The 56391-nt window shown below is 61.8% G+C and carries 51 protein-coding genes and 2 pseudogenes (1 of these 53 cut by a window edge); 17 read left to right on the top strand and 36 right to left on the bottom strand.

Annotation, left to right across the window (positions count from 1 at the left end; all coding sequences use genetic code 11):
• Positions 1-1096: 1096 nt before the first annotated feature.
• The 11 genes from ACSKB9_RS21630 to ACSKB9_RS21580 all read right to left on the bottom strand — a co-directional run bounded on the left by ACSKB9_RS21630 (position 1097) and on the right by ACSKB9_RS21580 (position 14790).
• Complete coding sequence (locus ACSKB9_RS21630) at positions 1097-2062, bottom strand: PGN_0703 family putative restriction endonuclease (RefSeq protein ID WP_438075589.1); 966 nt, start codon at positions 2060-2062, stop codon at positions 1097-1099.
• A gap of 979 nt (positions 2063-3041) precedes the next feature.
• Complete coding sequence (locus ACSKB9_RS21625) at positions 3042-3494, bottom strand: Zn-binding domain-containing protein (protein WP_438075587.1); 453 nt, start codon at positions 3492-3494, stop codon at positions 3042-3044.
• On the bottom strand, positions 3445-5013 hold the full coding sequence (locus tag ACSKB9_RS21620; RefSeq protein WP_438075585.1) for a hypothetical protein: 1569 nt from the start codon (positions 5011-5013) through the stop codon (positions 3445-3447). Before ACSKB9_RS21620 ends, ACSKB9_RS21625 begins: the two co-directional genes overlap by 50 nt.
• 72 nt (positions 5014-5085) lie before the next feature.
• The gene (locus ACSKB9_RS21615) at positions 5086-8742 is read right to left on the bottom strand and encodes a helicase-related protein (RefSeq protein ID WP_438075583.1); all 3657 of its coding nucleotides are present in this window, start codon (positions 8740-8742) and stop codon (positions 5086-5088) included.
• Between the two features lie 4 nt (positions 8743-8746).
• Entirely contained in the window at positions 8747-9568 is an 822-nt protein-coding gene (locus tag ACSKB9_RS21610) for an ATP-binding domain-containing protein (protein WP_438075582.1), read from the bottom strand.
• Positions 9561-10463, bottom strand: coding sequence for an NERD domain-containing protein (locus tag ACSKB9_RS21605; RefSeq protein ID WP_438075580.1), 903 nt, complete (start codon positions 10461-10463; stop codon positions 9561-9563). The genes ACSKB9_RS21610 and ACSKB9_RS21605 overlap by 8 nt, the downstream gene beginning before the upstream one ends.
• Complete coding sequence (locus ACSKB9_RS21600; RefSeq protein WP_438075578.1) at positions 10451-12055, bottom strand: hypothetical protein; 1605 nt, start codon at positions 12053-12055, stop codon at positions 10451-10453. The genes ACSKB9_RS21605 and ACSKB9_RS21600 overlap by 13 nt, the downstream gene beginning before the upstream one ends.
• A complete protein-coding gene (locus tag ACSKB9_RS21595; RefSeq protein ID WP_438075576.1) occupies positions 12055-13080 on the bottom strand; it encodes a hypothetical protein in 1026 nt (341 codons plus the stop codon). Before ACSKB9_RS21595 ends, ACSKB9_RS21600 begins: the two co-directional genes overlap by 1 nt.
• A 122-nt stretch (positions 13081-13202) precedes the next feature.
• On the bottom strand, positions 13203-13487 hold the full coding sequence (locus ACSKB9_RS21590) for a DNA cytosine methyltransferase (RefSeq protein ID WP_438075574.1): 285 nt from the start codon (positions 13485-13487) through the stop codon (positions 13203-13205).
• The gene (locus ACSKB9_RS21585; RefSeq protein ID WP_438075572.1) at positions 13397-14044 is read right to left on the bottom strand and encodes a hypothetical protein; all 648 of its coding nucleotides are present in this window, start codon (positions 14042-14044) and stop codon (positions 13397-13399) included. Before ACSKB9_RS21585 ends, ACSKB9_RS21590 begins: the two co-directional genes overlap by 91 nt.
• 47 nt (positions 14045-14091) lie before the next feature.
• A complete protein-coding gene (locus ACSKB9_RS21580; RefSeq protein WP_438075570.1) occupies positions 14092-14790 on the bottom strand; it encodes a DNA cytosine methyltransferase in 699 nt (232 codons plus the stop codon).
• 68 nt (positions 14791-14858) lie between these two features.
• Here ACSKB9_RS21580 and ACSKB9_RS21575 point away from each other — a divergent pair, with 68 nt between their 5' ends.
• Positions 14859-15344 carry a very short patch repair endonuclease gene (locus ACSKB9_RS21575; RefSeq protein ID WP_438075568.1) on the top strand — a complete coding sequence of 162 codons (486 nt, stop codon included), beginning with the start codon at positions 14859-14861 and terminating at the stop codon, positions 15342-15344.
• Positions 15345-15664: 320 nt separating this feature from the next.
• Here the strand turns inward: ACSKB9_RS21575 and ACSKB9_RS21570 are convergent, their stop codons facing one another.
• The 3 genes from ACSKB9_RS21570 to ACSKB9_RS21560 all read right to left on the bottom strand — a co-directional run bounded on the left by ACSKB9_RS21570 (position 15665) and on the right by ACSKB9_RS21560 (position 18510).
• Positions 15665-15967, bottom strand: a complete 303-nt coding sequence (locus tag ACSKB9_RS21570) for a hypothetical protein (protein ID WP_438075566.1) — start codon at positions 15965-15967, stop codon at positions 15665-15667.
• On the bottom strand, positions 15964-16881 hold the full coding sequence (locus ACSKB9_RS21565) for a helix-turn-helix domain-containing protein (RefSeq protein ID WP_438075564.1): 918 nt from the start codon (positions 16879-16881) through the stop codon (positions 15964-15966). Before ACSKB9_RS21565 ends, ACSKB9_RS21570 begins: the two co-directional genes overlap by 4 nt.
• Before the next feature lie 297 nt (positions 16882-17178).
• Complete coding sequence (locus ACSKB9_RS21560; protein WP_438075562.1) at positions 17179-18510, bottom strand: tyrosine-type recombinase/integrase; 1332 nt, start codon at positions 18508-18510, stop codon at positions 17179-17181.
• A gap of 297 nt (positions 18511-18807) precedes the next feature.
• Between ACSKB9_RS21560 and ACSKB9_RS21555 the strand changes: the two genes are divergently transcribed.
• On the top strand, positions 18808-19182 hold the full coding sequence (locus ACSKB9_RS21555) for a hypothetical protein (RefSeq protein ID WP_057018949.1): 375 nt from the start codon (positions 18808-18810) through the stop codon (positions 19180-19182).
• A gap of 79 nt (positions 19183-19261) precedes the next feature.
• Here the strand turns inward: ACSKB9_RS21555 and ACSKB9_RS21550 are convergent, their stop codons facing one another.
• The 6 genes from ACSKB9_RS21550 to ACSKB9_RS21525 all read right to left on the bottom strand — a co-directional run bounded on the left by ACSKB9_RS21550 (position 19262) and on the right by ACSKB9_RS21525 (position 26807).
• Positions 19262-20758 carry a sugar ABC transporter ATP-binding protein gene (locus ACSKB9_RS21550; RefSeq protein ID WP_225161516.1) on the bottom strand — a complete coding sequence of 499 codons (1497 nt, stop codon included), beginning with the start codon at positions 20756-20758 and terminating at the stop codon, positions 19262-19264.
• A complete protein-coding gene (locus ACSKB9_RS21545) occupies positions 20755-21852 on the bottom strand; it encodes a hypothetical protein (protein WP_438075560.1) in 1098 nt (365 codons plus the stop codon). The genes ACSKB9_RS21550 and ACSKB9_RS21545 overlap by 4 nt, the downstream gene beginning before the upstream one ends.
• Complete coding sequence (locus tag ACSKB9_RS21540; protein WP_438075558.1) at positions 21849-23972, bottom strand: ABC transporter permease; 2124 nt, start codon at positions 23970-23972, stop codon at positions 21849-21851. Before ACSKB9_RS21540 ends, ACSKB9_RS21545 begins: the two co-directional genes overlap by 4 nt.
• A gap of 76 nt (positions 23973-24048) precedes the next feature.
• The gene (locus ACSKB9_RS21535; protein ID WP_438075556.1) at positions 24049-25065 is read right to left on the bottom strand and encodes a sugar ABC transporter substrate-binding protein; all 1017 of its coding nucleotides are present in this window, start codon (positions 25063-25065) and stop codon (positions 24049-24051) included.
• Positions 25066-25107: 42 nt separating this feature from the next.
• A complete protein-coding gene (locus tag ACSKB9_RS21530) occupies positions 25108-26079 on the bottom strand; it encodes an ABC transporter permease (protein ID WP_253588656.1) in 972 nt (323 codons plus the stop codon).
• Between the two features lie 20 nt (positions 26080-26099).
• Positions 26100-26807, bottom strand: a complete 708-nt coding sequence (locus tag ACSKB9_RS21525; protein WP_438080329.1) for a TetR/AcrR family transcriptional regulator — start codon at positions 26805-26807, stop codon at positions 26100-26102.
• Positions 26808-27198: 391 nt separating this feature from the next.
• Between ACSKB9_RS21525 and ACSKB9_RS21520 the strand changes: the two genes are divergently transcribed.
• Positions 27199-27375, top strand: a complete 177-nt coding sequence (locus ACSKB9_RS21520; protein ID WP_253606281.1) for an MJ0042-type zinc finger domain-containing protein — start codon at positions 27199-27201, stop codon at positions 27373-27375.
• A 68-nt stretch (positions 27376-27443) separates the two neighbouring features.
• On the opposite strand, the gene ACSKB9_RS21515 is transcribed toward ACSKB9_RS21520, so the two are convergent.
• From ACSKB9_RS21515 to ACSKB9_RS21495, 5 genes are all read right to left on the bottom strand, one after another.
• The gene (locus ACSKB9_RS21515) at positions 27444-28706 is read right to left on the bottom strand and encodes an MFS transporter (protein WP_225647156.1); all 1263 of its coding nucleotides are present in this window, start codon (positions 28704-28706) and stop codon (positions 27444-27446) included.
• Positions 28703-29032, bottom strand: a complete 330-nt coding sequence (locus tag ACSKB9_RS21510) for a hypothetical protein (protein ID WP_253588658.1) — start codon at positions 29030-29032, stop codon at positions 28703-28705. Before ACSKB9_RS21510 ends, ACSKB9_RS21515 begins: the two co-directional genes overlap by 4 nt.
• Complete coding sequence (locus tag ACSKB9_RS21505; protein ID WP_438075552.1) at positions 29019-29621, bottom strand: isochorismatase family protein; 603 nt, start codon at positions 29619-29621, stop codon at positions 29019-29021. The genes ACSKB9_RS21510 and ACSKB9_RS21505 overlap by 14 nt, the downstream gene beginning before the upstream one ends.
• A gap of 41 nt (positions 29622-29662) precedes the next feature.
• Entirely contained in the window at positions 29663-30115 is a 453-nt protein-coding gene (locus ACSKB9_RS21500) for a MarR family winged helix-turn-helix transcriptional regulator (RefSeq protein ID WP_438075550.1), read from the bottom strand.
• A 223-nt stretch (positions 30116-30338) separates the two neighbouring features.
• Entirely contained in the window at positions 30339-30653 is a 315-nt protein-coding gene (locus ACSKB9_RS21495) for a hypothetical protein (RefSeq protein ID WP_253588659.1), read from the bottom strand.
• A 248-nt stretch (positions 30654-30901) separates the two neighbouring features.
• Between ACSKB9_RS21495 and ACSKB9_RS21490 the strand changes: the two genes are divergently transcribed.
• From ACSKB9_RS21490 to ACSKB9_RS21450, 9 genes and pseudogenes are all read left to right on the top strand, one after another.
• Positions 30902-31972 carry a histidine kinase gene (locus ACSKB9_RS21490; protein ID WP_438075548.1) on the top strand — a complete coding sequence of 357 codons (1071 nt, stop codon included), beginning with the start codon at positions 30902-30904 and terminating at the stop codon, positions 31970-31972.
• Positions 31973-32021: 49 nt separating this feature from the next.
• Positions 32022-32678 (top strand): response regulator transcription factor, encoded by a 657-nt coding sequence (locus ACSKB9_RS21485; protein ID WP_028335911.1) that lies wholly within the window; start codon positions 32022-32024, stop codon positions 32676-32678.
• A 160-nt stretch (positions 32679-32838) separates the two neighbouring features.
• Positions 32839-33285 carry a hypothetical protein gene (locus ACSKB9_RS21480; protein WP_438075546.1) on the top strand — a complete coding sequence of 149 codons (447 nt, stop codon included), beginning with the start codon at positions 32839-32841 and terminating at the stop codon, positions 33283-33285.
• Positions 33286-33435: 150 nt separating this feature from the next.
• Positions 33436-34959: an OmpA family protein gene (locus tag ACSKB9_RS21475; RefSeq protein ID WP_438075544.1), complete on the top strand. Its 1524-nt coding sequence runs from the start codon at positions 33436-33438 to the stop codon at positions 34957-34959.
• On the top strand, positions 34959-35459 hold the full coding sequence (locus tag ACSKB9_RS21470; protein WP_057018933.1) for a GTP-binding protein: 501 nt from the start codon (positions 34959-34961) through the stop codon (positions 35457-35459). Before ACSKB9_RS21475 ends, ACSKB9_RS21470 begins: the two co-directional genes overlap by 1 nt.
• A gap of 476 nt (positions 35460-35935) precedes the next feature.
• Positions 35936-36340 carry a DUF3597 domain-containing protein gene (locus ACSKB9_RS21465; RefSeq protein ID WP_176936731.1) on the top strand — a complete coding sequence of 135 codons (405 nt, stop codon included), beginning with the start codon at positions 35936-35938 and terminating at the stop codon, positions 36338-36340.
• A gap of 77 nt (positions 36341-36417) precedes the next feature.
• Positions 36418-36702 (top strand): hypothetical protein, encoded by a 285-nt coding sequence (locus tag ACSKB9_RS21460; RefSeq protein ID WP_253606297.1) that lies wholly within the window; start codon positions 36418-36420, stop codon positions 36700-36702.
• Positions 36703-36781: 79 nt separating this feature from the next.
• A pseudogene (gene mscL / locus ACSKB9_RS21455) lies at positions 36782-37200 on the top strand (large conductance mechanosensitive channel protein MscL).
• A gap of 50 nt (positions 37201-37250) precedes the next feature.
• Entirely contained in the window at positions 37251-37418 is a 168-nt protein-coding gene (locus tag ACSKB9_RS21450) for a hypothetical protein (RefSeq protein WP_168857300.1), read from the top strand.
• 40 nt (positions 37419-37458) lie between these two features.
• Here the strand turns inward: ACSKB9_RS21450 and ACSKB9_RS21445 are convergent, their stop codons facing one another.
• Together ACSKB9_RS21445 and ACSKB9_RS21440 are read right to left on the bottom strand one after the other, a co-directional pair.
• Positions 37459-38277 (bottom strand): class I SAM-dependent methyltransferase, encoded by an 819-nt coding sequence (locus ACSKB9_RS21445; protein ID WP_438075541.1) that lies wholly within the window; start codon positions 38275-38277, stop codon positions 37459-37461.
• The gene (locus tag ACSKB9_RS21440; protein ID WP_438075539.1) at positions 38264-38728 is read right to left on the bottom strand and encodes an Rrf2 family transcriptional regulator; all 465 of its coding nucleotides are present in this window, start codon (positions 38726-38728) and stop codon (positions 38264-38266) included. The genes ACSKB9_RS21445 and ACSKB9_RS21440 overlap by 14 nt, the downstream gene beginning before the upstream one ends.
• Before the next feature lie 334 nt (positions 38729-39062).
• Here ACSKB9_RS21440 and ACSKB9_RS21435 point away from each other — a divergent pair, with 334 nt between their 5' ends.
• Positions 39063-41150, top strand: coding sequence for a tetratricopeptide repeat protein (locus ACSKB9_RS21435; protein ID WP_438080328.1), 2088 nt, complete (start codon positions 39063-39065; stop codon positions 41148-41150).
• Positions 41151-41183: 33 nt separating this feature from the next.
• Here ACSKB9_RS21435 and ACSKB9_RS21430 read toward each other — a convergent pair whose 3' ends face one another.
• The 4 genes from ACSKB9_RS21430 to ACSKB9_RS21415 all read right to left on the bottom strand — a co-directional run bounded on the left by ACSKB9_RS21430 (position 41184) and on the right by ACSKB9_RS21415 (position 43584).
• Positions 41184-41465: a helix-turn-helix domain-containing protein gene (locus tag ACSKB9_RS21430; RefSeq protein ID WP_028340429.1), complete on the bottom strand. Its 282-nt coding sequence runs from the start codon at positions 41463-41465 to the stop codon at positions 41184-41186.
• On the bottom strand, positions 41462-41785 hold the full coding sequence (locus ACSKB9_RS21425) for a type II toxin-antitoxin system RelE/ParE family toxin (protein ID WP_038385591.1): 324 nt from the start codon (positions 41783-41785) through the stop codon (positions 41462-41464). Before ACSKB9_RS21425 ends, ACSKB9_RS21430 begins: the two co-directional genes overlap by 4 nt.
• A gap of 67 nt (positions 41786-41852) precedes the next feature.
• A complete protein-coding gene (locus tag ACSKB9_RS21420; RefSeq protein WP_438075536.1) occupies positions 41853-42923 on the bottom strand; it encodes an AAA family ATPase in 1071 nt (356 codons plus the stop codon).
• A complete protein-coding gene (locus tag ACSKB9_RS21415) occupies positions 42826-43584 on the bottom strand; it encodes an ATP-dependent Clp protease adaptor ClpS (RefSeq protein ID WP_438075534.1) in 759 nt (252 codons plus the stop codon). The genes ACSKB9_RS21420 and ACSKB9_RS21415 overlap by 98 nt, the downstream gene beginning before the upstream one ends.
• Positions 43585-43894: 310 nt before the next feature.
• Here ACSKB9_RS21415 and ACSKB9_RS21410 point away from each other — a divergent pair.
• From ACSKB9_RS21410 to ACSKB9_RS21400, 3 genes and pseudogenes are all read left to right on the top strand, one after another.
• Positions 43895-46241, top strand: a pseudogene (locus ACSKB9_RS21410) (mechanosensitive ion channel family protein).
• 351 nt (positions 46242-46592) lie between these two features.
• A complete protein-coding gene (locus ACSKB9_RS21405) occupies positions 46593-47693 on the top strand; it encodes an LLM class flavin-dependent oxidoreductase (protein WP_018269514.1) in 1101 nt (366 codons plus the stop codon).
• Positions 47694-47802: 109 nt separating this feature from the next.
• Positions 47803-48357, top strand: coding sequence for a flavin reductase family protein (locus tag ACSKB9_RS21400; protein ID WP_016847112.1), 555 nt, complete (start codon positions 47803-47805; stop codon positions 48355-48357).
• A gap of 214 nt (positions 48358-48571) precedes the next feature.
• Here ACSKB9_RS21400 and ACSKB9_RS21395 read toward each other — a convergent pair whose 3' ends face one another.
• Complete coding sequence (locus tag ACSKB9_RS21395) at positions 48572-48970, bottom strand: hypothetical protein (protein ID WP_438075531.1); 399 nt, start codon at positions 48968-48970, stop codon at positions 48572-48574.
• A 525-nt stretch (positions 48971-49495) separates the two neighbouring features.
• On the opposite strand from ACSKB9_RS21395, the gene ACSKB9_RS21390 reads away from it, so the two are divergent.
• Positions 49496-50251 (top strand): SDR family oxidoreductase, encoded by a 756-nt coding sequence (locus tag ACSKB9_RS21390; protein ID WP_431016316.1) that lies wholly within the window; start codon positions 49496-49498, stop codon positions 50249-50251.
• 9 nt (positions 50252-50260) lie between these two features.
• Here ACSKB9_RS21390 and ACSKB9_RS21385 read toward each other — a convergent pair whose 3' ends face one another.
• The 4 genes from ACSKB9_RS21385 to glgX all read right to left on the bottom strand — a co-directional run.
• Positions 50261-50665: a hypothetical protein gene (locus tag ACSKB9_RS21385; protein WP_438075529.1), complete on the bottom strand. Its 405-nt coding sequence runs from the start codon at positions 50663-50665 to the stop codon at positions 50261-50263.
• A 564-nt stretch (positions 50666-51229) separates the two neighbouring features.
• Complete coding sequence (locus tag ACSKB9_RS21380; protein WP_438075527.1) at positions 51230-52249, bottom strand: hypothetical protein; 1020 nt, start codon at positions 52247-52249, stop codon at positions 51230-51232.
• An 83-nt stretch (positions 52250-52332) separates the two neighbouring features.
• The gene (locus ACSKB9_RS21375) at positions 52333-54198 is read right to left on the bottom strand and encodes a sigma-54-dependent Fis family transcriptional regulator (RefSeq protein ID WP_438075525.1); all 1866 of its coding nucleotides are present in this window, start codon (positions 54196-54198) and stop codon (positions 52333-52335) included.
• Between the two features lie 243 nt (positions 54199-54441).
• Positions 54442-56391, bottom strand: partial view of a glycogen debranching protein GlgX gene (gene glgX / locus ACSKB9_RS21370; protein ID WP_438075523.1) — the 3' portion only. Its footprint extends 174 nt past the window's final position; only the last 1950 of its 2124 coding nucleotides appear in the window; the start codon falls outside the window, past its right edge; the stop codon is at positions 54442-54444.

Here is a 56391-nt window from a genome sequence, read left to right as displayed (position 1 = left end):
GCTTGCCTTTTATGGTGTGAAATGAGCCGATCCTCCAAGGGAGTACCCGCTCGAGCGGGGACACTCTTTTGGTACTTTGAGACCATTCGATCTTGCGAAATCGAGGAGTGCGCACGCTCGTGATGCGCACGTTGTTCAGCGTTTTTGTCTCCAGCGAGCGAACCAGTTGTGTAGCGTGCTCGTCTTCAAACCCAACCGCAGTCCAAGTACCCAGGCAGCGTCGGTACCTTGGCTTTCGAACAATTCTCGTACCTTGGTCCTGCGACGCCCGTCCTTGCGATACGATTTGGACTAACGTCGGTTCTGCCAACGGATTCGGTTGGTGCGTGCGCGTTCATCGTTTTCCCCTCCAAATGAGTACTGCGAATTCGCAGTACTCATTTTAGGGACGTGCTCTGCAGGATATATCAGAAAGCGTCTTAACGACGATCTTAGATGTGCGCTTGTGTTTCAATTCGCATCCAGGATTGCAAAATCGCTATAATCGAAGCAGGGCGTGCTACGGAGCTTTTTCGCGTTCTCCAATGTTATACGCGTCCGCTCTCGTTCCCTCCGCTCAAAACCGCTCAAAATCGATCTAAGCGACCATCAGCGAAAGCTCGAGAAGGGGTCCCGCGGCTCACTACGCAGCAATGTCCCTGACACAGTGCTGCAATGTCCTTGGCCATAAAGTGTGGAGGCGAGCGATGGATTCAACGAAGTTCGCCAACGGGGCGCAATTCACAACGCGGCAAGTATGAAGTGTGCTTCCAACATCGCAGTATTCTGAACTTGGCTGCAATTGACGGGCTCGTACTGAATACCGGGTACTCAACAGCTCCAGCAATTGTCCACCCGCAACAGGCGTCCGCGCCTTTTTAGGGGATGAAAACACATCAGATGATGTCGCAATGGATCGTACGCTGACGTCGTGAAGCTCCTTTTCGGTCTGCACGACGAGCCAGTTAGATCTTGTCGTCACAGACCTTTGCGAAGTCGAGGAAAATGATCTGCCAGGCCTTTATCTCCTCTGCACATAGATGGGCCAACGAGAACCCGACAAGACTGCTCATTCCCCCGTGAGGCGCGCGCTAATTTAGATCGATCACTTTTCAGCTTAAGCAACAAGTCCGTACTTGTCGCGCAGCGCCTGCGCCAGCCAGTTACAGATGTCATCATCAGGTAGTTGACGAAGGAACGACTGCCAGGAAAGCCGTCTTAGCAGATGCGGCAACCGTAGTGCGGATCGCGCCTCTGCCCATTGCATTCCACACGCGCCATCCCTGAACGTACTTGGGTTGCGCGCGTCGTAGATAACCAAGGCGTGGCCGCGATCGCTTTCAAAGTTGCCTTCCGGTGATACACAAGCAGCCAGTACATTTCTAATTAGCTGATAAGGCGACCGCATGGGACAGGGACTATGATCGATCACTGGAGACCAGCCAAATGCTGATACAGCGAAGTCCCAATAGCGCACCCCAGCCTCTGTCAATGAACATCGCTCTGCCAATCGCTCGCCTTGGTATTCGAAGTTGCCATTGCAGTATTTTGGATCGCCGTCTTCCAATCGGGGGCGGGAACAGGTTCCGAAGCTTGCTTCCGCTAACTTGCATTCAACCGCAACCCGATAGGTTCGTCCTTCGAGCCAGACATCAATAGACGTGGCTCGCTTCGGGCCTTCTCCGAGTGTTGTGATCTGCTTCTCTAAGGTCAGGCTAGCTGTGGCAGGACTAGGCCCAAAAGCATCTCCGCCTTCTTCATCCCTAATATGCGCGAGTACCCCGAGCCGATCGAACACATCGATCACACCAAACGCCGATTGAACCAGAGCCTGTGAGCTTTGCATGCTTCCAAAATGCCTGTGCCGCTTGGAGCGAGGTATTTTCTCGATGACAGTTTCGCGAAGCGAAGGCGCACATGTGGGCGTCACTACGTTATCGTCACGAGATGGAACGGTCCATACGACGGGACCCCCTTCGCCATGGTCTTCAAAGAGCTCGAGCTTATCTCCGAAATGAATGCGTCGGTACTCATGAAATCCACGTCGAAGTGTTTTGATGTAATCGACGTACGTGACGGTCATGGCTGGGCTTCCTCGCGATCGACAATATCAAGGTATCACGTTAGCAGCGTGCGTCGCTTTAGCCGCGGTCGATATATAGATCGCGCCGCTTCTAGCTAGACTTGATCACCTGTGTGGAAGTCCAAAATTAAATTCGCGCTCGTTTCTCAGCGAAAAGGAGACCATCGCCCAACCAGCTTCGGCGCCGTGGCTAGCTGATGTTCAAACGCGCATCGTCTCCGGTACGGTGAGTGGCTTCGACAACTCGCCAACTCGATTCCAAGAGCGATAGTGCCAGGGCTGGATCATTTCCAGTGGTGTTATGCGCGGTATAAACTTCAGAGGTTGCCCCGCTCCTATTTCCTCAAGGCGCTGTGAAAGTAAAGGCACGAACTTCTCGGGTACGAAAACCCATGGGCGAATAGGCCATGTCTGATCGAGAAAACTATCGCGCATCAGTGCGTGACGAACCTTGTCTCAATCCTCGTGCCATCCCTTCAGCCGCTTTGTCAGGGTTGGAAGTCCCTTGCTATAGGAAATTTCGCACAAGAAGATAGTCTTGCTTCTGAAGTCTACGGCGACTGCATCGCAGTACCAGTGCGGCCCGCTAGTATCAGGATTGTCCCCTTCGTTGAGTTGTATGCAGCACTCCGTGTTAAGGAATATTGCCCGATCTGCTCTAAGGTAGTGGGTCATAACAGTCTCATAGTAGTCCATTCCAGACCTCATCATGGAGTAGCTTGGACTTTAGTTCGGAGTTGTGTGGCCGAACTAGCTAGGACGCGGACTCACTAAGGCGCAGTCATCACTTCACTGACGTGAGTTGAACGAAGGTGGTAAGAACTGTTCATCGTAAATCATGTCAATACGCACGATCGTAGTCGGGGTCGGAAGACCGACGATGTGATCCCGCTCGCCGGCTCAAGGTGATGATTACAAAAATAGACGATTGAACTTGTCTGTAGATTGCGCTTTGCGCTGGCGTTAAGCTGTGCTCGATTCAGCTCAGCGTATAGGTTTCCTCGAGCAGCTCGGACATGAACCCGCTTTGGCGCGAGACTGGCGTTCCTACAATAACGGCTCGATCCAGTCCATGATTGATAGTTTCGCAAGACGTCTCAGGAAGAAGAGTGCAGGCGTGGCATGCCGCAAGATTGGCTTGTTTAGAACCCTGACCGCCCAGGTGTTCGGAGCATATCGGGTCCGCTGAGCACCACGATGCGCGGCTGAGCGCACGTTGCATAGTCGGACCAAATAGCTCGGGGCGCCCCAACCTAACTAATCCACCCAATGTACCTTCAGAGTTGCCGGCGGCGGTATAAATCAGAAAGCCCGCCATCGGCGCGGCTGGGTCGGAAGAAACGTACAGACGCTCGCGGAGCGCAGCCGTACTGTATCCACAGTCAAAGATGAGCTGGTTGATAAGAATGTGAGCTAGGCTGTGGACCAGCAAATACCGGGAAGCCCAACCTCGATCGACTGCCTCTAAAGGCGGGAGAGTTCTGAGGAATACCTCCCAAGCGCGCAATAAAACCATCGTCCAGCCGATCTCTCAGCCACGAAGCATTTTCTGACTGCCACTTCTCTATCCGTCCCTCGTCCAGTTCAATATACAAACCTTCACCAAACACCACGGCGGCCGGAAGCCAACGTTCCTGTGGTTGAACTGGAGGCGATCGAAAGAGCTGAAGCATCGCGGAGTTTGGCATATTCTCAAGGAGCGCGCTGCTCTGCTTGAGGCGATCGAAGCCGAAGAAAGCGCGCGTCTCTCGCAGGCGCTCAACGAGGTTGACCCTCCCAATCCATGGGGCGAGCTCTACTGGCACCTCAGCAACTCTGACCCGCAAATCGGGTACAAGATCGGGATCATTCAATTCATTTCTTATGACGTTGAATTCGGACCTACGGAACTGAAGCAATTCCGACTCAGCGGCAGTTGGCACCGCCGCCCCCGAGGGTATCGTCGCTGATTGAGGAGAAAACAAACTCGCTAGGGCGGCCTTCACCAGTCCAATCTCGCTGGATTGCCCGGAAATACGCGACAACTCGGAGCAAATGTATGCTGCCGCCGATTCTTCGCCAGATATGTTCCATATCGTTCGAGCTACACCGAGGGATCCCTCAGCGGACCGGGTGATCTCGTTTCGCATTCTTGTGATCGAATCATCCTCAACCTTTAGATCAGGTAGTGCGATCGCCGAAATAGTTCGAGGAAAGTAGATGTTGGTTTGATTGATAAGCGCTCCAACCAACGGCTCATTGCAATTCGCGATGTTGGCGCCCTCCCCCAACCAAGGCCTATCGCCTGGACAGCGGATGCCTACTTTCTGAAAAGCACTTTGCTCACCGTTTTCAACATCGGGCATAACCGTTGTTCCGGAGAGATTGCGGCCTCGTTTGCCTGTAGATTTATCGGGACATGATTGGCAGGCAATGTGGATGCTGCTCAACTCAGAGCCGCCGCGATCAGTCAAAACGAGCTGGTCGTCACTGCTGCATTGACAACCAATCCACTCTTTCCAAGGAAATTCGCAAAGATGGCCGGCCGTGCAAACCGAGATGAAGCGGACTGGCTGCCAGCGACCTCCGCCCGGAGGTCTATCCACTCTCGTCGTTTGCAAATTAAATCGCCTCATCTGGCCGGTTCGAGTGTGCCGATACCACCTCGGAAAGCGCTGAGCGGGCACATTAAGAAGGGCGTTCGGCGGCGCCGTGTCGCCTTTACGTACCACTCGAAAATCCGGCGGCAAGCAAAATCGATCGACGCCCAACAACGCTGAAAGCCGTGGCTCGAAACGCTCGAACTCCATCCGATCCGAGCAAGGGATCATTTTTCCTTCAGTCTGATCCCACCGCTTAAACCAATGATCAAGACCCGCAACAACCTGTGGCACGCCGTCGCGATCCGTATAGATACTACCGGGACCGAAGGGGGCAATCAATTGACCGATACGAACCTGTTTGTTTCCCATTTTTGTGGCCCCAGAAATTGCAACCAAGGTTTTTGAACTGGCTTCAGAAACTTCAGAAAGATGGCTCGATGGTCAGAGCGCCGTGTCGTAGCCCTGACTAATGGTAAGCTCAGCGCTGCGCTCTACCTGCCGCATGCTACTGGGAACAACCACGCCTCGTCTTTCCTGTTGTTTGGTGGCGAACTGCCCGGGCCACAGCATGAGATATTCCCCATCAACACGCTGAGGAAACTTCTCCCACTCTTGCGGATTTAACCCCCATTTGGATATCAATTCGTCGCGCACTCGCTTCAAGCTGGCAAGTGACTGGACCTGATCCTCCGGCGGCTGAATGATCAGACAACGATCGCAGAGCAATTGATAAGCCGTCTCCACCGCTGCGGCGTATGCCTGATAATTGAAAACGGGAGCAGAGCTCTGCTGTCGAGCCCACGCAAGCAGTACCCCTGGAAGGCCGCGCTGGATCGCCGACGTCGCAAATGGAGTGGTTGTATTTGGTTCAACACGCTCATATAGCCTGCGATGATAGCTATGGAATTGCTCATAGTGAGACCGATCGCGACTCTTCGAAGGGTTGTAGATCATGAGGACAAGCCCTGCTCGATCCCACCAGCGGCGACCCACCCGCCCTGTCACCTGAATGTACGAGGCGGTGCTCTTTGGCTGACCCACCACTCCCATCAACGAAAGGCGATCAATATCCACCCCGACTTCGATGATATTTGATGCCAAGCATGCATCCAGATTGCCTCGAACTGAGCTCTCATCGTACTGCATCGACAGTCGATCCATCATGCTCACAATCTCAGCCTGAGACAAACGACTGGTCAGTTCTTCAATAATCTTCAATTGACGCCTGTCATTCTGCGCAAAGCCCTCCCGATTGAAAACAAACTTCAGTCTGGAGCGAATATCCGAGTCAAATAGGGTTCTCGCGCCGCCCAGCTCGCGAATGCTGTTGTAAAAAGCGAGCAACGTCCACCATGCGTCGCGACAACTTGGGGCGAACGACCATGGACGAGAAAGAGCGGATGAAAATGTACGAACCTGTGTGGTCAGGACCGAGCCATAGTCGTTGGCATGAATACCCAGATAAAGGCGCCCAGAACGCAGATTTCCCCTTTCGTCACGGGCGTATTTGCCAAAGAAGGAGTCGCCCATTGAGAGGCCGGGTGTCGGGAATAGGTGCGTTTCTGTTCGCGCGTAGAGCGCCCTGACTTGGTCGGCAGCTCCTCGTATCGTGGCAGTGGAAGCAATAACCTTGGGCTTGACGGTGGTGCCGTTCAGCTCCGCGGAACACAATTTTTCGATGACGCCTTCGTATAGCGCGTACATCGTGCCGAGCGGTCCGGATATCAGATGAAGTTCATCTTGGATAATAAGGCCTGGTGGCATCGATACTCGGCGCGACTGAGAGTCGATGATACGGTTGCCAAAAAGAGCGCTCGCTTCGGGTCGATAAGCTATGATTGCAAGTTTATCGGCTGTGGAAATTATGATTGAAGGCGGGTTCTGATAGATTCGCTCGTCAATCACTTCAACAGGAAGCCAAGTGTCCGGATTCTCCTGCCCGAATTCGCACTTGCCGTCAGAGCACAACAGGAGTGGCTCGTTTAGCCGCTCCTGAATCCCACAAGTCCGCACGGCAGCCCATTGGGAATCCGTAAGCCCGCGCGGCTTGCCCCCGTTATAGCGGCCAATTTCGGCGCGGCACCACGGGCATTCGGTCAGAACCAGCGGATTTCCTTCGGTGTCCCCGTTGCGGAACCTGCGCAGGGCTACCTTCGCATCTCTGACCTTGTTTGGGGACCCGTCTGATCCGATCCAAAGCCCCAACGAAAAGCGATGACCCGGGATACTTCCGTCCAAATGCTTAGAGGGATTTCGTCGCAAGTATTCCATCGAGCATATGAGGCTGGCGGCTCGCTGGAATTGCTGGGTAGTAAGCATTCGGAGCGTGTAGCGCATGAGAACATTGGTGCCGTCACGCCGCGGCCCAGTATCGCTTTCCATCAGCAATCGTTCATGAAACATGTAGAAAGCCATCACGCCGAGATACGCCTCGGTCTTGCCTCCACCAGTTGGAAACCATATGAGATCAACGATGTTGCGATCTGAAGATTGACCATCCCGAACGCCGTGCAAGGACATCAAAAGAAAAGCTATTTGAAAGGCCCGCCAAGAACCTACCCGGTCTCGGTTCTCGAGATTTCCTTCGTAGATTTCGGATGGTGATTGATATTCGCCCGACGGCAAAACGCGACGATCTTTGACATCCCAAGTCAACGGTCGACGACTTACCTGCTTGGTTCCGATCTGCTGCAGGAGCATCGCAAGATTGGCAAGCCGGAAGGCCCGTCGAACGCGAGCATTACCGCGGAGTAGCGTTACGCCGTCCGTAATCCGCGTCAGGCACTGGTCGCAAGCATCGAGGTGACGGGCCGCGACCAGCGCGAGCGCGCCATCAAGACCCGTTGCTTCCTGGCGTTTTCTCTTTATCCAATCACCATAACCCAAAACAATCTTGTCGAGCGATTGCCATCCTTCGCCAACGCCTTCTTCTGTCAGATTCGCCAATGATCGCATCGAAAGTTTTACCGGCTCACCATCAACCTCGATGTCGGGCGTCATGCTCGGAAGCTGAACGGAAGGCATGACGTCAGCAAAGATTGTCTTTGGAGTAGTCCCAAGGTCGGACTCCCATCCCGCGGCACATCCGTGACCGATGGCCCAAGTCGCTGATTCACGATAGAGCAACGCCAGCGATTGCTCCTCTGCATCCAGCTTGGAAAATGGGCGTTCACTTTCCGGGTACCGGACTAATTCGCCGTCTAGAATTTCGACATCGAAATGAGTTTGGTAAAGAATCTGCTCGCGGGGCTCTCGACTTCCTTCAAAGATGGTGGAGTTTCGGAGCACGACCGTAAGCAAGAAAATATCCAGTTCACCACGAAGACGTCGCGGGAAGATTTCAATTCGGAGCGATATCGGAGATCCGGTCGGCATCGTCAGGTCTCTCCGCACAACGCTTCCAGAGAGAAGGTCCGCACGGTCGACCAGAACCTCGCAGTCGGGAAGAACTGCAGGTACCCTTCTCCAGATCGGAGCCTCTCTCGTCCCGCTATCGCCATCCGTTGTCCGATGGGTGCACAGTTCATAGCGCCCATTCAGCGATACCGCCGGCGCCTCAGCGAATTGCCAGGAGAACTTTCGCTTCAAAGGCAATCGCACCGCAACTCGGCCCTGCGGAGCCAAGCGCGCGCAGAAGGAGAGGCCTAGTGACGACGGGTGACGAGCATCTGGACTGGTAACCTCAAAATCGTCCTGTAGTCCGGCGCCGCCATCCACACTCGCGCCTTCTGATACTTCCGCGTCGTCATCTTCATCTGCACCGGCTTCAGTTTGAGCAGTTTCTTCCTTAGCGTCTGCTTCTGCGCCGATCGTGTCGCCCGATTGCAACGCGGCTTCGTCTGGGGCATCGGGCGCGGCTCCTGCCGGGTGGAGGAGACCCGCACCGTATTTGCGGTGAGGTGTTTCCCTTTGAAAATATAGAACCTCCTCGAGACTTGAGTTTGCCGTCGGACGCCACGCCATGGGACCCGAACGTCGTTGTTCGGGATCAACGAAGTCTCGGCCCACGAACGCGATGACGGCAGGGTCCTTGAGAGATTGTGCGGGGCCTATAATCTCTCCCCTAATCCACGCGATTAACTCGGATCGCTCGCTCATCTGGTCATGTCCCCGATATCCAGCTCAGAAGAATTGCTTTGGACTGGTTGTTACACAATACGCGAACACTTTCGGTAGCCCTTGTCATGCCTGTATAGAAAAGGCTTCGTTCGAAGGCATGATCGGCCAAGTCAACGTCTGTCAGGATGATTACTTTGTTTTCCATTCCCTTGAACGCGTGGATACTTGCAAAGCCCGTGGCACTGAAACTATTCCGCACCGGCTTCAGGGCGAACTCTTCGTTGCTAATCCGCGCAGCTGCGCTCTGACTATCCGCACGAAAGGAAAGTATTGTTATCTCGGATGGCATGTAGCCATTCGCCTTGAATTCTCGTAGAAGGCGCACGATTTCTTCTGACTGCTGGGCCTCACTTCCATAAAATCGTACATCGTAATTGGCGATACTGCTGCCTGACCTCATGTAATCCGAATAGACACGGGTACCGAGCCCGGCCAACTTTACTGCGGTTTCGCCCACGATCCGATAGTTGCGGCAGTTTTCCGCCAACTTCCATTTCACGGGGTTGGCCGCGATTTCCAAATCGGCGAGTGACTTGACCAACGGCTCGCGATCAGTGAGCACTTGGTTTTCAAAATCTCCGAAAAGTGCGAAGGCTCCCCGAGCCACGCCACCCGCGAGAAAACGGGTAAGACAGTCCCACAATCTGGGTCGCGCCAACAAATCTTGCGCTTCATCGAGGACCAAATAATCAAATCTCGCTTCAGCTGAGAAATCAGGGTCCGTTAGCCTAGCTTCCAGCAAGTCTGGCAGATCACTTTCCCAAAAATGCTGATTGGCAGAAGGGGGGATTGGCACCTCACTCATTTCGGCCATCACTTGGATGGCGCGACCAACTACCAGGTTTGGAGGGGCCATAGCTGCCACTCCAATCTTCTCTCATCCAATTGCCGATCAATTGATTGAAACAAAGCAACGCGACTCTTTTCCCCTTCTCGGCCGCGCGCTGAGCAATTTCCATCGCTATCAGCGTTTTTCCCGTTCCAGCACCGCCCGAAATGATCGCGCGCTCGTTCAATTCCACTAATTGCAGCACCGGCTTTTGCTGAGTTCTCAGTAGTTGTTCCAAGTCGTGCTGCCTTCGCTTTATCTCCTCGCGAGCGCCTGGCCGAAACTTTTGAACGGGCACGCAACACTTTACTATCGCCTCGATTTGGTCCGCTGAAAGTGCACGAGGAAGTGGCTTAAGATCCACATCAGCTTCGATACTCTTGGCAATTCTCGCCCTAAGGTCTGCCTCGAACGCCTTGGCATTGCCAAATCGTCGAAATGCCCTCGCATCCATCAACTCCCATGGTGCAACAGAAACATTCGGCAGAAGGTTGAAAGAGGAGCGAGGGAAAACGCAGCATTGGACAATAGGCAAGCTTGCAAACTGAGGGGCCAGATTTTTCAAACGCCGGTGAAAAGTCCCGCGCGCATCAGCAACTTGCTTGAAGGGCGAACGTTCAATCGTCGGGGGAGACCACTTTTCTCCATCGAAGGAGATATCCTCGTGAGATTTGACTTCCACGCACATTGCTCCCAAGTCGGGAACTATGATGACAAAGTCGATCTCGGTGCGGCGCCGGCGATTCCAAGGTGCCAAATCAAGGGAATGCAAGACAACCCACTCAGATGAGCAAGCGTTCAGCATATTGAACACGTCCCGTTCGCCGGGCGGCGTGCGATCATCCATAAACGATGGGATCATTCGCGCCATCTGTCAGCCATCCCAATATCTTGAACAAGCTTCAGCTTGGCCTCAGGCACTTTGAATCCCTTTTCCATGCTGCAGACCCGGAGGAAAAGAAAATCACCGCTCATGCCAGAAGATGCCGGAACGTTCACCCGAAAGCCGGCTGTCGTTTGTAGTTTGCCCCGAATATCGGGTAGCAAACGGATCAGCATGCCAGTCAGCTCTTCGTCGAGAATCTCCCTCTCCAAGAACCCAGTTTGGATCGCTTCGCCTCGCGAGCGTCGGATTTCTTCCCACGCAAGCTGCCAAAGAGGAAGAACAGTGCCGTTTGGAGCCAACACGGCTTCATCGCCGAGGCCTAGCACTTCAAGCAGAAGCTTGAAGTGCTTCTTCTCCTGCGGTGCGTGGATCACCGTGGAGGGAGGCCTTGACCAATGATGGACCAACGACCGCAATGAAACTAACGCAATCCCCGATTCCTTTAGCCGCCGAACAAGGTCGAACATATCGCTTGCAATCTCGCTCTCCAGGCGCGGCTTCCACAAATTGCTATAGCGCCCGTCTGCGTGAAGGCCACCGAAGTTAACGTTGGAGATTGATGGCTTGATCAGGAACATTCCCTCAGTAAGCGTGTGCCCCGGAATGCGGCTTCCGATCGGCTGATGCGCATTAGGATCGGGATCAAAGCTCAGCACTTGAGCGTACTGCGGATAAAAAATTACATGATCGTCATCAATTTGGATCAGCGTTGCAGCGCGAGCCTCGCCCCCTTTGATTATCTGCCTGAAAAGCTCTAATTCGTCGGGGATATTTTGATGAACTGCGTCGGGATCTTCGCCATAGTGCGTTGTCCGACTCACCCAATTAAACTTGCTTCCAGTCTTTGCGATTGCATCTGTGGGGCGATGATCTGAATTGTAACCTACAAGGACTGGATCATAGCCAAAATCCGGCTCATCTCTGCTTCCCGACCACACGACTTGTTCAAGTCGAGCGAACCGGGGTGCGTTTATCAGCGCATCTGGCGCCGAGCCCCAGCCGTAGGCCCGCAGCGGCCCCACCTTCAATAGTGCGTCGAACGGAGCCAGTTCGCGATAATCGCGAATTGAATGGACAAAAAGACCATCCGCCAACGGGGCGCCGCTTCCGTCATCGAAAAGTGAATTGAAATGTTGTCGAGCCCGAACATGGCAGTATATTTTGAAATCGACTCCCGTCGCTCGAAGGGATCGAATTATATCCGCCACCTGAGTCCGCACGGGATTGCCGGTCGAGGCAAGGTTTTCCATGGCTCGAAGTCCGTCGTCAAAAAGTGCACCAACGTCTGCTCCCCACCTTTTTCGTACGGCTTCGCGCTGGCCCATGAGATCCGACATTGCTTCCAATGTGGTTTCATCGAACTTTGCTGGCACAGTCAGCCATTCCGAAAGCAAGGTTCTCAACCCATCTGATATATCGACACCTTGCGGGTCGCCAGATTCCCGGAGTGAAACAATTATCTGTCTCAAATTTCGGCGAAGGACTCCGAAGTCTGGCGACGCCATTTCGTATCGCTCAATGCTTTGGGTTCTTGAGCGGTCGAGAAAATCGAAGAGTTCCGATATTGCGACAACCATTATCGGCTCCCTCTCTGTAGCTGCAAGAGGTGGATGCCCGTCGGCGGTTCTGGTTGACCATCACGAACTTCAGAATCTTCGATGAACCATTGACGCAAGCCGACGATGCGATTTCCCACTGCCTCGGATCGCTCTCTATCCACACTTCGGTTTATTACGCCGATGACGTCGGACCGTTGAAATTGCGGAGCGTCGATGACCCTGAGGAAGGAAGCGTCTCCGTCGGCCACGACGAGGGCGCTTTCGGAGCCCGCTCGGTCCATTTGTTCGGTTCTGGAGTTGAAAAAACTTACACGGGATATTCGGTTCGAGGTTGACCACCCATGTACAGCCAAAAGCTCGGGCAAACTGTACTCTAGTGCCCCGCACTTGAAGCGGATCGAATCGCAAGCTGCATAGGTGGCTGAGTGTCCCGTGGCGCGTCCCGCAAAGCACAGCCCGGAAAATGATTCCTTGAGGTTTCGGGGTATGATGTGAGCGCCGTCGATTATTTCCTGGTAGGCAGCGGCCGGCAGAGCACCAGTTTCATCTGCCAACTTTGGTAGCGGGTCTCCATCGATTCGTAGGTTCACGGCGGATTTTGGATATACCACCCAAGTACCGTCCTTAATTCGCACGATGAGGGTCGGATTATTAGAACCCGCTATACCGGCGATCGGAAATGATTCTTTACGTTGGTTGTGGCGCAGCAAGCCGCTTGTTTCCGCCACGTAACCACAGCCCTTCAATGCAGGATGGCAACGGACATCACAATTCGCACACCCTCCTAGGTACTGGGTCGCGTACTGCAACAGGGCTTGATAGTGGTTGGTCAGGTTGGTCGCTTCACTTCGCCCCAAATCTCTGACAAGCGCACCTAGGACGATCAATCCGGCTGCGGGGGTATCAGATGGCATCGAAACAACGGCAATCCTCCGCCGCTTCGATCCTTTGTCGCGCCAACGGTAGCCAAATTTGACGAGAAACTCGACCCACTTAGGTGCCGGTCGCCATTCTCCTCGGAGTTCCGAAAAAAGTGCTTTCAATGGCCCCCCGGCATTGAACTACTGGGGCTCGTCCTCGAAACAGGAGCGGCCTCGCAACCAAGGGCCCGCCCCAAACCGGTGCACATTAGCCTAGTTGCAACCCTTGGTGCAGTATCTTTGATCTAGCTTGCTTTTTTTAGTTCTTTGCGCCTTGAAACGGATTCAGCGCTCGTCAGAAGGCCGAGCAGAGCTACAGCAATTTTCCTCGCCAAGAACGGCGGAACAGCGTTGCCCACCTGTACGTATTGCTCTGTTCGATTTCCCTTGAAAAGGTAGTTGTCTGGAAACGTCTGCAGTCGAGCGGCCTCCCTGACGGTCAGGCTTCTGCACTGGATCGGGTCAGGATGGATAAATAGTGGCCATCCTTCGAAATGTGGCTTGTGATCGTTGTGGACGGCTGCCTCCAAAGTTGGACCCGGAACCGATCCGCGAATTTTCCTGTCTCCCAGTTGCGATGGTCTGGCGCCAACTCGCGCGGAAAGTCCTTCGCCTTTGGGGATACGCCCGCAACCCTTCCGTAGAGTGACGCGAAGAAATAGCGTTCGAGATCAGCGAGCATGTGACCACGTGTTTCGCTGTTGGGAAAGCGCTTCAGTTTGGCGTCGACTAGCCAGCGTTTGAGGTCGGGCGGGCATCGGTTACCGACTCCCGAATACTCGCCTCCAGAGCGTCGTTTGATGCTGCTTGTCTTAGAAATGGCACTCGCAAAGCGCACAGCGCGCTTCCGGAAGGCATCGCTCTGCTTTGCAGCTAGGCCAGTCGGTATTTTGGCCATCCGACGCATTATCTGAGCCGCCTCAGCCTTCCAAAGGTCTTCGTGGTCCTTGCCCGAGCTCAATCCGCTTCGAAGCCTCGGCATCCCCATCAGAACGTCTTGCACGGTGACGGCGCGATCTGATTTCGGGATAAGTGCGGAGTGAACCAGCCCATCAAGATCCCGAGCAATGTCAGCGCGTACACCCATTATAATCACGCGGTGACGTGATTGCGGTACGCCATGATCCTCGGCCTTTACGACGAAATCGTAGGCCGGGGGTCTGTCCCATTCGAGAGTTCCGGGACCGAACGCGGTGTAAGCGGAATAAGCCTGTATGAACCGCCTCCCACACTGCTCAAATCATCTAGTACCTGGTCGAATACACGCTCGCCGTTTACAGATGATGAGAGCAAGCCTTTGACGTTCTCCATCACAAATGCCACCGGCATCAACCGTTGAAGGATGCGGATGTATTCCCTGTACAAGAAGTGGCGATGATCCTTGCTCGCCTCGTAGCCTTGCGTGCCCTTGTTTCTTGCCCTGCCGACGAGGGAATATGCCTGACAAGGCGGCCCTCCGATCAAGATAACGTTGCGTCCAAATTTGTTGCTGATCTGCCTGAGACGGATATCGATCTCGGCAATGCCCTTGGAAGAACCTAGTTCGAGCTTCACAGTTTCGAGGCAGGCGCGCTTCCACTCCACCGGAAAAGCAGAACTCCAGTCCGGCTCTGGAATCTCGCCATTGAGGAAGCGGTAGTAATCGGCTGGAGGACAGCCATCGAATTGACGCACGAAGCTCCGCAGCCGAAGCGTCTCGAAGGCAGAATCCTCTTTTTCAACGGAAAGCACCACCCGAAAGGGATGGGTGCCATCCTTCCGAACGCTGGAAAAACCTTCGGCCAGCCCCCCCGGACCCGCGAAGAGGTCAACGATGGCAAATTCGGTCTGCATTCACCATTCTCAAATGGGTCCCGCGAATCATAATCAACTAAAGCGAAGACCGATGCTAGGGAAAGTTTATGATAGATCTCGTCGACAAGATAACACGCTCGAGGATGATGGCTGGTATCCGAGGCAAGAACACAAAGCCCGAGCTGGCCTTGCGCTATGCCCTGCATCGTCAGGGTCTTCGATACAGATTACACGTGGCGACGCTTCCTGGTCGCCCCGATATCGTCATGCCAAAGTACCGCGCGATCGTCCAGGTGCAGGGGTGCTTTTGGCACCGGCATGAGGGCTGTTCATTTGCTACGATTCCGGCCTCGAACACCAAGTTTTGGAATTCGAAGTTTGTAGAGACCGTAAGGCGCGATCAGCGGAACGTTGAACGCTTGCGCGACCTTGGTTGGCGAGTGGCCGTGGTTTGGGAATGCGCGATTAACAAGGAGGGTGGAGACGTGGTCGCCACAAGGGTCGCAAGATGGCTATCGTCCAGCCGCCCCAGCACCGAAATTCCGGTCGCAAGTAGTGTCGTAGCGTTGAGCAAAGCTAAATCCAGAAACTAGCATGGTGGCTTGCACCTCAGGGGTATCGATGGCCGGATGTTCTCAATGAAATGGTGCGTATGGCTCGCTTCTAATTATGACTCGCTTCTAATCATGAAAGCTATAGGGGGAGCTAAAGCCTCCATGGCGCGCACGATTGGTCGCGAATGAACTCGCCAGTCGCTTCTAGTCCACGAATTTGCTCAGGCATTTCGCCTAGATATCAGGAAGAATTGTCGACTAGTTCGGTTAACTGCGTGGCGCTGGAGGTTGAGTGTCGATTTGCGAGCTTCATCGCGGCCACGGCGAGCCTTCATTGCCTCGCAATTGAGATCATAATTCTAGGGGTCGCAAAGATTGCTATCGCGGGCACGTCGAAGCAATTCGCGTTTATGTGCTCCCGATGAATGGTATGCTGTCACGATTTGGCCGCTCTTCACAACGAGCCGCTTGCCGACCAAACGACGAAACTGTTGAAGCATTCGCTTCAGAGTGTGCTCAGCTTCCCTGTAGTCTTTCTCGCGAACAAGATAACCGTCAGTAACTTCCGTTCCGATTAGAGTGATCAGTTCTGCATCTTTAAGCAGGATGCCTCGCTGCGACATACGGACCGCCGCGTGTTTTGTGATTGTGAGTGCGCTCATGGGGTCATCTCTTTGGATATATCGTTAGCTTCGGTCTGTCGTTTGATGAACGCATCAGCTTGCGTCCGCGCCCATGCAGCGCACTTTTCGGTATCGACGACCCCGAACGTTCCCCGCACATCGCTCGGCATTTCATTTAGGTCAATCACGCCCGCAAGAATTAGTTCGGCCAAGGTCTCGTCGCCGCTGACCATCTCACGTGCCTCTTCACGGCATACCTGAAAGACTGGATAATCGATCGGCGAGAAGCCCTCGAACTTGGCCATGTCGCCGATTTCTCTAACCAGCTTCGCGAGGAATATCGCGAACGGGTTGTCGGTATCGTCATCTGAATGCAAGTGATCGGTACCGAAATCGTCATCACTGAAACACATCCCAAAAACGTCATGATTCCCAATCGAATTTGATTCCGCTGAAATCTTTTCCTCGGAATGAATGAAATTGGGAGGCGGCATGTGCAGCATCTCTCCCTCGAGCCTGCGTGCTGTCTCACAGGCTTCTTCAAGCTTGTTAAGCCGTTCGCGCCGTTCGCGCAGGCTCGTCTCGGCTGCCCAGCAGAACAGGAGAGGTGCAAGTTCCATCACCTGCCAGGGTTTGATGAAGTATCGATCCGAAATGAGATGCAAAAAGTTATTCGCCGCAGTGCTGACCCCGAAAGCAGATGGAGATCTCCGCTTCATCGGTTCGGTTTCGTTGGCCTCACGAGCTAGTGTTTCCAGCATCAACTCGGCTGGTTCCACGCCCAGTGCGCGGGCAAGTTGCTTGGTTGTGTTTCCGCGCGTGGTCTCCTGATCGCCTCGCTCAATTCGGGATATCGTCTGCTTGTTGACCTTGGCCATTTCGGCCAGCCGATCCTGAGACCAGCCTTTGCGTCGTCGCAGCGTTTGAAGAATGACTGGATTTACCTTTGCCATAAGCCCAACTCCTCGTCGGGCCTATCATTCTACAAGATGCCTACGAGATAAATAGACATTTTCTGCGAATTCCAGCGAACTAGCAAAGATTGTCGCCAGATTATGTAGGCGTTTGTGGAAGCAAATGCCTACCTCGCGTGCCCGATCGCACTCTCGAAGCTGGTGGGATGCATCCATCATATCCGCGGCTACCAAGCAGCTCGGCGAGCACTGTTCGAGCTCAGACTAGGAGGCCAGATCTGGCATACAGAATGCATTTTGACGATTGCTACGTTCCGCATGCGTTGAGCAGAATCGTCATGTTGTGCCGATCGGACGCTCTAGTTTAGATAAGCCGATGTCCCACTTCCCGACGTCTACCTTTTGATCAGGAACAGCGTCTGTCGGATTTTGAAATAACGATTGTTCAGCCGCTGCCAGCTCCGCCGTATCGTCGCCGCGTGGGAACAGATGCCCATATATGTCAAGGGTCATTGCGATCGTTGAGTGACCAAGCCGCTCCTGCACTACCTTCGGTGGCAGTTCGTGGCCGCCATCGATCTTGCGGTTGATGCACCATGAGGCGAAAAAATGCCGTAATGCGTGCAGGCCTGAGTATCTCGGTTTAAAAATCGGTTTGCCATTATCATCGCGCTTCGGCCTGTTGTACTCATCGAAGGCGGCCATGACGAGCCCTGCCGCTATCACGGCCGGGATCAGTCCGCGCTTGACGATGTTCCCCGCCATCTCGACGTTGCCGGCGCCATTCGGAAACACGAGCCACAACTTGCCTGGATCTTTTTTGTGCTCCTTCTTTTTCGGGCAAGTCAGTTTCCATTCACGCAATACCTGGGCCGTGTCCGGGGGTAGGGGGATCGTGCGGTACCCTGAGGCCGATTTTGGTGAGCCGATGACGCCACGCCGATCGGCTCGTTGCCTCACATGGAGTTCGGGTTTCTTCGTGTCGAGATCGACGTCCTCCCATCGCAAGCCGCGCAATTCGGAAGCGCGCAGTCCGGTGACGACGGCAGTCATTAGCAACGGACGATATCGACCTTGTGTCTTGGCAAGCAGTACCCGAATCTCGTCACGGGTTGGAATATCGACGCCGATCTTTAGCTTTGGCTTGTGACGCTGCTGGCTCACGCTACCCTTCCGTCGGGATCGCTTTAATTCGCGGACGGGATTGTGCGCCGCTTGGCCACGTTGCTGAGCGACCGAAATCAATGATCCCAACGATCCCATGACTCCGCGGACCATTGCGGGGGACCTCCCTTCATCTCGAAGCTTGGTCCTGAAGGAACTGACGAACGGTACATTGAGATGCGACAGCTTCTCTGACCCGATGAACGGCACGATGTGCAGCCGAAGGTGCTGATCGTATTGTTCAAGGGTCGTCGGTTCGAGGTTTTCGGCGCGGCATTCCGCAAGCCAGGCGTCCCCTGCCTCCTTCACTGTGATGGAGCCGCGATCGGCAACGTGGATGCCCTTGCCGATTTCGATGCGGGTTGTGGCCTCGAACTTTTCCGCATCCTGTTTACGGTCGAACGTGCGAAGCCGTCGTTTGCGGTTCTGATCGAAGTAATCGAGCACCCACGCCGTGCGAATATCGCCGCTGGCGATCTTCCAAGTCCGTTTCCTGATTGACATGGTCGGTTCCGGAACACTTGTGACCATGTTGTATTACATCGAACCTGGAACTTATGCAACAAAACTGCAACAATTTGGAAAATAACACAAGTAGATCAACTAAGAAATACAGACTACGAATCTGAGGGTCGGACGTTCGAATTGTTCCGGGCGCGCCATTTCCCGATTGCAGCAAATTCCGGCCGGCGTCGCTCAGGATGGACGGCGCTGAAGTGCAGCGCGGTCGCGCCCGCTCCATCCGGCGACAAACACCGCAGAATGACGGATGATCGCCTCCGGCGGTCAGGAGGATCAGTGATGTCGGACAGGTTCGTTGTCGCCTGCATGGTCTGCTGTGCCCTGATCCTGGGTGCTCCGGGGGCGACTGTGCACGCGCAGACGCCGTCGAACTGCAAGGAGCCGCAGACCGGCACCAGCCGCGTCCCGATGCTGTCGCCGCCGCTGGCCAATGTGGTGACGGGCACGGGTCGGCTGCAATTCTACTCCGCACCGAATCTGCACTGTCCGATCCGCGGCGTGTTCGTCATTCCGAATGACGCACTGATCGCGTATGCGCAAACCAGGGATGGCTGGTCGTCGGTGATGTATCTCAATCCGGGGACGGGCAACGACGTCTCGGGTTGGGTGAGATCGGCGAGACTGAAGGTGACCGGAACCGTCGGACCGAAGTAGCGTTCGACCAGGATCGCGGCAGGCGGCTTCCCGCGCCGCACCTGACGCTTCAACCAAAATCGCATCGCGTTTCAGGGCATCAATGAATTGCCGCGTACATGATCTTCTCCTCGGTGGCTTCGAGCGCGGAGAATTCCTCGACCACCTTGCCCTGGCGCGAGACCAGGATGCGGTCGGACAGCGCCATGATCTCGGGCAGATAGGACGAGATCACCACCACCGCCTTGCCCTCGTCGGCGAGCTGGTTGATCAGCTCGTGGATCTCGACGATGGCGCCGACGTCGACGCCGCGGGTCGGTTCGTCGAAGATGATCAGCTCGGGCTCCTGCACCAGCGATTTGGCGATCACCACCTTCTGCTGGTTGCCGCCTGACAGCTCGACCACCTTGGCCTCGTCGCCGATGGCGCGAACCTTCAAACGCTGGGTCCAGGTCTTGCCGACCGAATTGGTCTCGCGCCGCGACAGCATCATGCGGCCCCCGGGAAACTTCGAAAGCAGGCCGAGATAGATGTTGCGGGCGATCGAGGCGGTCTCGAAGAAGCCCTCGACCTTGCGATCCTCGGTCACATAGGCGATGCCGGCCTTGACCGCCGGCGCCGGAACCCGGTAGCGCACCGGCTTGTCATGCAGCAGGATCTCGCCGCCGTGGAAGAAGTCGCGCTTCAACACGCCGGAGACGATCTTGAAGGTCTCGGTGCGGCCCGCGCCGACCAGGCCGAACACGCCGGTGATCTGCCCGGCGAACACCGACAGCGAATTGTTCTTCACCATCGGCGCCATCTTGAGGTTCTGCACCGTGAGCACGCGCGCGCCGGCCGGCCGGACGCTGGTCTTCCGCGCGCCATACAGCGTGTTGGAGAGGTCGCGCCCGACCATCGCCTGCACGATCGCCGCCCGGTCGAATTTCGCCGCGTCGTCGGTGATCACATGCTTGCCGTCGCGCAGCACGGTGATGCGATCGGCGAGCAACAGCGCCTCTTCCAGCGCGTGCGAGATGAAGATGATCGAGACGCCGCGCTTCTTGAGGTCACGGACCAGGTCGAAGAAATACTTCTTCTCTTCCGGCGTCAGCGACGCGGTCGGTTCGTCGAAGATGATGACCTTGGCCTTATGCAGAACCGCACGCGCGATCTCCACCATTTGCTTCTTGGCGGCGCCGAGCCCGCTCACGGTGGCGGTCGGCGTCACGTCGAAATTCAGCGATTGCAGGAATTGCTGGGCGGCGATGTAGATGCCGCGCAGCCGGTTGTAGAATTTCTCCTGCCCGAGGAACAGGTTTTGCGCGACGGTCATGGTCGGCACCAGGCTGTTCTCCTGGAACACCATGGCGATGCCGAGATTGCGCGCCTCCAGAGGCGTCCGCGGCGCGACCTCCGCGCCATCGACACTCATGCCGCCCGAGGTCAATGTCACGACGCCGGCCATCACCTTGGTCAGCGTCGACTTGCCGGCGCCGTTCTCGCCGACCAGCGCGTGAATCTCGCCGCGGCGCAGATCGAAATCGACGCCCTCGATGGCGGGCACGCCGGCGTAGAGCTTGGTGGCCTTGCGCAGGGACAACACGGTGTCGCTCATGAGCCTGTCTCCTCGGCGAGCCCGGCGAGGGGCAGTTTCAGCACGCGGCCCGGTCCCTTGGCGATCAGCACAAGATCGCCGCCCAGCTCGAGCGCGGCGACGACGCCGTGATCGACGCCGTCGACCCGGCTGTGCAGCGAATACAGCGGCTTGCCGTCCTCGCTCAGCCGGATGACGAGGCCATAGGAGCGCGGCGGCGCCCACGGCTTGATGACGCCCATCGTCTTGATGTGGGCGCCCTGCATCGGTTCCTTGAACGAGAACCCCGAGCGCAGCCGCGGCGTCACCCAATAGGCCGGGTCGATCTCGGCCATCATGCGGCGCCGGTAGGCCGGCTCGCGCAGCACGAACTCGATCAGCTGGGTGCGTGCGGTGAATGCGGTGAGCCAATAGCCGCCGCCCGCGGCCTTCGACAGCCGCGACGGATAGACGGGCAAATGGCCGAGCACGACCTGCAGCGGCCGTCCGTTCGAGACGAGGACGAGGCGATGCCGCCAGCTCTCGCTGACCAGCACGCCGTCGCCGCGTGCGCAGGCGCCGAAGGCGTAGCCGAGCTTCGAGGCCAGCGGCTGCGCCGATTTGGTCTTGGGGTCGAGCCGGAACACGCGGCCGCTCCGGTTGAGCTCCATCAGGTCGCGCGCCCAATCATCGATGCCGCAGGTCGCCGAGCCGTCGGTTGCGATCAGGGTGCCGTCGCCGGCCTGCGTCAGCGCGTTGATCGCGTTGAAGGCGGCGTCGTTGAACGTCACGCTCGGCTCGCCCGACGAGGGATCGGCGTAGAGCCGCACCTCGCGGCCGCCGAGCGCGACCGCGATGCCGCCGCCGGTGAGCGCGCAGAGCGCCGAAATCGGCTGCTCGAAGCTGCGCAGCTCGGCCGCGCCGCCGCCGTCGAGGCGCAGCAGGCGCCGGCCGTCGGCGACATAGAGGCTGCGGCCGTCGGTTGCGAGATCCTCTAGCGCCTCGCATTCCAGCAAGGTCGTCGCCGTCTCCAGCTTTTGATTCGGCTTGAGCGCGCCGTCGAACGACGGCACGGTGATGGTGGCCTCGCCACGGCCGAGAAAGCGGTTGGCGAATTCCCTGACGGCCGCGATCACGACAGCTTCCCCCAGCGCTTGTCATACTGCACGAAGTTCGGGTCCGCGTTCTCCAGCTTGTAGCGGCCGATCCGGTTGTTCATGATGCCGCCGAGATAGAGATAGCCGCGATGCTCGCGCATCGAGGTGATCATCGGGTGGTTCTCGCCGCGCAGGTCCCAGAACGATTCGAGGATCTTGCCCTGCTCGTTGAACTTGACGACGCAGCCGGTGTTGATGTTCGGGAACAGCCATTCGTCGACCGGCACCCGCTTGGCCATACGGCGGCGGAAGCCCGGCATCTTCCAGGCGAGGTCGAGCGAGGGGCTGCGCATGCCGACCAGCGCCAGCCAGTAATTGCCGTCGGAGGCGAGATTGATGTTGTCGGGATAGCCCGGCAGATTGTCCATCACCACCTCGACCTGACCCTTCTTCGGCCCCGCGAACCACAGCCGCTTGATCGAGCAGCCGAAGGTCTCGGCGAACAGGATCGACTGGCCGTCGCTGGCGACGCAGATGCCGTTGGGGAATTTGAGGCCGCGCAGTGCCGTATGCGTGGCGCCGGTCTTGGTGTCGTAGCAGATGATGCGGCCGTTGCCGCGCGCCTCGAGGCCGTCGATCGGCCATTCGTCCATCTCGTAGCGCACGGTGGCTTCCGAGAAGAAGATCAGGCCGTCATCGGTGATGTCGAGGTCGTCGGCCAGCCGCAGGCGGCTGTCGTCGTTCACCGAATGCATGCTGCGGTTGGTTTCGTCGGTCGCCTTTTCCACGGTGCCGTCGGGCGTGATGCGGTAAAGGCCCATGCCGCCGATACAGACATAGAGATTGTCCTGCCGGTCGAACGCCATGCCGAGCGGCTGACCGCCGATATGGGCGAACACCTCCATCCGCTGATAATCGGGCGCATGGAAGCGGATGATGTCGCCATGGCGCGAGCCGGCGTAGAGATTGTTGTTGCGATCGAGGATTACGTCCTCCGGCGCCTCGATGCGGCCGAGGCCGATCAATTCGACGTCGCGCAGCTTGTCGTTCTGCTCGAACGGGCCACCCTGGCCGATCTCGGTGGCCGGAGGCGGCGGCAGCGCATGATAGGTCGGCGCGACATAGACCTTGCTGATGATGCGGGTGCGGTTCTTCTGCCAGCGGATGTCGACCATCGCGGCGACCAGCAGGATGCCCGCCAGCGCCATGCGGTTGATGCCGCCACGCGCATTGAGCGTGGTCAGGCCGTTGGTGATCAAGAGCACGATCAGCACGCCGACCAGCGATTTTGCGACCGAGCCCTTGCCGCCGCCGAGCGTGATGCCGCCGAGCACGGTCGCGGTCAGCACGATCACCTCGAGGCCGACGCCGATATCGCCGCCGACGGTGCCGAGCCGGGCCGCGAAGAACAGCGCGGCGATGCTGGTCAGCACGCCGCTTGCGACATAGCAGAGCGCGATGGTGCGGCGGACCGGAATGCCGGAATTGTAGGCGGAACGGCGCGAGCCGCCGATCGCGGTGATGTGCCAGCCCGGGCGCAGCCGGGTCATGAAGATATGGCCGAAGATGGCGATCGCGATGTAGACGATTGCGACGCTCGGAATGCCGAACACGTCGCCACCGCCGATGAAATTCCAGGACGGGATGTCGGGGAAGGCCGCGGCGATCGAATTGGAGTAGCGTTGGATCAACAGATCGAACGCCGAGCGGTAGATGATCAGGGTGATCAGTGTGGTGATGAAGGCGCGTAGCCTTAAGTATCCGATCAGGACGCCGTTGACGGCGCCGAGCAGTGCACCGCAGGCGAGGGTGGCGACCACCACCGCGGGAACCGGCCAGTTCAGCACGTCGAGCAGATAGAGCGCGCAGAAATCCGTCAGCGCGAAGATCGAGCCGACCGACAGATCGATGCCGCCGACGATGACGACCAGCGCCATGCCGAGGCCGATGAAGCCGATCTCGCCGGCCTGCCGCGCGGTGTCGGCAAGGCTCGACGGCGACAGGAAGTGATCGATGGAACGGCTGAGCGCGAAGCCGACGATCAAAAGCAGGATCACCGGTATTGCGGTCTCGGTCCAACGCTTGGACAGGATCTCGCCGAGGAGATGATCCGGCCAGTAGCGGTAACGCAGGCTCGTCAGGGTGTCGCGCATCGGCATTCCAGCAAGGCGTTCGATTTGGGAAAATCGACGTCCCGGGTGAGATCGCCCGGGACGTCGAGCGCGAATGGTTCGACTATTTTTTCAGGTCACTGAGATTCCAGCACGCGGTCTGGCTGTCCGCGTTCTCCTTGGTGATCGGAATCAGCGTCGTGTATTCCGACCCCTTGATCGAGCCGGCCTTGGCGCCCGACGACAGCAGCCATTTGATCGTGCCGGCCATCTGCGCGGCCTGGGTGGGCACGTCGTAGCTCATGTTGAGATCGAACGCGCCGGACTTCACCAGCTCGCAGGCGCCCTTGCGCTCGCCGCCGCCAGAGGTCGCGACGAACACCTTGCCGGTCAGGCCGGCTTCCTTCACCGCAGCGGCGGTGCCGATGTCCATGCCGTCCCAGAAGCCGACGATGCCGCAAAGATCAGGATTCTGCTTCAGCACCGTCTGGGTGATCGCCTTGGCCTTCGCGGCATCCCAGTCGGCCGCCTGGCTCGAGACCACCTTGATCTCCGGATGCTTGGCGAGCACGTTCTCGACGCCCTTGAGCGTGTAGGCGCTGGCGGCCGCCGAGAGCGCGCCCTGCACGATGGCGATCTTGTTCGACTTGCCCTGGCAGGCCTTCACCACGGCTTCGGTGTCGCGCTCGCCGATCTCGATCCAGTTGGCGCCGACAAAGGCCGACGAGCGATAGGCCGATCCCATGTCGATCTGGATGACGTAGATGCCTTCGTTCTCGGCGCGCTGCAGCAACTTGGCGTAGGTCTGCACGTCCGGATTGTGGATCACCATCACGGCGGGCTTCTCCGAGATCAGCGAGGTCACTGCCTGCGCGCCGGCATTGGTGTTCCAGTTGGGATCGCGGATCTCGAACTTCACGCCGAAGGGCTCGAGCTCCTTCTTCATGCCGGCGTACCAGCCTTCGGTGAGGTCGAAGTTCATGGCGACCGGAACGTAGGCCACCGTCTTGCCGGCGAGGGCTTCCCTGAACGGCTTCTGGAACGGCTCGTCCAGGCCCTGCTGGGCCAGAGCCGGGGCGGCGATGGCGGCAAGCCCAAGCGCCGCGGCGATCACCTTTGCAGTGCTGACAGCGTATTTCATTGCTTCCTCCTTGGTCGTGATTGAATGTTCTTGTGGCTTGGTTCAGATGTCGCCCTGCTGTGCCGTTTCTTCGTTGCGCGGATTCAGGAATGAATCCGTGATGACGGCGAGCAGCAGGACGACACCCTTGACGAGATTTTGTCCGGCGTAGGAAATGTCCATGATGGTCATGCCGTTCAGCATGGTGCCGATCAGCAGCGTGCCGATGATGACGTTGAGCACGCCGCCGCGGCCGCCCGACAGGCCGATGCCGCCGAGCACGACGACGAGGATGACGTCGTAGATCAGGGTCGAATTGAAGATGCGGGTCGGCATCGAGTTGACCGATGCCGCCATCACGAGGCCCGCGAAGCAGCCGATCAGCGCCGCGACGACGTATTGCAGCACGATGATCGGGCGCGAGGGGATGCCGGTGACGCGGGCGGCGTAGGGATTATCGCCGATCGCGTAGATATAGGCGCCCCAGCGCGTCTGGCGCAGCAGGAACGCGACCACGACGCAGGCGATCGCGAACATCACGATCGAGGTCGGAATGCCGAGGATGGTGCCTTGTCCGAGCCGCTCGAAGCCCTTCATGCCGTCGCTCCACTGCACGACGTCGAGCTGAAACAGCGCGGCCTGCCCAAGGCCGGCGAGCAGCAGGCCGGTCGCCAGCGTCGCAAACAGCGAAGGGACCTCGGCATAGGCGATCAGCCAGCCATTGACCAGGCCGAACGCGATCGTGAGCAGCACGGCCGTCACCAGCGCGGTCGGCAGCGAGTGGCCGTTCTGCACCATCTGCAGCACAAGCCCCGGCGGCACCGCGAGCGCTGCGATCAGGGAGATGTCGATGCCGCGCCCGATCACGACGATCGCCATCGCAAGCCCGAGGATGCCGAGCACCGCGACGTTCTGCAGCAGCGTCAGCATGTTCTCCGGCGTCAGGAAGCCGCGCAGGAAGATCGAGAACGCCAGGAACAGCACGGCAAAGACGGCGAAGACGATCTCCTGTTGATTGAACCGCAAGCGCTTCATTGCCTCGTCCTTCCTTGCGTCTATAGGTGCGCCGTCTGCCGGGATCTCGTGCGGGAGCCGGTCGCGACGCGGCCGGGCCGCGTCCTGGCTGCGACCGCGGCGTCGGCAAACGTGTTGACGGTGTTGATGTAGGTCTCGATCGAGGTGCCGCGTCTGCGGTATTTCCATCGCTTGACGTACCAGTCCTGCAGCAGCGGCTTGATCAGCGAGGCCGTCAGCGTGACCTGGTCGATCGCGAAGACGCCGTCGGCGACGCCCTGCTTGAGGACGCCGGCGATGATCTTCTCGGTCATCACCTCCATCTCGATGGCGCGCTGGCGCTCCGCCGGCGGAAACGACTTCGCTTCCATGAAGCAGAACACGAACCAGGGCTGCATCGCCTCGCTCATCCGGACATGGGTCGCGATGATCCAGTGCAGATGCTTGCGCGCATCCTGCTTCACGTCCGCGGGCGGCGAGTTGAGGACCTCCGCCACCGTCTCGGCGACCTCGCCGAGGATCATCGACAGTAGCGTCGGCTTGCTGTCGAAATACGTATAAAGGCCGCCCATGCTGAGGCCCGAGGCCTCCGCGAGCTGGCGCAGCGTGGTGGCGTGAAAGCCGTGCTTGTTGGAAAGCGTGAGCGTGGCGCCGATGATGCGCGTGAGATTCGGAACGGCGAGATGAGTTTTCTGGACCCGGATGGAATCCCGATGACGTTCGAGGATGCGTGCGCAAAGCACGTCCATCGCGAACGCATTCGCCGTCCCCGGTCGCTGACGCGCGAGACCCACGTTGCCTCCCTGGCTATGCTCCCGGACCATTTCATTTTGTTGCTGGTCCGGGCTGGGGCTTTACGCCCTTGCGTAATCCTAGCCCACGAAATGGCGCCCGGAAAAGGGGGATGATGAAATTTTCTGAGAGAGCGCTCGCTCGTTTTTTGGTCCGCAGCCGTGTTGCCCGGCCTGGGCGCGTCGTCGTTCCGGCCATCGTCGGGAACTTTTCGCGCTGAAAGCACAGCACAAATTCCAGGTAGTCTGGTCGACCAGCACGCCGGTTAGACGGGCGTCACATTCCGATGATGGGCGTGTGGGAAGCTCAAGAGCGCAACGGCTTGCTGATTCGATGCGAAAATCTGACGTGACGTGCCCCCATTGCCAGGCCGGCTATCGCCGGATCGAACTGACGTCGAAAGGCGGCGCCGCGGGTGAGTTTCGCTGCCTGGTGTGCGACCACATCATCGAGCTGATGGATGGTTCGACCGACGTCGCCTTTCGGCTGACCGTGCAGCCGGGCAAGACGTCCTACGCCTACTAGCGTTTTCGGTTCGCGTGAAGGACACGTGCTCAAACACAGGGTAGCAGCGCCGGTCGGTGGCGCCATGCTCAACGCTGCTGCGGCAGGTTGACCTCGCTCCTTCGCGCCTCCTGGCTGCGGCGCTCGGCTTCGCCGCCCGATCGGGACAGCATGCCGATCGCCACGATCGCTGCGGCAAAGCCGGCGGCGGCGCCGACGCCGAGTGCCCAGCGCGGGCCGAGGTGATCGGCGACCCAGCCGACGATCGGTGCGCCGATCGGCGTGCCGCCGAGCGCAACGCCGAGCCGCAGCGCCATCACCCGACCGCGCATCGCCGGCTCGGTCGAGAGCTGCATCAGCGCGTTCGAGGTGTTGGTGACGGTCAGCGCGGCGACGCCGATCACGACCAGCGCCGCGGCGAACAGCCAATAGCTCGGCGCCAATGCGGCGAGCGTGCAGCCCAGCCCGAAGATCGCGGCGCCCAGCATCAGCGAGCCGAAGCGCGGCTCCTCGCGGCTCGCTGCCAGCAGCGCGCCCGACATCGTTCCGAGCGCCATTATCGACGACAGCAGGCCGAAGCCGCGCGCGTCGGTGTGGAACACGCCAACCGCCATGGTGGAAATGAAGATCGGAAAGTTCAGTCCGAAGGTCCCGATCAGGAACAGCATGATCAGCGTCGCCCTGAGATCGGGCCGCGACCAGACATAGTGGAAGCCCTGCATCACGCTGCCCTTGGTGCGATGGGCGCGCGCGTTCGGGCGCAGCTCGGAGGTGCGCAGCAGGGTCAGCGAGGTCAGCACCGCCAGGAACGATGCGCCGTTGAACAGGAATGCCCAGCCGGTGCCGACGGAGGCGATAATCAGGCCGGCGACGGCGGGGCCGATCATGCGCGCGGCGTTGAACGAGGTCGAGTTCAGCGCGATCGCATTCGACAGATTGGTATCGCTGACCAGTTCGGCGACGAAGGTCTGTCGCACCGGGGCATCGAGCGCCGCAGCGCAGCCGAACAGGAACGCGAAGGTGTAGACGTGCCAGAGCTGCACCAGCCCGGTGACGGTGAGAATGCCGAGGATGAGTGCGAGCGCGCCCATCGTCGCCTGGGTCGCCATCAGCAGTTTGCGCTGGTTGAAGTGATCGGCGGCAAAGCCGGTCCACGGCATCAATAATAGTTGTGGCCCGAATTGCAGCGCCATCACGATGCCGACGGCGGACGCGCTGTGATTTGTCAGCTGGGTGAGAACCAGCCAGTCCTGCGCCGCGCGCTGCATCCAGGTGCCGATGTTGGATACCAGCGCGCCGGCCGCCCAGACCCGGTAGTTGAAGCTCGCGAGCGATCGAAATACGCGTCTCATGTTCTCTGAGGTTCATTCCCGCCGTGAAACCGCCCGAACCGCCGCGCCAGGAACAGGCCGATCAGAAGACCGCCGAGCCCGAGCGCTGCAACGTCGCTGGTGGTTCGCAAGCCAAAGTCGCCGACGCGGCAGACCAGAAGATATCCGACCGCGAGGTTGAAGAAGCCCCACACGATGTTGACGGTCGATGAGGACAGGCCTTCGCCGGGCGGTTTGGCGAACGGGCTCTGGAACGCTTCGCCCATCATGCCGGCGACGACGTGGGGGATCGCATTGGTGAGAAAGACGCCGCCGAAGAAATAGGCGACGAGATCAAGCCAGTTCATGCGCGTTGGTCCTTTCAACGAGATCGATGATCGCCTGCGTCGAGCCGGTTTCGCCGAGTCGCGGGAACACGTGCTCGATGCTGTAGGCATGTGCGTGCGGCCGCGCGTCGGTCATGGCGTCGATCGCGAGCGTGACGTTGAAGCCCGCTTCATAGGCCTGTCTCGCCGTCGATTCGACGCCGCCCGCGGTGGCGACGCCGGCGATCACGACTTGCGTGACGCCACGCGCTCTCAGCAGGCCTTCGAGGTCGGTGCTGGCAAATGCGCCTCGCGTTCGCTTGGTCACGACAATGTTGTTGGGCTGTCGGTCGAGCTCCGGAATGAGATCGGTCCATCCGTCGGGAAGCGGTCCGCCAAATGGATTTCCAATTGGATTTCCATGGCGCGGCGCCTGCTCGGTTCGTCCCGGCGAGCTGCCGTCGACATTGACCAGCGCGACCGGCAGCCCGCGCCGTCGGAACGCAGCGCCAAGCGCGGCGGCGCGAGCCACGATGTCGCCGATCGGATGGGCGAAGGGCCAGCCCATGAGGCCGCTTTGTAGATCGATGACGATCAATGCGGTGATCGGATCGAGCGTCGTCAGGGCCATGGTCGTTACCTTTCTCGCAAACTGTCGCGGCGCAGCCCGCCTCAATCCTCGACCAGCCGCTTCAGCAAGCCGACGGCGGCGGCGAGTTCATCCTGCTCCCGCGCCGACAGCCGCGCGGCGATGGTGCGCGACAGCCAGTCCTGCCGCGCGGCGCGGCCGGTGCGCAGCCGCTCGCGGCAGCTATCGGTGAGCGATATGATGGTCTGCCGGCCGTCGTCCGGATCCGGCGCGCCGCGGACCAGGCCCGCAGCCTCGAGCGCCGATATCGCCGAGCTCATCGACTGCGGACGCATGCCCTCCGATCGCGCCAGGCTGGACACGGTCGCGGGGCCGTCCTTTTCGAGGCGAAGCAGCACCGCGACCTGGGAAGGCGGGAGGTCCTCGCGCTGACCCTGCTCGCGAAGCCGCCGCTTCAGCCTTCCAATCAACAGGCGAAGATCTTCGGCCAGCGCGGATGTGCGCGCCGAGCCGGGGCGGGCTGGTACATTGCTCATGCCGGATCGGATAGCGTATATGAAGGTAAACTGTAAAGATTATCTTCGCAGTTTATCTGCATACGTGTCCTGCTGCAGCCAGCCGGCTGGTTTGACGCTATTCGCAGCCGGAATTCGGCGCGTCACGCGAGAGCGTCCGCGCGCATGGTACGCTGGCCAAGCCTCTGCGAAGAAATGAAATGGACGGTGAGGGCTTTGAGCGCCTCAGCGCAATGGCGCGCGCTTACTCGGGCGCAGCGTCGCTGCTTGCCGCGGCCTCGTACATCTCGCGCGCGCGCCTGGTCACGGCCGCATAGCGCGCCGTCGCGCTGAGGCTCATCAGGCCGGCGCGCACCAGTCCGAGAATGGCGCGTCGGGAGTGGAACGGCCCCGTCTTGCTCGCGGCATATCCGCGCGGATAGAGCTGCAGGCGGCCGGCGAGCGCTTCCTGCAACGCCTCCTTCTGGGTCGCGCTCAGGCGACGGCGCCGCGCGGGTTTGCTTGCTTCCGCCAGCATGCGCAGCTCGATGCCCGACGGTTTCCGTGGTGCGCCCTTCATTGTCAGCTCACATTCCGGCCGACTGGCGCGACCTTTCGCGAGGCCCGGCGCCCGGCCGGCATCGCCATGGACGCCGGCATGTGGCACATCATGGCTTGCGCTGTTGCTCATTCGTGAGACAGAACCGCATTTCGAGCAGCGGCGGCATCTGACGAAGGTCAGGACCGGTTGTGACGAAAGTCAGATCCGTTTGCGACCGCTGCCGGCTTACGCCAGAGTGGGCTGCTCGCTGAGCTGATGGGCAACGCATGATCGATCTGAGCGCGGATTTGCTTGCGGCCGCAGAAGCCGACGTCATCGGTCTCGCCGTCATCGGCGCCGATCGAAGTATGCAGCGGAAGATCGGCCGGCTGGTCGAGTGGCTTCCGGCAACCGGCGTCGATTGCTGCGAGTGTGTGTTGCTGGTCGGCATGGAAGCCGAGTTGGCGGCGCTTGCCGGAGGCCAGCGGGACATGATCGCGCTGGCAGGTGTGCGTGGCGCGTCGCCTGACATCACGCAACCGATGACGGCGGTCGTGCTGTGGAACGGCGCGGGATCGCATTACTTCGTCATCGCCATGCCGGATTTTGCCGGCCGTCAGGTCGAAACGCTGCTCGGCAGCGAGCGCCGCGCCCGGCGCCTGATGGAGCAGCAGCTCGAGGCGGCGAGCGCGGAGGTGCGCTTTGCCTCGCTGGCGCGGACGCGGCTGCGGCTGGCGCGCGATCTGCACGATACGCTGGTGCACTCGATCGTGGCGCTGCTGACCCAGATCCGGCTGATCCGGCATTATTCGTCGGCCGATCCCGCCCGTGTGGCGGACAGCCTCGCAACCGCTGAAGATGCGGCCGCGAGCGGCCTGAACCGCGCCCGCGAAGCCATCGACCGCCTGCGCACGCCCGACGATCTGAAGCTTGATCCCGATGTCGAGGGGCTGCTCAGCGACTTCGCCGCGCGCAGCGGTGTCAGGGTGTCGATCCAGATCGACGAAGCGGCGCGCTCCGGCCTGCGCGATTGCGGCCTGACGGTTCAGCGCATCCTCAGCGAGGCACTGCGCAATGTTCAGACGCATGCGCGGGCGCGCCGCGTCTTCTTTCACGCCTTCGACGAACCGGCCGCGGTCGGCCGCAAGCTGATTGTCGAGATCCGCGATGACGGCCGCGGCTTCGATCTCGCGGTCCCGACGCCAGGACATTTCGGATTGATTGGCATGGCCGAATTTGCTGAACTTGTCGGCGGCAGCTGCGCGGTGGAGAGCGCGCCCGGGCAGGGAACGCTGGTCCGGATCTCGCTCCCCGTGGCGGTGCCGCCGGCGGCGTCTGCCGGTGTGCTGGCCGATTGAATTCGTTGCCGCGCATGCAACGCGTTTTCGAGAGGATGACGGAAAGCCCGTGAGCAGAATTGAGAAGATACGGGTGCTGATCGCCGAGGATCAGACGCTGATCAGGGAAGGTATCGCCACGCTGCTCGCCCAGCAGAACGACGATTTCGAGATCCTTCCCGGCGCGGCCGACGGCGAGCAGGCCATCGAATTCGCGCGGCGCTATCGGCCGGATGTCATCCTGATGGACCTGCAGATGCCGCGGGTCGACGGCATCGCCGCGACCCAGCGGATTCTCCGCGAATTGCCGCAGACCCATATCGTGGTGCTGACGACGTTCGAGACCAACGACCTGATCTTCGAGGCGGTGAGCGCAGGCGCCAAGGCGTATCTCTTGAAGGACGCCAGGATGGAGGAGATCGCCTCGACGATCCGCGCGGTCATCAACGGTCAGTCCGGGCTTTCGCCCGGCGTCGCCGCGCGCATCCTCGACGAGTTCAAGCGGCTGCGCGGCCCGCGCGTCTCGGCGAAGCTGCCGGTTCGCGACGGGCTGACGGCGCGGGAGAATGAAATTCTTACGCTGATCGTCGAGGGCAAGAGCAACACCGAGATCGGCGAGCAGCTGCATTTGGCCGAAGGAACCGTGAAGAACTATGTCAGCACGATTCTGGAGAAATGCCAGGTCAAGAACCGTACAGAACTCGCAATAAAGGCAATAACTTACTAGAAATAATTGGCCGCGATCGCACAACCACGCGGTTGATCCGGCTGAGATTGCTCGCCTTTCTCTGGGCCGCGCCCGCAAAATTGGCTATAGGTTTGTTTCGGATTTGCTTTTTGACACCGCAGGTCCGGATTGTGCGGCTATGAGTAAGCGGGAAATGACCATGAAGGGTATCGAGCGCCAGACCAAAGGTACGGACGGACCGGCGGACGCTGCGGCGGCCGGCAACGGCGTGGATCCGGCGGCGCATGGCATGGCGGCGATCGATCAGGTTCGCGACCTGCTGTTCGGCGGCGCGCAACGTTCGCTCGAGACCAACCTCTCGGGTCTGCGCGAGGAGATGCAGGCATCGCTCAAGCAGATGCAGGCGGACTTCACTAACGAGCTCACCGCGCTTTCTGCGCGGCTCTCCGACCTCGAGCGGGATACCGAGCAGAAGCGGCTCGAACTCGCTGAAGGATGTCGGCGCGGCGATCACCCAGCTCGGCTCGGTCATCAGCGGATTGGGATCCGGCCGCACGGGCAAATAGCATGGCAGCTGCTGCCGGCCAGAACCGCGAGATCGAGCAGCTCAAGACATTGCTGTTTCAGCCCGAGGCGACGCGCCTGACGTCGCTGGAGGCCGACCTCGAACTCGCTGCAGCGCTATGTCGGCAACGCCGACCGCCTGGAGACGGCAACCGCGGGCATCCTGGTCGAGGCGCTGGAGCGTGCCGAGGTCAACCGGCCGCGCGAGCTCGCCAGCGCGATTGCGCCGGTCGTGGTCTCTGCGATCCGCAGCGAGATCAAGAACTCGCGCGAGCAGATGATCGAGGCGCTCTATCCGATCGTCGGCCGGCTGGTCAGCGCCGCGGTGGCGAATTCGTTCAGGGAGCTGGTTGCCTCGCTCGAGCAGCGCATCAATGCGTTGACCTCGGCGCAATTGTGGGTCGGCCGCGTCAAGTCGCTGGTGACGGGACGCCCGATCAGCGAATTCGTGCTCGCCGATCAGCCGCCGCAGATCAACCGGCTCCTGATCATCGAACGCGGCAATGGCCGCCTGATCGCGGACTGGAAGCGCGATGCGACCGCCGACGAACGCGCCGACCTGCTCAGCGCGATGGTCGCGGCGATCCTGGAGTTCTCGGTGCAGGCGCTCGCCGGCGAAGGCAATCTGCAGACGCTCGATTTCGGCGGACGGCAGCTCGCGCTGCGCGCCTCGCCCCGCTTCATCCTGGCGGCGGAGTGCCTGGGACCGCTGCGGCCCGCCGACAACGCCAGGATCAACTCGTTGTTCTTCGACGCGATCGAGCGCATCGACCGCGGTGCGGATTGCGACGGGCCGATGCTGGCGTCGCTGGCAGCCGCGATCGAGACCGACGATACGCCGCGGCGGATCGCGAGCCGGCGCGGCAAGGTGATCCTTTTCGCCTTGCTCGCGGCATTGGCCGCGCTGCTGCTCTGGCTTGCCGCGACATCGGTGACGCGCGGCCTGTTGGAGCGGCGGACCCAGGCGGCGCTGGAACAGCTCGCCGCAAAGCAGCCGTTGCTGGCCTCGTTCCCGCTGCGGCTCGACTTCGATCACGGCAGCCGAAGCGTGGCCGTTTCAGGCATCGAGCCGAGCCAGCTGGAAACCGCGCCGTTGATCGATGCGCTCGCCGCGGCCGCGGCGCCGTACAAGATCGTCAACCACATCGGTCTGGTGTCCGCACCCGAGCAAATCGCGGCATCGCAGGCCGGCATCGCGGGCCTGCAGCAGAGCCTGACGCGGCTGCAGGCGAGCCTCGACCAGATGCGCGAGGCGATCGGTGCGCAGGCGAAGTCGGGCGACCAGAAATATGCCGCCCTGACCGAGCAATATGACAGGCTCGGCGAGCAGTATGCCAAATTGGCCGAGCAATATTCGAAGCTGCAAGCCGTCGCCGACGGTCCGGCAGCGCGGCTCGACCGCTTCATCGCCACCACCGTGATCTTCTTCGCGAACAATTCAGACGAAGTCCTCGACAGCGACCAGGCCGAGCAGCAGCTGCGCGAGCTCGCGGGACTAATGGCGAACAACGATCTCAGGCTGCGGATCGTCGGCTATGCCGATCAGAGCGGCACGGAAGGCACCAACCGGACGCTGGCGCGCAAGCGGGCCGAGCAGGTCCAGCGCAGGCTGACCGCGCTCGGGGTCGATCCGTCGCGGCTGATTTTGGTTTCGCGCGCGGCGACGATGCCGATCACCGACCGGGTCGACGCCACCGTCGGCGGCAACCGCCGCGTGGCGTTCGAGACGGTCTATCGAGGCGAAGTGGCCCGCTGATGCTCACCGCGAAAGTCATGCTGCTCGGCGATATGGGGGTCGGCAAGACGTCGATCCTCTATCGGCTGATCTACAACCGGTTCGAGGGCCAGTACAAATCGACGCTGGGCGTCGAGATCCTGAGCCACGACGTGGCGCCGGCGGATGGCAGCGATCCGATGCGCCTCGTGCTGTGGGACACCGACGGCGATTTCGGCACGCAGATCTTCGACACGGTCTATGTCACCGGCGCATCCGCCGCCATCATCGTGTCCGACGTCACGCGGCCGCAGACGGTGACCCGCATGGTGGAACTGGTCCGCGGCTTCGAGGAGCGCTTCCCGGGCCGGCCCTACCGGGCGCTGCTGAACAAGATCGACCTGCCGGAAGCCGCGGGCAGCGCGGGCGCGATTGCCGGGCTTGCGAAGTCGAGCGTCAAATCGGTCAGCGCCAAGACCGGCGTCGGCATTGCCGAGAGCTTTGTCGAACTCGCCCAGACCATCCGCCGCCGCCAGCTCTAGCTCGAATAGGATCGCGATGACGCTGCACCCTCTCTCCAAGTTCTTACGGGGACAGGGTTGGGGGTGAGGGGCCGTCTCCACAAATACGGTGATAGCGGCGTTTGCGGAGACTCCCCCTCACCCGCAACGCATCTGTCGATGCGTTGCGACCTCTCCCCGCACGCGGGGCGAGGTGATCCTGAGCGCTAGGCTGGCTCGCGATACCGAACGCATGTCTGTGTCAGCCGCCCCGACTTCTCGGGGCTGGCGAATCGGGCCGGGACGGCTGACTTCATCGCACGTGGGGCGTACGATGAAAGGCTCTCGCGCGGCCGCAGAAAGCCGCACGCTTTTCCCGCCGACAGCACCACGCCGTCCCACGCTCCGATAGTGACGATGGTCATCTTCCGCTCGGCCAATGGCCTGCCTATCGTCCGCCCCGTCACTGGAAACAGCCACGGGACGAACGGTGTCTCGGGCGCACGGAGCGAGAGATCATGAGCATTTTTGGAAGCATCATGGGTGCAATCTTCGGCCACGGCGCCCAGGCCAAAACCGCTGAGAGCACAACGACGGCTGCGCCCGGCGCAGCGCCATCGACGTCGACGTCTGCATCTGCTGCGCCCGGCACGGCGGCGGCACAAACCGTCGACGTCGCCGCGATCGTCGACAAGGCGGCCGCGGCGACCGGCGAGAAGCTCGACTGGCGCAGCTCGATCGTCGACCTGATGAAGGCGCTCGGCCTCGACAGCAGCCTCGCGGCGCGCAAGGAGCTCGCGAAGGAGCTGCACTACACCGGCGATACCAGCAACACCGCCACCATGAATGTCTGGCTGCATCAGCAGGTGATGGCCAAGCTCGCCGCCAATGGCGGCAAGCTGCCGGACGACATCAAGACCTGACGTCCCGCCTCGAGCCGTGCGCGGCGCTCGCGCCCGCACGGCTCCGAACGATATGTATTGCGTGAGGAGCAGTTGCGATGACCTCATCTCATCCTGCCATCCTGAACAGGCCGCGCGCTGGTGTGGTGCGGTCCGCCGTATTGGTCGGCGCGGCACTCGGATCCGTCGCGCTGGCGCTCGGCATCGATATCGCCATCGCCCGCGCGGATTATTCCGGCGACGAACCGCGGCCGGAAAATGCGAATGTGCAGCGCGCCACGCAGAACCCGCCGCCGGCGCGGGTCATCCTGCCGGCGCCGTGGGAGCAGGCCGCGCCTGCGCAGCCGGTCGCGGCACCCGCGAAGCCGGCCGATCGCAAATAATCCTTCGCCCCCCTTGGAGCGGTCGGCGACCCGGTCGCCGGGCCGTGCCACGGCATTCATTTGGAAAACAGGAGATCACATGCTGAAGGAATTCAGGGAATTCGCCATGAAGGGCAACGTCGTCGATCTCGCCGTCGGCGTGATCATCGGCGCGGCATTCGGCGCGATCGTCTCGTCGATGGTGGCCGATGTCATCATGCCGATCATCGGCGCGGTCAGCGGCGGGCTCGACTTCTCCAACCATTTCACCGCGCTGTCGAAATCGGTGACGGCGACCAACCTGGCCGATGCCAAGAAGCAGGGCGCCGTGCTGGCCTGGGCAACTTCCTGACGCTGACGCTCAACTTCCTGATCGTCGCCTTCGTGCTGTTCATCGTGGTCCGCCTCATGAACCAGCTCAAGCGCGAAGCGCCCGCGGCGCCGGCCGAACCGCCGAAGCCGACCAAGGATCAGGAGCTGCTCACCGAGATTCGCGATCTCCTCAAGTCGCGCGCGTAACGAGCGGCGCTTGTGTCCCTGCGTACAGCCCCCAGCTCTGGAGCCTAGCCATGCCAGATCAGGTCAAGCTGCCCCGAAAATTGTCGCAAGAGCCCGGCGGTGCAGAGCCGCTACGGCCGAGCCACCGGCGGGTCATCGAGGAGCTCGATCGCTGGGCCAACAGTCCCGGCCTGCAGCCGCCGAGCGATGAAGAAAAGCCGGACGACGACAAGCGCTAGGCGGCCATGACCTCGCATGACCGGATCGCGGCTGTTTCGGTCAAGCCCGCCGGGCCGTCGCGATCAGCGCGGTCGACGGAATCGCGAAGCTGTCGCCGACCCGCCTGCGCTCGATCTCGGCGCGGAAGGCGCGCGCGACTGCGGCGCTCTGGTCTGCATCGAGCCCGCTCCAATGCGGCATGAACTCGAACAATTTGTCGACGTCGGCGGGATTGGCGACATTGAGTTTGAAGTCGTGGGTGACCTCGGCAATCGCCGGATCGGAGAAGCCGGCGGCGATGAGCGCAGCGGCGAGGCGGCCTGGGTCGGCGAGCTCGGCGAGGCCCGTGCACGGCATCGGCGTGACATTGTCGGGATAGAGCCGCCGGATGATCTGCGAGAGCAGGAGATGCACGGCGGCGCCATCGGCGCTCTTCCAGACCGCAATCGCCGCCGATCCGCCCGGTCGCGTCACCCGCGCCATCTCGCTGAGGCCGGTGCGCCAGTCCGGAAACAGCATCACGCCGAACACCGACACCGCCGCATCGAAGGCGGCATCCGGCAGGTCGAGCGCCTGGCCGTCCATCTGGCGCGCCTCGATATTTGGAAGCCCATGCGCACGGACCCGTGCCACCATGCCGGCGGAAAAGTCGACCGCGGTGACGTCAGCGCCGGTGCGGGCGGCGGCAAGTGCCGCGGCGCCCGTGCCGGTGGCGACGTCGATCACCCTGGATGACGGGTCGATCGGAAGCGTTGCGACCGCGGCGTCGGCGAACAATGTCGTGAACGGCTGCGACTGCGCCCCATAGGCGGCGACCATTTTGTCCCAGTGCGCGGGATCGTTGTACGGCAGAGGTTTCGCCTGCTCACTTGACTGCATGAATCTGGTCCTCGAGATTTTGCTTGCGTTTGGCGAGCCGGCGCTTGAAATCCTTCGCGAGCGCTTCGAGCGTCACCGCGCCGAGCCGCTTCAGGAACAGCGCCTCGACCTCGCGAAACGTGTCTCCGAGCGCGTCGTTGACGGCCTGTTCGACCAGGCAGCCGGGATTTTCCGAGCGATGGCCCATCGCGATGATCGTGGGCGCGCCGACCGCGCGATAGATGTCCGCGAGCGTGATGTCGGCGGGATCGCGCGCCAGCGTCCAGCCGCCGCCATGGCCCTTCTCCGAATGCACCAGACCCTGCTCGCGCAGCCCCGCCATCACACGGCGCACCACCACCGGGTTGGTGGCCATCGCCTGCGCAAGTTGCTCCGACGTGACCGGCTCGCCGGCTCCGATCATGTGGAGCAGGCCATGCAGGACGCTGGACAGGCGGCTATCGCGGATCATGTAACTTCATATGTTACATGATGTGGCGGCCGTCAAGACCGGCGATGGCGGACATTACCGCTCCTGGTCGCCCTCTTACCTCCCCTTGAAAGGGGAGGTCGCTTTGCTCGCCAGAGCAAAGCGGGTGGGGATCAGCTCTCTCCACTTGCAGCGTCGTCCGCGGCTGACCCCCATCCCGACCTTCCCCCTTTCAGGGGGAAGGAGAAGACCAGCCTGCGCCCGGTTGTGATTCTTCAATCTGGAATAGCGTGCCGGATTTCGCGGCGGCGCCCGTTTAATCCGCATCGGGGTCTTTGGCAGGGGCGGTATCGTGGGCAGCGTGGCGGTCGATCGGATGTTGCGGGATGCGGTGGCGCATTGTGGCGCGGGCCGCGCGGCGGAGGCCGGCACGCTGTGCGGCGACATCCTCACCGCCGATCCCGACCATGTTCCGGCGTTGCATCTGTCCGCCGTCATCGCCTTCGTGACCGATCGTGCCGCGGAAGGCGCGGTATTGCTCAACCGGGTGTTCAACCTCGATCCGGACCATGCACCGGCCTTCGCCACCCTCGGCGATGCGCTCGCCGTGAAGGGCGAGCACGAGGGCGCGGTGGCGGCGTTCGAGCGCGGCGTGACGCTGCGGCCGCAGGATGCCGGCCTGTACATCAAGCTCGGCGTTGCGCTGTGTGATCTGTCGCGCTTCGACGAGGCCGAGGCCGCGTTCCGGCGCGCGATTGCGCTCGATGGTGGCCTGACGCGGGCGCGGTTCAACCTCGCCGTCGCGCTGGCCGGGCAGCAGCGACCGGTCGAGGCGGAGCAGGCCTATCGCGAGGTGATCGCGCGCGATCCGGTTTATCGCGGCGTCTGGCTCAACCTCGGCAATGTGCTGAGCGATCAGAAAAGGCACGAAGCGGCCGCCACGGCCTATCGCCGCGGACTTGCCGCGGATCCCGACAATGCCGGGCTGCATTGCGGCCTTGGCGCGGCGCTCTACCGCCAGGGCTTGCTCGAGGACGCAATCCTGCACTATCGCCGCGCGATCGCGCTCGATCCCGGCAACATCGCGCCGCAGCGCCTGCTGGCGATGGTGCTGCACGAGGCGGGCGAGCGCGCGGAGGCTGTCCGCATCTATCGGCAGGTCTCGGCCCGCGACCCATCCGATCACGTCATCCTCAACAATCTCGGCGCCTGCCTGTTCGAGCTCGGACAGCTCGACGACGCCATCGCCTGCGCCGAGCTCGCGCTGGTGCTGAAGCCGGACTACGCCGCCGCGCACACCAATCTCGGGATCATCTTCGAGGCGCAGAACCTGGTCGAGGCCGCGGTCGCCGCGCATCGGCGCGCCATCGAGCTCGAGCCGCTCTATGCCAAGGGTCACGCCAACCTCGCGGTCGCGCTGCGCAATGCCGGCGAGATCGATGCGGCGCTCGTCGCGTCGCGCCGGGCGATTGCACTCGATCCCGAGCAGCCGCTCGCGCACTACAATCACGCGCATTTCCTCCTGATGAACGGCGAGTTCGAGGAGGGTTTTGAGGAGTATCAGTGGCGCCGCAAGACCAGGATGCTCAGCGACGGCGATCCCGTGTTCGACGAGCCGGAATGGCAGGGCGAGCTGCTCGCCGGACGCACGCTGCTGCTGTTTGCCGAATATGGACTCGGCGACGCCATCAATTTCGTCCGCTACGTGCCGATGCTGGCGGGCAGGGGCGGCCGGATCATTCTGCAGGTGCAGCCGGCGCTGGTCGCGCTGCTGCGGCCGATGCTGCCTGATGTCGCGGTGTTCGCGCGCGGCGAGCCGCTGCCGCCGTTCGATCTGCAACTGCCGCTGCTCAGTCTGCCGCGGATCTTCCGCACCACCGTCGAGACCATTCCCGCACCGATATCCTATCTGCGGGCGGATGCCGGCAAGCTCGCGCGCTGGCGCGAGGCGCTCGCCGGCGTGACCGCGCTGAAGGTCGGCGTGGTCTGGGCCGGCAATCCCAGGCACAAGGGCGACCGCCAGCGCTCGCTGCCGGCGGACGCCGTGCTGCCGCGGCTGGTCACATCGGGCGTGCAGCTGTACAGCCTGCAGAAGGAGCCGCGGCCGGACGATGCTCCGGTGCTGCGGGGCCTTGGCGCCGACATCATCGACCTCGCGCCGACGCTCGGCGATTTCGCCGACACCGCGGCGGCCGTCTGCGCGCTCGATCTCGTCATCGCCGTCGACACCTCGGTGGCGCATCTCGCCGGCGCGCTCGGCCGCCCGGTCTGGATGCTGTGTCCCTATGCGCTCGACTGGCGCTGGCTGCGCGATCGCGCCGACACGCCCTGGTATCCGACCATGCGGCTGTTCCGCCAGGGCAAGCCGCAGGCCTGGGACCGCGTGCTGGCGTGCGTGTCGGAAGAGCTTGCGCGCGTTGCGGCCGGCGAGCGTGCACTGCTGCTGCCGAGAGCGACGGGTTGATCGGCCAACTGCGCCCTCGGCCTTGGCAGAGCGTCATGCCGCCGAGAGCCGGATCTGGAACTTGCTGCCGGTCGCCTTGGCAAATCGCAGCAAGGTCTTGGTGCTTGGAAGCGTCTGGCCGCTTTCGAGGCGGGCGATGGTTGATTGGCTGGTGCCCATCTTGGCCGCCAGCTCGGATTGCGACAGTCCCGCGCGCTGACGCGCCCTGAGCAACTCGGCAGCGATTTCGAACTCAGGCGCGAGCGCATCGTATTCCGCCCGGACCTTCGGATTGGCCAACAGGCGCGCCTTGAGCTTTTCGAACGGTACAGTCATGTGACTTCCTTTGCTCGCCGCAGCGCTAACTCGATCTCACTCGGTGGCGTCTTTTGGGACTTCTTCACGAACGCGCGGACGATCACAACGCGCCGGCCGAAGGCCGTCACATAGAGTGCCCTTGCGATTCCATCGCGCCCGGTCAATCGCAACTCCCAAAGTTTGCCGACCAAATGCTTCACATGCGGTTCGCCCAGACTTTCGAGCCCAGCGGCAGCAATGCGCTCCGAAAGGCGGATGAAACGCGCCTGCATATCGGCTGGCAGCGCCGCGATCTCTTCCACGACGACCTCGTTGAGGATTTCGACGCTCCAGGACATCGTGAGGATATCTCATTTTTGAGATAGAGAGAAGCAGTAAATCGGCCGGGAAGCGCAGCCATTCTGATCACCCCACACTCATCCCCTGCGCGCCGCCAAGCAGCTTGGCGTTGAGCCGGCCGCCGTCGAACAGCATTTCGTTCACCGCGCTGTCGACGTCGGAGGAGGTGACCTCACGGCCGCCGTCCTTGACGATGCTGGCCTGGGCGAGACGGCGCATCAGCTCCTTGATGAAGGCAGCGCTGACGCCTTCGGTGCGTCGCACGGCGTCGTCGATGACGGGCTGCTCCAGCGGCAGGCCCTTGCCGTAGAGCCGGATCAGCTTGCCGCGTCCGGTCTCGTCGGGCAGCGGCACCTCGATCGCCTGGTCGATGCGGCCGGGCCGGCCGGCCAGCGCGCTCTCGAGCTCTTCGGGCCGGTTGGAGGTCAGCACGAACAGGATGTCGCAATCCTCCTTCAGGCCGTCCATCTCGTTGAGCAGCTTGTTGAGCAGCGATTCCTCGCACGGTCCGCCCATGTCCTCGCGGTCGCGTGCGATCAGGTCGACGTCCTCGATCACGACCATGGTGGGCTGCAGCAGCCGCGCGAGGTTCATATAGGCGCCGAGCAGCCCGACCTGCTCGGCGGTGATGATCAGCGTGGTGTGATCCGGCAGGTTGGTGGCGAGATAGCGAATGGTGTGGGTCTTGCCGGTGCCGGGCGGGCCGTAGAGCAGGATGCCCTTGCGGGTCGACTGGCCGAGCCCGCGCAGCCGATCGCGGGTCTCGACAAAGCCGAGCACGTTGCGATCGAGCAGCCGCAGCGTCCGGTCCGGCAGGATCACGTCATCGCGCGCGACCGTCGGCAGGCGATGCACGGTCACGCCGCGCGCGCGGCCGCGATAGTCGGCGGCATCCTCCAGCGACAGGATCTTGCCGCGATAGGATCGTGCCGCGTGCACGGCCGCTTCCAACTCGGCAAAGGTTCGCTGCACCAAGGCGTTTCCGGCGACGCCTGCGGGCACCGCGAGCTCGATCCGCAAGCCCGGCTCGGTCTGATAATCACGATGGTAGCTGAGCAGCACCGCGTAGCGCAGCTCTCCGGTTTGGCATAGCCACAAGCCATTGGTCAGGCATTTCACCGACTTCAGGCTCGCCAACGTCGACGTCGTGATACTGCGGCGGCGCGATCGGCGGCGCGTTGCGGCTGTTCTCCATCAGCGAGGCAATCGCGAGGGTCTCATAGCGGTGTTGCTCATGAATGCCGAAGAAATGGATCGGCACATCGAACAACCTGTCGATCGCGATCTGAACGTCCGCTCGCATGTGACCGGGAAATTGTCGCGACCGGGTCATGATCTGATTGCGCGGCGTCCCGGCAAAATGCCAATCGAGCGCCATGAAGGCATATCTGAACTCCTCGCTCGGTAGATTTTCCGAGCTTGCCCGCGCGGCGATCAGGCAGTTGCCGCACAGGCAGACTGTCCGGCGGATGAGAAACACGTCGGTGACGGGCTCCAGCGCGCCACAGAGATCGCACGGCCGGGCCGCGTCGGCGGCCGATGCGGTGATCAGCAATGGATGCCCGTTGTTGCGGATCAGCTGTTGGGCGGACTCCAGCAGTGCCTTGGCCACCGTCGCGGGATAGGGGCCGCATGCGAATCCGTTCTGGGCCTCGATTCGCGCGGTGACGGCAACAGCCTCTTTCCGGGACTTGCCGAATACCGTGCGCAGCAGGTTGCGCATGAATTCTATCGGTGTCTCGTCGTCATCATGGATGAAGAGCCTGACCGGACCGTTCTCGGCAAAAACGTCGTGCATGAAACCCCCGAAACGCAATTGGGAACAAAAGAACAAAGTAAGAACATCACGGCGGCTCCTGTGCGTCAAGCGAAAGATTCTGCAGTCTCACCCCTGACGTGTAGTGAGCCGGCCGGGAACGCGCACTGGAAGTGTAAACGCGGCTCAACGCCTGTGACGATTGTGTTGCGGCAAATGCCAAGAGATGGCCGTCACAGCGGCAAACTTCCGACACACCATCGGGGCGAAAAGGAGTATCCGACATGGCGCGAGCGCGAGAGCAGATTCCTCCCAAGGGTTTGCGGTCGCGCAGTTATTTTATGAGGCCCTCGTGTCGCACAAACTTCGCCTTGCGCTGCTTCTCGTCTTCACTTTGTTCGTCTCTCCCGCGCTCGCGCAGCCGGCCGCCAAGCCGGCGCTGCCGCAACCCGCTACCGGCGACGCGCTGACGCCCGAGCAGGCGAAACGTGCACTCGACACGCTGCAGGACGACAAGAAGCGCGGCGAGATCATCAACACGCTGCGCGCCATCGCCAATGCCTCGCCGCAAGCGGCGGCACAGCCGGCGCCTGCGCCGGAGCAGCATTCGCCGATCCCGCTCACCGCCGACAGCCTCGGCGCACAGCTGTTGCTGATGGTGTCCGAGCAGGTCGGCGAGATGTCGCGCGAGGTCGCCGACGTCGCGCGCACACTGACGCATTTCCCGGCGTTCTACTACTGGTTCGTGCGCACCGCCAACGATCCGGCCGCCTATGGCCTCTTGATCGATATCGCCTGGAAGCTGGCGCTGGTGTTCGGCTGCGCGCTGGCCGTCGAATGGGTGGTGTTCTACTTCATCAAGCGGCCCGTCGCGTTCCTGGAAGCGCGGCTGCCGCAGACCGCGCGCGTGCCGGTACAGACGCTCGCCAGCGTCGATCCGCCGTCGTCGGTCGCCGACGTCACGCCGGCGCCCGAGTTGCAGCGGCGCCGGCTCAGTCTGGCGCGGGCCTGGCAGTCGCTGGTCCGGCTGCCCTTCGTGCTCGGCCGACTGCTGCTCGAATTGCTGCCGGTCGTCGTGTTCGGCGGCATCGCCACCGCGCTGCTCGGCACCGAGATCGGCGATCAATCGACCACGCGGCTCGTGATCCTTGCCGTCGTCAACGCCTATGTGTTCTCGCGCGTCCTGATTTGCGCGGTGCGCGCGCTGGCAGGGCCGTTCGGCCTGTTCCGCGTCCGTGCCGAGACCGCGGCCTATATCGAGATCTGGGCCCGGCGCATCGTCGCCGTCGGCGTCTCGGGCATCGCCTTTGCCAATGTCGCGCTGCTGCTCGGGCTGCATCGCGCCGGCTATGCCGCGCTGATCCGGCTCGTGATGCTGGTCGTGCATCTGTTCGTCGTCGTCATCATCCTGCAGTGCCGCCGCCAGGTCGCCGACGCCATCCGCGCGCCGGCCGATCGCACCGGGCTTGCGGCGCGAACGCGCAACCGTCTCGCGGCGCTCTGGCATGTGCTGGCGATCGCGCTCGACCTCGCGCTGTGGGCAGTGTGGGCGCTCAACATCCGCAACGGCTATTCGCTGCTGCTGCAATATTTCGTCGGCACTGTCGCGGTGCTGCTGGTTACCCGCCTCGTCACCATGGTGGTGCTGAGCCTGATCGATCGCGGCTTCCGCATCAGCCCGGAGTTGATCCAGCGCTTCCCAGGAACTCGAGACCCGCGCCAACCGCTATCTGCCGCTGCTGCGCAAGGTGGTCACGGCGGTGATCGCCTTCATTGGCTTCGTCGCGCTGCTCGAGGTCTGGGGCGTCGATGCCATCGTCTGGTTCTATGGCGGCCAGATCGGAAGCCGCCTGATCTCGGCGCTGGTGACGATCGGCATTGCCGCGCTGGCCGCGGCCGTGATCTGGGAAGTCGCCAATGCGCTGATGGACCGGCAGATCGACACGCTGTCGCGCGAGGGACATTACGCCCGTGCCGCGCGCCTGCGCACCTTCCAGCCGATGCTGCGCACCGCGCTGTTCTGCATGATCGTCGCGGTGGTCGGCCTCACCGCGCTCAGCGAGATCGGCGTCAATGTCGCGCCGTTGCTCGCCGGCGCCGGCATCGTCGGCATCGCGATCGGCTTCGGATCGCAGAAGCTGGTGCAGGATCTCATCACCGGGCTGTTCCTCCTGATCGAGAACACCGTGCAGGTCGGCGACAACGTCACGGTGTCGGGCCTTTCGGGCGTGGTCGAGAACGTCTCGATCCGCACCATGCGGCTGCGCGCCGGCGACGGCTCGGTGCATGTGGTGCCGTTCAGCGCGGTGACGACGATCACCAACTCCAGCCGCGGCGCCGGCAATGCCGCGGTCAGCGTCAACGTGTCCTACAAGGAGGACACCGACCGCGCCGGCGAGGTGCTGAAGGACATCGTCGCAGGGATGCGTCAGGAGACGGCGTATCGCGCATTCATCCGAGGTGACCTCGAATTGTGGGGCGTCGACAAGGTCGACGGCTCCGTCGTGACCATCGTCGGCCAGATCCGCTGCACCGATAGCGGCCGCTGGGCGGTGCAGCGCGAGTTCAACCGCCGCATGAAGCGGCGCTTCCAGGAGGAGGGCATCGAGATCGCCTCGATGGGCCAGACCATCCTGATGCAGCTTCCCCCACCCACCGAGCCCGATACGAACGCCCAGCCGCGCCGCGCGGCGGGGTAATCTGTGCGCTTCACCTCGCCCCGCTTGCGGGGAGAGGTCGAATTCGAGCGAAGCTCGAATTCGGGTGAGAGGGAGTCTCCGCGAGAGTGTCTGCTTCCGTGTGTGCGAAGGCAGCCCGAGCCAACCAGCGGGAATGCTTGCCGGCGCGTCTCATGGTTGCGACACGTCTCGCGACGGTGAGACGCCGCCAGCCTTGCCAAGCCCGCTGACCGGCGCGCAGCCGGCCGAAATCCGGCCGTTCTCACCCATTCCCTGCGACTTCCTCCGCTGGCACAGCGCTTGCTGATCGTCATGCAATGCGCGGCAAGACGCATTGCACGACTGAACCCAACGCGAAGGAAGGAAACGCACATGGAGCTTGGATACTTCACCATGCCCTCGCACCCGCCGGAGTGCGGATTGAAGGAGGGCCACGACTGGGACCTGCAGACGCTGCGCTGGCTCGACGAGCTCGGCTACCAGGAAGCCTGGATCGGCGAGCATCACACCGCACCCTGGGAGCCGCACCCGTCGCCCGACCTGCTGGTGGCGCAGGCGCTGCTGCAGACCAAGAATCTGCGCATCGGGCCCGGCGGCTTCCTGCTGCCGTATCATCATCCCGCCGAGCTCGCGAACCGCGTTGCGATGCTCGATCATCTCTCGAACGGGCGCCTCAACTTCGGCGTCGCGGCCTCGGGCCTGCCCAGCGACTGGGCGATGTTCAATGTCGACGGCATGTCGGGCCAGAACCGCGACATGACCCGCGAGGCGCTCGAGATCATCCTGAAGATGTGGTCCGAGCCGGGACCCTGGACGCACAAGGGCAAGTACTGGACAGTGAGCAAGCCGGACACGATGTTCGACTTCCTCAAGCCGCACATCAAGCCGTTGCAGGGGCCGCATCCGCCGATCGGCGTCGCCGGCCTGTCGAAGAATTCGGACACCTTGAAGCTCGCCGGCGAGCGCGGCTTCATCCCGATGAGCCTCAACCTCAACCCGGCCTATGTCGGCAGCCACTGGGATTCGGTCGAGGCCGGCGCGGCCAAGACCGGCCGCAAGCCGAGCCGCAAGGACTGGCGGCTGGTGCGCGAGGTGTTCGTGGCTGATACCGACGAGGAGGCGTGGAAGCTGTCGACCGGCGACATGATGGGCCGGATGATGAGCGAGTACTTCCTGCCGCTGCTCGGCCATTTCGGCTTCAAGGACTATCTGAAGCACGCGCCCGACGTGCCCGACAGCGACGTCACCGTCGAATATTGCGCGCGCCGGAATTGGATCGTCGGCTCGCCCGCGACGGTCACCGAGAAGATCGAGAAGATCTACCGGGAGGTCGGCGGCTTCGGCGTCCTCTGTGTGTTCGGCTTCGATTACAAGCACAAGCCGGAAGCCTGGCGGCACTCGCTGGACCTGCTCAAGAACGAGGTGATGCCGCGGCTCAAGCATCTCGGAGCCGAGTTCGAGAAGGCTGCATGACAGCTGCGCGGGGTGCGGGGCTTGCCTCGCACCCCGCCTCGCATATCTTGAACGAAGTGTTTTTACCGAAGCATGATCCGGCGGATCACGCTCAAACAGGGTTTGCGGCATGACGGTCGACGCACAGAGTTTCAAGCAGGCGATGCGCCATTGCGCGGGCGCCGTCGCGCTGGTGACGGTCGGCTCCGAGACCGGGCAGCGCACCGGCCTGACCGTGACCTCGGCCTGCTCGCTGTCGGACAATCCGCCCTCGGTGCTGGTCTGCGTTAACCGTAACGCCAGCGCGCATCAGCGCATCCGCGAGGAGCGCCATTTCGTCATCAACTTCCTGAACGAGGACCACGCGCTGCTGGCCCTGACCTTCTCCGGCCAGAAGGGCGTCAACGGCGACGACCGTTTTGCGTTTGGGCGCTGGACCACCGGCGCCACCGGCGCCCCGGTGCTGGAGGATGCCGTCGCGGCGTTCGACTGCGTGCTGGCGCAGGAGCTCGAGACCAAGACCCATTCGATCTTCATCGGCGAGGTCCAGCACGTCCGCGCCGCGACCACAGTCGACCCGCTGATCTATCTGCGCTCCGGCTTCCAGAGCGTGCGCAACATCCATGATCCGGTCGAGCTCGGCGACCTTGACGCGCGGCGTGTGAGCTGGAACGAGTTTTCCTGAAACGCACTGACATCTGCAAGGCGGACGGGCCCAGGCGCCCAATCCGCTCTCAATCGTTTGAGAGCTGTCGGGCTGCGTCGCCTCGAGGGCGCAATGCTGACGACCCGTCTTGCGCCGCGTTTGATGGCTTCGGCCCGGCCAAGCGACAGCTGGCCGGGCCAACGCCGTGCGAGGCGTCGCTGTCCTTGCTGTGATCCTGCGGGACGCTGCGCTGCTATGACCCCGGCGTTCTCACGACCAGTTTGATGTTCAGAAGATTGACCCCCTTGAAGGGGTTCGGCGCGCTTTCGATCGTTCCTGTGCCCGTTGCATTCGCATAGGCGCCCGTGCCCGAGAGGATCGTATATTCGCCGTTTGATTTTCCGTCCTTGATCGCGCCGGTGTAACGCGCCGTGATCGCGCCTTCCTCGAACGTGTAGGTGCTGTAACCGTAATAGGAGCCCGAGCCCTTCAGCATGTCTCCTGAATGGACGAACTCCTTCACCCCGATATGGCCGTCACTGAAGACGGCGACACCAAAGAACTTGCCGGAAACGACCGTCTGTCCCTCGACGTTTGCTGCCTCGATGACCTTGACGTCGACAGGCTTGGTGACGAGCTTGAACTCGAGCACTTTCTCACCCGCTACGGCGGTCGATGCCGCAACGACGATTGCCGCGCTGGAAACGAAAAAGGTGATAAAATTCCGCATAGACTCCTCCTGCGTTTGCTGAAATCAAATCAAGGAGTGCACAGCGGGCTATACGTCATGCCCAGCATTTGCGTTGCAGCACGAAAGAGAGCCCGCGGTGATATCCCGGCAGCGGCCGAAGCTTTCGGTACCCCAGCACGCTGGCTGGAACGCACGCATTAGTCTACGTGACGGTAAGAGGTTCAGCAAGCGTAGCCACCAACGTCTCATGCTCGTCAGACGACGCATCGGATGACAGGTTCCGCGACATCAGAACAGCCGTGGCATGCTATAGTATGGTTGCGTGCGGGAGAGCGATCGAGGAGGTAGCGCCAACTCACCAATCCTTCTCCCCGCTGCCGTAGGCGACCGCGCGCGGCAACTATCGAAGTTGCTGCGGATCGACGTACCCATGACGATCCGGCAAGCATGTCTCAAGGAACCTCGTCACCGACAAGGAGTATCACCATGAAGATCGTTGTGATCGGCGGTACCGGACTGATCGGCTCCAGGACCACAGCTATTCTGCGCCAGCGCGGCCATGACGTCGTCGCCGCCTCGCCGAAGAACGGCATCAACGCCATCACCGGCGAGGGGCTGAAGGAGGCGCTGGCCGGCGCGGCCGTGGTGATCGATCTCGCCAATTCGCCCTCGTTCGAGAACAAGGCCGTGATGGAGTTCTTCGAGACCTCCGGCCGCAACCTGCTGGCGGCGGAGAAGCCGGCCGGCGTCAGGCACCATGTCGCGCTGTCGATCGTCGGCACCGACCGGACGCCCGAGAACGGTTACTTCCGCGCCAAGGTGGCGCAGGAGAAGCTGATCGAGGCGTCCGGGATTCCCTACACCATCATCCGCGCGACCCAGTTCATGGAATTCGTCGGCGCGATCGCCGATGCGGGCGCGGTTGGAAACACCGTCAGGCTCTCGCCCGGCCTGTTCCAGCCGATCGCGGCGGAGGACGTGTCCGCGCTCGTCGCCGATATCGCGCTCGAGCCGCCGCGCAACGGCATCGTCGAGATCGCAGGTCCCGACCGCGCGCCGTTCAACGAGATCGTGGCCCGCTACCTGAAGGCAAAAGGCGACCCGCGCGAGGTGGTCAAAGACCCTGACGCGCTTTACTGGGGCGGACGGGTCGAGCAACACTCGCTGGTGCCGCTCGGCGAGGCGCGCCTCGGCCGCATCGATCTGAACGAATGGCTGCGCCGCGCGCGGCCGGCGGCCTGACGGTATCGGCTATTTGAGCCACACCAGCAGTGGGACGGGCGCGCGTCCTTCGCAGGACAGCGTGCCTTCGTAGTTGCGAGTCTTGCGGGCGCTGTAGGTGCAGGGCGCGCCGTCCAGCACCAGCTCGGCGGTGACCTGCGAATCCGCGCCCGTGATTTGCAGCTTGATTTCTCCGGCGCGTTCGTCCGGCCCGTCTTGCGTGCAGATGCCCACATGCTTCATCTTGAGCGGTCCGGAGAACTGCCTCGGCGCGCCCGGCGCGCTTTCGGTGAGATGTCCGGTCAGCTCCCATTCGCCGAGCACGCCGGCCTGGCCGAGGATCTCCATCGCGCCAAGCGGCAGGGTATGGCAAAGCGATAGCGCAACGGCGCCGAGCAGCGCCGCTCCACCGTTGCGGCATGTCGCCCGTGGCATCACAGCTTGCTTCCGGTCGTCTGGCGCAATTCGATCAGCTCCGGCCGCGACAGATCGGCATCCGCGGTGAGCCGGGCAATCTGATCAGCGCATTCTCGGATCTTGGCCTGATCGCCGGCCGCCTTGGCGCTCTTGATCATGCCGAGATAAGTCGCCAGCCGGTTGGGCTCCTTCTTGAGCACGGCTTCATAGGCGGCGAGCGCCTCCCTGGCCATGCCGCGATCGAGCAGCATCGCCGCGTAGAGCTCGCGCGCCGGCGCCAGCGGTCCCGGGGTGACGGGATGTTTCTCGGTCTTGTCTTCCGCCTCCGCGGCGGCATTCATCGCGCTGAGCGCATCGTCGTATTTACCTTCCGCGTACAGCACCCAGGCGCTCGCGATCTGCTGCTGGATGTCGACGATGTTGGACCAGTAGGCGTCCTTGGCGTCCTTCAACTTGTCGCGCAACTCGACCAGCTTGGCGACATCGGCTTTGGCGGCGGCGGGGTCACCGGAGCGCGCGGCGCCGACCGCGCGGGCGAAATAGGTGATGGCATCGGCATAGGCGTATTTGGTCGGATGCACTTCAAGCGCGGCGGCACCCTTCCAGTCGCCGCGTTCGAAGACATAGCGGGCCTGGCTTGCCGCCACCGCGAAGGGGCCTGCGAACCGGTCGAGCTTGAACTGGAGCTTGCCGAGCTCGTCGATCACCGCACGCGCCTCCTTGTCCTGGCCGAGCTGGAGATAGGCATAGACCAGATAGTCCATCGCGTGCGCCTGGTCCTGCTGCTCGCCGTCTTCCCTGGCGATGCGCGGCGGATTCCTTGTTCGAGGCGATCGACTCCTTCCAGTAGCCGACGCGCGTGAAGATGTGCGACGGCATGTGCTGGGCATGCGGCGCGTGTTCGGCGATCTTGGCATAGCGCATCGCCGCGGGGAGGCCCTTTGCCGCGAGTGCCGGGTAGTCGTAGAGATGGATCAGATAGTGGGCAATACCGGGGTGCTCGGGCTGGCGCTTGAAGATCGGTTCGAGCAGCGCCGCGCCCTTCAGCTGGTTGGCGTAGGTCTTGTCGCCCGGCGAGGCCGCGACGTTGAGCGTGATCGCATAGGCGATCTGCGCCTCGTCATCGTCGGCATAGTGCATCGCGACCTGCTCTTCGGCGGCGAGGAATTGCTGCACGCGGGTGCGGTGATCGACCTTGTCGTAGTCGACATACATCGCCGCGATCGCATCGATGTATTCGCGCTCGCGCGGGGTGCCGGCATTTAGCGCCTGGCCGTTTTTCGCAGCTTCAAGGCCGAGCGGAAGGTTTTCCGGCGGCGGCGGCGCGTGCGGATTGTAGAGATAGCTGAGCGCGATGCCCCAATAGGCGATGGCGCATTGCGGGTCGGCCTCCAGCGCCTCCTCGAAGGTGCGCCGCGACGCGCTGTACCAGAACGAATGCTGATACAGCATGGCGCGATCGAACAGCTCCTGCGCTTCAGGCTTACAGGATGTCACGAAATGGACTTTGCCCAATCGTTGTTCGGTAGAATCCGAGGCGGCAGGCTGCGAAATGGTCGCGGCAATGAGGCCAACGACCACAGCGAGGGGAAACCGTGTCATGGGACCCGCTCCGTGGCGTTGAAGGCGAAAACCGTACGATATCACCTTTCCCGCACCGCCGGAACAGCAGGGGCCGTTCTGGTCTAGCTGTCCAGCGCGATCCTTAACGCCTTGATCTTCCGGTACAACGTCGCGCGGCTGAACCCGAGCGCCTTGGCCGCGTCCGTCACTCTTCCGTCATTGGCGCGCAATGCATCGACGATCGCGGCGCGCTCGCTCGCGGTGTGATCGGCCTCCGCACTGCATGCGCTGAACGGCGGCAGATCGAGATCGGCCTCGGTGATGACGCCGTGCTCCGCGGTGGCGCCGGCGAGCCGCAGCACGTGGCGAAGCTGGCGCATGTTACCGGGGAACGGATAGGCCATCAGCTGCGCCCAGGCGTCGGCCGCGATGCGGCAGTGCGGCGCTTCCTCGTCGGCGATCTGCGTGATGACGTCCTTGCGGTCGGCGCGCTCGCGCAACGCGGGCAGGCGGATCTCCATGCCGCGCAGCCGGTAATACAGATCGGAGCGGAAGCTGCCGTCCTCGGCCATCCGCGCCAGATCACGGTGCGTGGCGCTGATCAGGCGGATGTCGACCGCGACAGGCTTCAACGCGCCGAGCGGCCAGACCTCGCGGTTTTCCAGCACGCGCAGCAGCCGGGTTTGCAGCGAAAGTGGCATGTCGCCGATCTCGTCGAGGAACAGCGTGCCGCCAGAGGCCTGCACGATCAGCCCCTTCGATCCCTCGCGCCGCGCGCCGGTGAAGGCGCCGGCCTCGTAGCCGAACAGCTCGGCATCGATCAGGCTCTCCGGCATCGCCGCGCAGTTCAGCGCGACATAGTTGCGGCCGGCGCGGTTGCTCGCGGCATGGATGGCGCGCGCGAACACGTCCTTGCCGGCGCCGGTCTCGCCATGCAGCAGGATCGGCAGATCGAGATTGCCGACCGTCATCAGCCGCTTCACGCCCTTGATCAGCACGGGATCGCGGCCCGCCAGCCGGTGCAGGCCGGAAAACTGTCCGGCCGGCTTTTCGCGCGGCGGTGTGGATGGTGGACGCGGCGAACGCGCCCGCACCGGCGGCGCCAGATGGCCGCGGCCCCACGGCGTGCCGTCGGCGCGACGCAGCGCGACCTGCTCGTCCGCGGCACGGGTCGCGCGATCGTCCAGTTGAATGAGATGCGACAGGTCGATGCCGTCGTCGATCATCGCATCGGTCAGCCCGAACGCCGCGCGCGCGGTGCGGCAGGCGCCGACGACACGGCGGTCGTCGTCATAGGCCAGCATGCCGTGCACGTCGCCGGGCAGCATCGCGATCCAGGAGGCGCGGTAGCGTCGGCGGAAGAACGACTGCTCGATCCGTCGCGTCGCCTCCGTGGTGACGGCGAGCGCCAGTTCATGCGCGCTGCGGCCGAGATCGCTGCGGCACGAGGTGATGTTGACGGCGCCGGCGAGGCGCCCGGCATGATCGAACAGCGGCGACACCGCGCAGGTGAACATGTGCCACTGCTCGCGGAAATGCTCGTCGCCATGCACCAGGATCGGCCGCTGCTCGGCGAGCGCGGTGCCGAGCCCGTTGGTGCCCTCGAACGTCTCGGCGAAGTTCGAGCCGGTGTAGATCTTCCACTCCAGGAACATCCGCGCGTAGTCGCCGTCGGGCAGCCGGCTCACCAGCATGGTGGCGTTGGGATCGGCGAGATTGACGCAGTAGCCGGAGTCGTGGAGCACGCGGGCGAGGTCTTCCAGTTCCGGGATCGCGACCTGGATCAAATCCTCCATCGGCTCGGCGATGTGCCGGACCTCGGCCTCGGTCAGCGTCTGCGGCGGCCCGCGCCGGGCCGGATCGAGGTTGTGATTGACCAGGCAGCGCCGCCAGGACGCGGCAATCCGCGTCTCGGTGTCGACGCCGGCCACCTGGTTGGCCGCCGACAAAACACGGGCGACGTGATTTGAGGCCGAAAGATTGGCCATCCAGAGGTCTCCACCCCGAATTTTCCGCGAAGTCTGGCAGTCCGCGGCCGAATGTCAATTGGCCGACGGGGTCGCGGGACTCTAACTTCCCCTTGCAAGGGGAGGTCGGTTTGCTCGGCAGAGCAAAGCGGGTGGGATCTGCTCTCTCGGCTTGCAGCGTCGCCTGCGGCTGACCCCCATCCCGACCTTCCCCCTTTCAGGGGGAAGGAGGAGGCGGACCGCAGCCCGGGTGGAGCCAACGGGCTACGGAGATGACTTCACCTCGCCGGCGGTGAAGAGCACGAACGAACGCCCCACCGCCTTGTACGTGCCGTCGAACGCAAACTGCGCGCCCGCCGGCTGTTCCGGCGCGTTGGTATCGAGCAGCAACGACCAGCGCGGTCCGGCCGACGTCCGCGGTAGCTTGAAGTCGACCTCGCCCTCGTAGCTGTTGAGGATGACAAGCACAGTGTCGTCCTCGCCCTCACGCGCGATCGCGGTCTTGCGCGCGCGGCCGTCGAGCACGACGCCGAAGCATTTGATCCAGCCGGTGCTCCAGTCGGCCTGCGTCATCTCGGCACCTGTCGTGCCGAGCCAGACCACGTCGCGGATCTCGAGTTGCGGATCGCGATCGCCGGAGAGGAAGCGACTGCGGCGTAGGATCGGATAGTCGCGCCTGAGCTTGATCATCCGCTTGGTGAAAGCGAGCAGCTTCCCGGCGTCGTCGGAAAAATTCCAGTCGAACCAGGAAATGTCGTTGTCCTGGCAGTACGCATTGTTGTTGCCGCGCTGGGTGCGGCCGAACTCGTCGCCGCCGAGCAGCATCGGCGTGCCCTGCGATGCCAGCAGTGTCGCCAGCATGTTGCGCTTCTGGCGTTCGCGCAAAGTGCGGACATCCGGATTGTCGGTCGGGCCCTCGGCGCCGCAATTCCAGGAGTGGTTGTCGGACGAGCCGTCATTGTTGTACTCGCCGTTGGCCTCGTTGTGCTTGTTGTTGTAGCTCGCCCAGTCGTTCAGCGTGAACCCGTCATGTGCGGTGATGAAGTTGACGCTGGCCCAGGTGCGGCGGCCCTCGCGGTTGAACACATCGTGCGAGCCGAGCAGCCGCGGTGCCAGGCTGCCCGGCGCCGCCTCGCCGCGCCAGAAATCGCGCACAACGTTGCGGTATTTGTCGTTCCACTCCGCCCAGCCCGCCGGAAAGCCGCCGACCTGGTAGCCGCCGGGGCCGCAGTCCCAGGGCTCGGCGATCAGCTTGACGGTCGCGAGCAGCGGGTCCTGGTTCATCGCCTTGAGGAAGCCGGACTGCTCGTCGAAGCCGTAGACTTCGCGCGCCAAAATGGTGCCGAGGTCGAAACGGAAGCCGTCGACATGCATGTGGCCGGCCCAGTAGCGCAGGCTGTCCATCACCATCTGGATCACCCGCGGATGCGACAGGTTCACCGTGTTGCCGGTGCCGGTATCGTTGATGTAGTAGCGCCGCTTATCGGGCAACAGCCGGTAATAGCTCGCATTGTCGATGCCCTTGAACGACAGCGTCGGGCCGCGCTCATTGCCTTCGGCGGTGTGGTTGTAGACGACATCGAGAATGACTTCGAGGCCGGCGCCATGCAGCCGCGACACCATCTCCTTGAATTCGCGCAGGCTGTTCGGCACGTCGGCGGCATAGCGCGGATCCGGCGCGAAGAAGCCGATGGTGTTGTAGCCCCAGTAATTGGTGAGGTGCTTGTCCAGCAGGTTGCTGTCGTTGATGAAGGAATGCGCCGGCAGCAGCTCGACCGAGGTGATGCCGAGTGCCTTGAGATGATCGATCGCCGCGTTCGAGCCGAAGCCGGCATAGGTGCCGCGCAAATGTTCGTCGATGCCCGGGTGCTGTTTGGTGAACCCCTTGACGTGGGTCTCGTAGACCACGGTCTCGTCCCAATGCACGTCCTGCCGCCGTGCTTCCTGGACCCAGTCGAAATTGGGATCGACCACCACGCATTTCGGCATGAATGGCGCGCTGTCGCGCTCGTCGAAGGTGAGGTCGTCGCCGCTCTCCATCTTGTAGCCGAACACCGCCGGATTCCAGGTCAGGCTGCCGGCATGGGCGCAGGCGTAGGGATCGAGCAGCAGCTTGTTCGGATTGAAGCGGTGGCCGCCGTCCGGCTGGTAGGGACCGTAAACGCGATAGCCGTAGAACGTCCCCGGCTGCACGCCGTTGATGAAGCCGTGAAA

The organism is Bradyrhizobium sp. BR 1433 (genome assembly GCF_051547665.1).
Classification (GTDB): domain Bacteria; phylum Pseudomonadota; class Alphaproteobacteria; order Rhizobiales; family Xanthobacteraceae; genus Bradyrhizobium; species Bradyrhizobium australafricanum.
This window is presented reverse-complemented; position numbering and strand designations above follow the sequence as displayed.

Bases quoted from the DNA above. Each gene is read 5' to 3' on its own strand.
- ACSKB9_RS21530 (WP_253588656.1), bottom strand. From the start codon at position 26,079: ATGAAGCGCTTGCGGTTCAATCAACAGGAGATCGTCTTCGCCGTCTTT.
- ACSKB9_RS21440 (WP_438075539.1), bottom strand. From the start codon at position 38,728: ATGATCCGCGATAGCCGCCTGTCCAGCGTCCTGCATGGCCTGCTCCAC.
- ACSKB9_RS21555 (WP_057018949.1), top strand. From the start codon at position 18,808: ATGTCGGACAGGTTCGTTGTCGCCTGCATGGTCTGCTGTGCCCTGATC.
- ACSKB9_RS21390 (WP_431016316.1), top strand. From the start codon at position 49,496: ATGAAGATCGTTGTGATCGGCGGTACCGGACTGATCGGCTCCAGGACC.
- ACSKB9_RS21480 (WP_438075546.1), top strand. From the start codon at position 32,839: ATGAAGGGTATCGAGCGCCAGACCAAAGGTACGGACGGACCGGCGGAC.
- ACSKB9_RS21550 (WP_225161516.1), bottom strand. From the start codon at position 20,758: ATGAGCGACACCGTGTTGTCCCTGCGCAAGGCCACCAAGCTCTACGCC.
- ACSKB9_RS21575 (WP_438075568.1), top strand. From the start codon at position 14,859: ATGATAGATCTCGTCGACAAGATAACACGCTCGAGGATGATGGCTGGT.
- ACSKB9_RS21560 (WP_438075562.1), bottom strand. From the start codon at position 18,510: ATGTCAATCAGGAAACGGACTTGGAAGATCGCCAGCGGCGATATTCGC.
- ACSKB9_RS21465 (WP_176936731.1), top strand. From the start codon at position 35,936: ATGAGCATTTTTGGAAGCATCATGGGTGCAATCTTCGGCCACGGCGCC.
- ACSKB9_RS21400 (WP_016847112.1), top strand. From the start codon at position 47,803: ATGACGGTCGACGCACAGAGTTTCAAGCAGGCGATGCGCCATTGCGCG.
- ACSKB9_RS21505 (WP_438075552.1), bottom strand. From the start codon at position 29,621: ATGGCCCTGACGACGCTCGATCCGATCACCGCATTGATCGTCATCGAT.
- ACSKB9_RS21430 (WP_028340429.1), bottom strand. From the start codon at position 41,465: ATGACTGTACCGTTCGAAAAGCTCAAGGCGCGCCTGTTGGCCAATCCG.
- ACSKB9_RS21570 (WP_438075566.1), bottom strand. From the start codon at position 15,967: ATGAGCGCACTCACAATCACAAAACACGCGGCGGTCCGTATGTCGCAG.
- ACSKB9_RS21495 (WP_253588659.1), bottom strand. From the start codon at position 30,653: ATGAAGGGCGCACCACGGAAACCGTCGGGCATCGAGCTGCGCATGCTG.
- ACSKB9_RS21490 (WP_438075548.1), top strand. From the start codon at position 30,902: ATGATCGATCTGAGCGCGGATTTGCTTGCGGCCGCAGAAGCCGACGTC.
- ACSKB9_RS21460 (WP_253606297.1), top strand. From the start codon at position 36,418: ATGACCTCATCTCATCCTGCCATCCTGAACAGGCCGCGCGCTGGTGTG.
- ACSKB9_RS21515 (WP_225647156.1), bottom strand. From the start codon at position 28,706: ATGAGACGCGTATTTCGATCGCTCGCGAGCTTCAACTACCGGGTCTGG.
- ACSKB9_RS21375 (WP_438075525.1), bottom strand. From the start codon at position 54,198: ATGGCCAATCTTTCGGCCTCAAATCACGTCGCCCGTGTTTTGTCGGCG.
- ACSKB9_RS21585 (WP_438075572.1), bottom strand. From the start codon at position 14,044: ATGGGTGTACGCGCTGACATTGCTCGGGATCTTGATGGGCTGGTTCAC.
- ACSKB9_RS21580 (WP_438075570.1), bottom strand. From the start codon at position 14,790: ATGCAGACCGAATTTGCCATCGTTGACCTCTTCGCGGGTCCGGGGGGG.
- ACSKB9_RS21380 (WP_438075527.1), bottom strand. From the start codon at position 52,249: ATGACACGGTTTCCCCTCGCTGTGGTCGTTGGCCTCATTGCCGCGACC.
- ACSKB9_RS21620 (WP_438075585.1), bottom strand. From the start codon at position 5,013: ATGGGAAACAAACAGGTTCGTATCGGTCAATTGATTGCCCCCTTCGGT.
- ACSKB9_RS21500 (WP_438075550.1), bottom strand. From the start codon at position 30,115: ATGAGCAATGTACCAGCCCGCCCCGGCTCGGCGCGCACATCCGCGCTG.
- ACSKB9_RS21445 (WP_438075541.1), bottom strand. From the start codon at position 38,277: ATGCAGTCAAGTGAGCAGGCGAAACCTCTGCCGTACAACGATCCCGCG.
- ACSKB9_RS21525 (WP_438080329.1), bottom strand. From the start codon at position 26,807: ATGGACGTGCTTTGCGCACGCATCCTCGAACGTCATCGGGATTCCATC.
- ACSKB9_RS21425 (WP_038385591.1), bottom strand. From the start codon at position 41,785: ATGTCCTGGAGCGTCGAAATCCTCAACGAGGTCGTCGTGGAAGAGATC.
- ACSKB9_RS21510 (WP_253588658.1), bottom strand. From the start codon at position 29,032: ATGAACTGGCTTGATCTCGTCGCCTATTTCTTCGGCGGCGTCTTTCTC.
- ACSKB9_RS21610 (WP_438075582.1), bottom strand. From the start codon at position 9,568: ATGAGTGAGGTGCCAATCCCCCCTTCTGCCAATCAGCATTTTTGGGAA.
- ACSKB9_RS21435 (WP_438080328.1), top strand. From the start codon at position 39,063: ATGTTGCGGGATGCGGTGGCGCATTGTGGCGCGGGCCGCGCGGCGGAG.
- ACSKB9_RS21535 (WP_438075556.1), bottom strand. From the start codon at position 25,065: ATGAAATACGCTGTCAGCACTGCAAAGGTGATCGCCGCGGCGCTTGGG.
- ACSKB9_RS21615 (WP_438075583.1), bottom strand. From the start codon at position 8,742: ATGAGCGAGCGATCCGAGTTAATCGCGTGGATTAGGGGAGAGATTATA.
- ACSKB9_RS21385 (WP_438075529.1), bottom strand. From the start codon at position 50,665: ATGCCACGGGCGACATGCCGCAACGGTGGAGCGGCGCTGCTCGGCGCC.
- ACSKB9_RS21605 (WP_438075580.1), bottom strand. From the start codon at position 10,463: ATGGCGCGAATGATCCCATCGTTTATGGATGATCGCACGCCGCCCGGC.
- ACSKB9_RS21450 (WP_168857300.1), top strand. From the start codon at position 37,251: ATGCCAGATCAGGTCAAGCTGCCCCGAAAATTGTCGCAAGAGCCCGGC.
- ACSKB9_RS21470 (WP_057018933.1), top strand. From the start codon at position 34,959: ATGCTCACCGCGAAAGTCATGCTGCTCGGCGATATGGGGGTCGGCAAG.
- ACSKB9_RS21405 (WP_018269514.1), top strand. From the start codon at position 46,593: ATGGAGCTTGGATACTTCACCATGCCCTCGCACCCGCCGGAGTGCGGA.
- ACSKB9_RS21600 (WP_438075578.1), bottom strand. From the start codon at position 12,055: ATGGTTGTCGCAATATCGGAACTCTTCGATTTTCTCGACCGCTCAAGA.
- ACSKB9_RS21540 (WP_438075558.1), bottom strand. From the start codon at position 23,972: ATGCCGATGCGCGACACCCTGACGAGCCTGCGTTACCGCTACTGGCCG.
- ACSKB9_RS21630 (WP_438075589.1), bottom strand. From the start codon at position 2,062: ATGACCGTCACGTACGTCGATTACATCAAAACACTTCGACGTGGATTT.
- ACSKB9_RS21565 (WP_438075564.1), bottom strand. From the start codon at position 16,881: ATGGCAAAGGTAAATCCAGTCATTCTTCAAACGCTGCGACGACGCAAA.
- ACSKB9_RS21415 (WP_438075534.1), bottom strand. From the start codon at position 43,584: ATGCACGACGTTTTTGCCGAGAACGGTCCGGTCAGGCTCTTCATCCAT.